A 57671-nucleotide genomic window follows, 5' to 3' on the forward strand; every position below is an offset into this window, starting at 1 on the left:
TCGCCATGTCCGGACACCGACCCGCCGACCGCTGCCGGTTTGTGACCGACATTCCTTGCGTACCAACACATCCAGACCAGGATGAAAAAGGCTCATTGTAGCGGCGGTCTTGCTCATCTCCCGAACTATCCGGGGAAGGGTTTCTGCCGCATGGGCAAGGTCGCGTGCGGTACTGCTGAAACTCCTCGTGCCGAGTACTTCTGCCGCATAGGACAAGGACAGCACGGCGTGGGCGTCGATGCCTGCGGTCGTTGCAGACATCGCTGCGGTGATCTGCTTGAGTTCATTGACTGTATCGGCTGTGACGTCGCCGGTCTCTTCGAGGCGTCGAGTGATTGCCTCCAGGCGGTTGAGAGGTGGTTCGGCGATCTTGGTCAAGTACTTCAACAGGGCGTCCGGATTGATCGACACGAGTCTGTTCAGCGTCGAGTGGGCATCGCCCTCGTGGTCCGCCTTCCACTTCTTCAGTGTCTCCGACGGGTAGAGGTCCTCGTCGTCATCGACCTCTTCGTGGTGCGCCAGGCATAGGAGGAGAAGGTTAGCGAAGGAGTCGCGCTCGGATGCGTCCATGTCCGGTCGATATCGGGCAGCTCCCGGTTTGACGCCGTAGATGTGGGCAACCTGGCTGTTCTTCTTGTAGACGCCAGGCCGGGTCTCAAGCACCACGGGCATGGGACACCCTGGTGCGTAGCACTGGCCGTTGCTGACGGTCCAGAGCGCAGCGAGCATCGCCGGAGGCAGGGTCTTGCGCTGGCCGGCGCCATCGGCGCGAGGCTTCGGGACTGTCATCCTCGTTAGCTTGCCGGCACCCTCCGACAAGAACGACCGTGCGGGCATCGATCCGGCACCGCGCAAAGCAGGCCAATCCGTCTCCACCTTGACGCGAGGTGGATCAGCACGTCAACGCGCTGCTAGCCTTCCTCGCCGCGTCGGGGGACCAAGGCCGTGCCTTGGGTGTAGATCACGCGAGCCTAGGCTGACGTGCCATGGAAGGACATTCGCCCATCACATTCCGCGGTGCGTTAGGCATCCTGGGTCACTACGACAGACCTTGGCTGGAAAAGATCAACAAGCTTGCCGGTGGCGTCATCCTGGCCAGCGGTCTGGCACCTGGAGCTGCGGCCTTGTCGGCCCTGTGGGGGTGGGTGGATCAGAAGAACGAGGCTGTAGCGCTGCTGCGGGACGCCGTGGACGGGGCTGCCGAGCGGCTGCCGCGTACCGGCGGTCTGGAACGTCATCAGTTGGTGATCGCCGCGCACACCACCTTGGTGCTGAGTGCCTTCTTCGACGCCTTCGCCGAGTCTCCGTTGGGCGGGCTGTATGCGGAGGCGGCGGTGTCCGACCGCGAGAAGCTCCTGCTCGCAGGAGCTGTCGAGGACCATGTCGATTCCTTCCTGCGGCAGCTGTACGGCCTGGGGGTTCCGACACCGTCGGCGGCGGCGGGATTCCAGGAGATGCTGCCGAGGGTGGAGCGTTGGGCCTACGAGCTGTGCGAGGGCGTCGACTGGTTCATCCGTGAGGTGGTCGAGGGAACCGACGATGCCATCCCAGGTGTGGAGGTCGAGGTCGCCGAACGTCTCGCGGCGTCGGTGAGGGACCGGTACAACTCTTACTACCTGGAGTGCGCGGCGCGGGTGCCGGAGTTCGCCATCTGGGCCGACACGATTGAGCACGCGGCGACCCGTACCGCGATGGGGCGTCTGGAACAGCTGCTGGCGCACGTGGCCGGCGCGCTGCCCGCGCGGGACCTGCGCGCCTTGGTGAACAGCGTCAATCAGGCTGTGTTGGGCCGCCCGGTTCTGGAGGTTCACAACGACGGTTACGGGATCGACGGGTCGTTCCCGACCGTGGAGCAGTTGTTCGTCGAGCCGCGGTACCGGGTTACCGCTGCTGGCACGACCAGCAGGATCGGTGACGAGAATTGGTGGAGGTCTGTGCCGGTCGTCGCTGATTTCCCCCTGCTGGTGGCGAGGCATCTGACCTGTGCTGACGCCATGAGCAGGCCGCTGGTGCTGCTCGGACACCCTGGCGCGGGCAAGTCGCTGGTAATGAAGGTGATCGCCGCACGGTTGTCCGGGCAGTACTACACCGTGGTACGGGTGCCGCTGCGGCGGGTCGATGCCAGCGCCGCGGTGGCCGAGCAGGTCCAGCAGGCGTTGGATCAGGCCACCCACCAGCGTGTCCACTGGGCCGACCTCGTCGATCACAGCGCGCAGACCGTGCGGGTGGTGCTGCTGGACGGGTTGGACGAGCTGCTGCAGGCCAGCAGCACCGACCGGGCGGACTACTTGCACAGGGTCGCCGACTTCCAGACACGCGAGGCTGCCCTGGGGTATCCGGTGGCCGTCGTAGTGACCTCCCGGACGCTGGTGATCGATCGGCTGTCGCTCCCGCGCGGTATTGTGGTGGTCAAGTTGGAGGAGTTCGACGAGCAGCGCATCGCGCTGTGGGTGCGCAAGTGGAACCAGGCCCGCACCGACCCGGACCTGCCACAGATGTCGGCCCGGTGGGCGCTGGCCCATCGGCAGTTGGCCGCGCAGCCGTTGCTGCTGCTGATGCTGACCCTCTACCACTCCGGGCACGGTGCCAGCGTGGTGGACGACCTGTCGTCCACTCAGTTGTACCGTGCTTTGTTCGATGACTACGCCCACCGTGAGGTGATCAAGCGGTCGGGTCGTATGCGGCACGGCAGTGAGTTGGCCGAGGCGGTGCAGGCGCAGTTGCGCACGCTGGCGGTGGCCGCGCTGGGCATGGTCAACCGCGGCCGGCAGGAGATCACCGAAGCCGAGTTGAGCGCCGACCTGACGGCCCTGGAGCAGTACGCCCCCTCAGGTGAGCGGTTGCTGGGGCAGTTCTTCTTCATCCACAGCCCCGAGGCCCAGGACGTAGCTTCCCGGCGCAGCTACGAGTTCCTGCACGCCACCTTCGCCGAGTATCTGGTGGCCGTGCGCGTGGTGGAGGAGCTTCGGGATGTCGCCCAGGCAGCCTTTGCCCGCCGGGTCCGCCACACACCCGACGACGACCTGCTGTTCGCGCTGCTGTCCCACCAGCCTCTGGCGGTACAGCAGCCGGTGCTCGGGTTCGCCGACGACCTACTCGCCTCCCTCGACCACGACGAACGCCACCGGATCCGCGACACCCTCGACCTGTTGCTGTCCCATCACCAGGCCCGCCGGCCCTCACGGCACTTCGCCGACTACCGCCCCACTACACCGAACACCGTGCGCGCCCTGGCCGCGTACTCGACCAACCTGGTCCTGCTGCGCATCGGGCGAACCCTCACCGGACAGGACACCATGCTCGCCGACCTGTTCGCCGAGGGTGACCCGTTGACCCAGTGGCGCGACACGCTCGATCTGTGGAAAGCCGGACTGGACGACACCGGCTTCCACGCCATGCTTGGCGCGGTCGACCTGGTAGACGGCGACGTGCTGGCACGCGAGGGCGTGCGCTCCAACGTGCCCGAATACCGCGAACTGCACCTGGCCAGGCTGCGTGACGACCGCCGACTGCTGTCGGACCTGCGGCTGGCAGCGATGATGCGTTCCCGCTCCTACCTGCACCTGCGTGGAGTCCCGCAGTCGAAGGTCTACGAGTGATACGACTTCGTCTGCGCCTGGCTACGCGCCGGCTTGGCGGCCGATCTCGGGAAGCTCGCCTCCGTCACCTTCACCGACTGTCCAGGACCGCTGTCGGGCGCTCAGCAGTCTGAGCTGTTCCCTTTGGGGCTGCGGTTCATGGCCGTACACGGCCATGTCATCAGCGACAAGCATCGCGGATTCCTTGTCGGATGGCTGAGCCGCCAACTCGGGCGCTTCGGTGAGAGCTTTGAACAGGCGGTGAGTTCTCTGATGAAGAGGAACGACATGGAAGCGGTCTCTGAGGCTGTGAGGTCGTTGATCGCAGAACAGCGATTTTTGCCGAAGTTCCCCGAGGTTCCGGTGATGCCATATTTCCGTGTAGTAATCGACGATGACGAGGTCGTGAAGGTCTTCGCAATCAAAGATGACTACATCGAGACGGATGTGCCTCGACCAACGCGGCCATCGAAGCGCTCTCGTAATTCCGCAGTGGCGAGTGAACGTCAGATGTAGGGGGATGCAGCTTTCCCATGCCGGCCTGCCTCGATTGAAAGGTTGACACTGCTCCGTTCGGGGGGTATCGGTGATTGTGCGTCAGTCCGGCCAGGCGCAGTGGTCACGCAGGCGTCGGTGGGCTGCCGGAAGGGGTCTGCGGCATCCGGGGTACGTGTGACGGCCTGACCAACTTGCCTCCACCCACATCCCTACATGACCCGCAACCCGACGACGACAACCCGAAGAACCGTCACAGGCAACGCACTCTTGCGGACAACGAGCACTGAATCCCCGGCCACGCGGCGGTCTGCCGTCGGGCGGGCACTGCACGGACACGCCGATCGTGCCGATGCACGACGATTCAGTACCTGTGACACACAATCGTCCGACAGGGCCGAACGGAGTGGCGGCTTGCGGGAAGCGGATGCGGAGCGCTGATGGCGGACGGTTTCTGGGATAGCGCCGAGGGAAGGGCGATGCTCTGGTACCGGAGGTGGCTGCGGGTACGCAGACTGCGTCTGGACGGCGAGCCCGAGCAGAAGGGGCGCCGCGGTGGCGGCCACCGGACCGCTTGTGCGCAACGTGACCTGATCGAGCAGTTGAGCGCGTTCGGCCACGGGCCATTGACCGGGCCCGTCGCGCTGGACGTGAGCTTTCATACCGGCCGGGCGCAGCCGCCCGCCCCGCACCGGTTGGCCAAGCACCTTCTCGACGTCCTCGGTGCCGTCCGGACCGGTGCAGGCCCGCCCGGCCGTCGGCACGTGCTGTACCGGGACGACCGACAGGTGAAACTGCTTCATGTGGTCCTGTGGGTGCAGGGACCGGAGGGAAGCGGACCGAGTGCGCCGCATACGGCAATCACGGCCAGGCCGTTGCGCGATGTGGTCGCCGACCTGACGCTGGCGCGCGCGACAGCGGAAGGCGACTACAGGGCTCACGACGAGGACTTCCCGCTGACGATGCCCCCGCTTCCAGACCTGGACCCGGAACCCACCTTCGATCCGCGCTACGCCGCGACCCCACACCAGGCGGAGCAGTGGCGCAAGCTCAACGCCACGCTCGCCGCCTTCGACCACGGCCAACTGCAACAGGCCCTGCTGAGCCGGACCGATGCCCTGCTCACCCGCATGCTCAGCGGCGAGCCGGCCTGGATCGGCGGTGCCCGACCACCCAAACGCCCGTATGCCGACCACCCCGACCTTCATCTGGTGTACGCGGAACTCAACCGTGTGATCGCGGACAGCCGGGAGATGCTGCTGTCGCAATCGGTCACGCTGCCCCTGCCAGAGCTTCCCCGCAGTGGCGGCCAGGGCAGGAACTTCACCACGGAAGTCCATCAAGCCGTCGAGAACATCACAGCCCATCGACCGGTCTTCACACCGCTGCGCGTGCCGCTGAAGGTCACCCTGTTGGTCATCCCGCCGGAACAGGGCAAGGACCTGGACAACCTGGCCCTCGCGGTACTCCCGACAGTCCACCGCGTACTCCAACCACCTGCCATCACCTCATACGAGGTCATCGAACTGGTCAGAACTCCCGGCGATCCACCCGAAGGGCACCTGCGACTGGCCCTCGGAAACGGTTTCCGACCACGGAGCACATGGGAACGTGTGACCGACTACCTGGAACAGCAGATGGAACGTCGGTAGAAGCACGGTCGATCTGTGTGGTGCGCCTTCAGCTTCGGTGCCCTGGACCAGGATCGGCAATGCGCAGAGCATTCGACCCCAGCGGCAGAAAGTCGAGCTAAGCAACGCCTCTCCCGGCATCCTGCTCGGCACCACTTCGGGACAGCGCTGCAGTGCATCGGGCAGCAATCAGGTGCTGATGGTGGCCGGGACCTGGATCTGTTGGGCGACCGGGGTCCAGATGTCCATGTCGACGCCCGGCGTGTTGATGGCAACGACGAGTGCGTAGCGTGCATCGTGGTCGACGCGGTCGCGTGCCGCTTGTTCTTTCCACCATCCGCCGACGGGGTACACGGCGAGAGCTCCACGTTGAGCGAGGTCGGACGCGGTTCCGGTCCAGATGTCGGTGTGAAGGGAGCCGGGTGCTCGTTGGGCTTAGGGACCGAAGAGCCACTCCCCGCTGTCGCCTGCCGACGTGGGGCGTTTTTCTTCTTCTTGCAGGGCTTTGAGGTTGAGTCGTTTGTGGAAGTCGTCGTTGGTCTCCGTGGGACGGTGTACGTCGAACCGGAGGCCGTGGGAGGCGTAGTTGTAGCGGCCGTTCCACCTGCGGCGGGCGGGGTTGGGTTCGATGAAGTAGGACATGGTTACCCGTAGCTGGACGAAAATTGCCCCGAGGTCGGCCAGCTCGTCGGAGGGCCAGGGCAGGTCGTGGAAGTGGATTTCGCGCAGTTTGTCGCCCTGGAACGGAGTGATCTTCTCCTGGGCGATGAGGGTGAGCGAGTCTGCGGCGCTGCGGGTCGCCCGCGTCAGGTCGGGTACTCCCATGCCGTATCGGCGCAGCACGGTGCGTTTGTCGCGCTTCTTCGATGCGTTGTCCACGTGGGAGCGCATGGCGGGAGTCCACTCGGCGGAGTGGACGATCAGTGCGCGTGCTGTCTCCGGCCATAGCGTGGGGTAGTCAGCCATGATCCGCGCTGCGAGATGCGCTGCTTGTGCGGTGGCGGCGCTGGTAGCGCCCGGCACATACCCGAGGTCGAGGTGGTGACGAACTGCTGGAGTTGCTGATGGTCCACACCCAGGCACTCGGCCATAGCTGCATCGACTTCCCCTTGCCGTCCAGCAACAGCTCACGCAGATACAACCCGCACTTCACCCGCTGGTCACGACGGGCGAATCCGCCGAACATCTCCGCGCGACCCCTCGATCACCGGGCGAACCCGATCCATTTCCTCCGGCTTCACCCAACCGGAAGATCACACCACCCGTGGGTCAAACTCGGATACGGGCCCATGCCGCTTTTGGGGAAAAAAGCCGTACGGAAATGTCCAGCCACGCGTCTCGCTTGCTCACTTCCGCGCGGGAATTTGCAGTTCCTACTCTATGAGAAGCCCTCTGCATTCTACGATTGGTGTAAGATAATTGGAAAATAGATGAACGAAACTGTTCGACTCGCGGACGTCTTGGCTTGGTTCTTGCACAAGGGGAAGCGAGGAGCAAAGGGTGCTGATGTCTCGCCGTTCCCCGATGGGTACGTTCAGCCAAGAGCTTGCATCGCCCCACCCTTGCCCGTCGAGGTAAGTCGAGCCTTTGTCGGTCAAGTTCCAGGCTAGCGGCGGGAAGTAGACTGCGGCGTCGGACCGCAGGTATTCGATGACACCGCTCTTGGTGTCAGCGACCTTTGTCCTGTCCGACTGAACCTTGCGGTGTCCGGACCTAGTTTGCGGGACTGGCTGCGGTGTCCGGCCTACCTTGCGGAGCCCGCTGACCACACGTTCTAGCCAGCCGGGAGAATGCGGCGCGTGCCGGATCTGGGTGTACTGCCGGGCGGTGCGCCAGCGGCGCCCGAGGGGTTCGAACTGGTCTTCACAGACGAAGACGGCGAGAACCGGGTAGGGCTGACCGAGGTGTGGTCGGTGCCGTTGGAGTCGTGCCTGCCGGTACGCGGGTTTCCGTCTTTCAAGGGCCAGCGCCACTACGTGGGCCGCTGGTGGACCGCCACCACGGGCACGTTGGTGGGGTACGAGTCGTGGCTGGAAAGGGATCGACTGATCCTGCTGGACGTCGATCCGCAGGTGGTCGGCATCGCCTCGCAGCCGTTCTGGCTGTTCTTCACCACGACCGAGGGCAAGCGGCGCTCGCACGCGCCGGACTACTTCGCGCGCCTGGCCGACGGGTCGGCGTTGGTGCTGGACTGCCGCCCTGCCGACCGGATCAAGCCTCGGGACCAGGCCGCGTTCGAGGCGACCGCGCAAGCCTGCGCGGTGCTGGGCTGGCGCTACGAGGTGGTCGACGCGGTGGAGCCGGTGCTGATGGGCAACCTACGCTGGCTGGCCGGCTACCGGCACCCGCGCCACGACCTGCCCGTGGTCGCGGCCGCGCTGCGGGAGGCGTTCGCCGAGCCACACGGCTTGCTGGAGGGTGCGGAAGCGGTCGGTGATCCGATCGCGGTGTTGCCGGTGTTGTTCCATCTGCTCTGGCAGCGCGAGCTGCACGTCGAGTTGTCGAGGCCGCTGCCCACCGACGCGGTGGTGAGCCGGTGACCGTCGGAGCAAGGCCGGTGCTGCGGGTGGGAGACCGAATCGCCTTCGACAGCGAGGAGCACATGGTGGTCGGCATGGCCGGAACGGCCGTGAGGTTGCGTGCGGACTCCGGGGCGGAGCAGGTGGTGCTGGCCGGACACCTCATGGCAGCGGCCGACTTCGTGGTGCTGGACGCCGCGGGCGCGCCCACGTCGACGCCGATGGTCGAGCCGTTCAGACTGCTGGAGGCATTGCCCGCGGAGGTCGTCGCAGCCGCCGAGCAGTGGCGCGAGCATCTGGTGGAGGTCGAGACCGGGCTTGCGCCCGGCGCCGTTGCGGGCACTGGTCCGCGGCCCGGCTACGACCCATTGACCACCACGTTGGCCGAGCGTCAGCGGGCCAAGGCCGCCGAGTTGGGCGCGGGTCTGCGCACGATCGAGTTGAAGCGGGCCCGCTACTTGCAGCAGGGGTTATGGGGGCTGGTCGACCAGCGCACGGCCCGCCGCTTCGACGTTGCCGGGCAGACCGACGCGCGGGTGGTGGCGGTGCTGCGGGAGCTGATCGCGGCGGAGACGGACGCCTCGACGGGCACCCGGTCGCGGCTGATCCGGCGGACGGTCAAGCGGCTGGAGGAACTGCATGGACCGGGGACGGTTCCGCTGCCGGGGCGCAGCGCGTTCTACGCGCTGGTCGACCGGTTGAGCACCGGGCGGCACACCTTCGGCTCCGCGGTGACCCGCCGCCAGCTCGCGAACCGGCCCGACGGCGCGTTCACCGCGACGGCCCCAGCGCGGCCGGGCGAGCAGGTCCAGATCGACTCCACCCCGATCGACGTCATGGTCCTGGCCGCCGACGGCGTCCCGGTCCGGGCCGACTTGACCATCGCGATCGACGTCGCCACCCGCACGATCTGCGCGGCGGTGCTGCGCCCGGTCGGCACCAAGGCGGTCGACGCGGCGCTGCTGCTGGCGAAGATGCTGGTCCCCGAACCGATGCGGCCGGGCTGGTCGGCCGCGCTGGCGATGGCCTCCTCGGTGCTGCCGCACGAGCGGCTGCTGGCGGTGGACGCGCGGATGCGGGAGGCGGCGGCGCGGCCGGTGATCGCCCCGGAGCAGGTGGTCGTCGACCACGGCCGGGTGTTCATCTCCGAGACGTTCACCCGCGCCTGCGAACGGCTCGGGATCTCGATCCAGCCCGCGCGCAAGGGCACGCCGACCGACAAGGGCGTGGTCGAGGCGACGTTCGCCGCGATCAAGACGCTGTTTGCCCAGCACGTCGCAGGGTTCAAGGGCGCCAACCCGACGCTGCGCGGCCGCGACGTCGCTGCGGTCTGGACGGTCGGGGAGTTGCAGGACCTGCTCGACGAGTGGCTGATCGTCGGCTGGGCGCACCGGCCGCATGACGCGCTGCGCGACCCGAACGCGCCGCGCCGGATGCTCACCCCGAACGAGCGCTACGCCGCGCTGGTCGCGGTCGCCGGTTACCTGCCGCTGACGCTGGGCGGCACCGACTACCTGGAGCTGCTGCCGGTGGTCTGGCGGGCGATCAACGACTACGGGATCCGCGTCGAGCACCGCACCTACGACAGCCCCGACCTCGGGCCGTTGCGCCGTCAACACTCCGGGTTGAGCGGCAAACGCGGTCTTTGGGAGGTCCACTACGACCCCTACGACCTCGCGCAGGTTTTCGTCCGTATCCCCGATGGCTGGGTCACCGCGCCCTGGACACACCGGAACCTGGTCACCGCGCCGTTCGCCGACTTCACCTGGCGCCACGCCCGCCGCCTGGTCGCCGAGTCCGGGCGCGACGTCACAGAAGCCGAGATCGCCCGCGCCCTGGACGCGCTGCTCACCCGCGCCGAACACGGCCCCGACAAGGCCGGAGCGCGAGTCGCGGCCCGCACCCGCACGGCGGCCGCGACCACCGCCCGGCCACCGGTCGAGCCGCAGGAGATCACCGCCGCACCGGAGGCAGGAGCGCCGGGAACGGGCGCACAGGTGATCCCGTTCGGCGTGTTCGACGCCGACGCCGAGGCCGAAAGGTGGCTATGACCAGCCTGACCCGCGCCCCCGCAGACCCCGCCGAGGTCGTGGTCGAGGAGCCGTTGACCACCAAGGAGGGCTGGGCGCGGTTCGTCGCCGAGCAGGTCGACGCCCCGCCCGAGCCCGGCCCGGCGGCGCTGGCGGCGATGACCGCCGAGCAGCGCGAGGCCCTGGCCGAGGCGCGCCGGGACTACCACGCGCGGCTGCCGTCGGTGAACACCCCGACCATCCGGCAGGTGTTGTCCACCGGTCGGCTGCTCATCCAGCTCAACCGCGGGCAGGTCTCCGCCCGGCGCGGGCTGATCCTGTCCGGGGCGTCGGGAACGGGCAAGACCACGGCGTTGACCCTGCTCGGGCGCACCCACGAACGCGCCGCCCGACGCAAAGCGCCCACCGCCGCCGCGGTGGCGCACCGGCTGCCGGTCATCTACGTCACCGTCCCCCCGGCCGCGACACCGAAGATGCTCGCGGCGGAGTTCGCGCGGTTCCTGGGCCTGGAGTTCCGGCCGCGGGCGAACCTGCCCGAGATCGTCAACGCCGTCTGCGCGACCGCCGTCCGGGCCGGGGTCGAGCTGGTCTTGGTCGATGAGATCCACAACCTCAACCTGGCCACCCGCTCCGGCGCGGAGGTCTCCGACCAGCTCAAATACTTTGCCGAACGGCTGCCCGCGACCTTCGCCTACGCCGGGATCGAACTGGAGTCGGGGGGCTTGTTCGCCGGGGTCCGCGGCCGCCAGATCGCCGGGCGGTTCACCCTGATCGGCTCCGCCGCGTTCGACCACGGCACCGCCGCCCAGCGCGAGAACTGGCACGCCCTCATCGCCACCCTGGAGTCCACGCTGCGCCTGCGCCACCACGTTCCCGGCACGCTGGTAGGGCTTGCCGACTACCTCTATCACCGCACCGGCGGCATGATCGGTAGCCTCTCGCAGCTCGTCCGGGGCGGTGCGCTGCTGGCCATCGAGGACGGCGGCGAACACCTCACCCGCGACCTGCTCGACCTGGTCCCGGTCGACCACGCCGCCGACCGCGCCACCGCGCGACGAGCCCCGCAACAGGCCAAACCCGCCGCGCGCAAAGCCCGCGCCTGATGGTCTCCCGGCTGCCGATCAACGTCCGGCCCGCCGCCGACGAGGTTGCCATGTCCTACCTGGCCCGGCTCGCGGCCTTGCACGCCATGCCCCTGGCCGAACTCTGGGAGCAGGTCAGCACCCGCCGCCGCGGCTACGGCCAAGCCGTGGTCCTGGACTCGAACCTGTTCACCGAGGTGGTCAACCAACCCCGCGAACGCCTCGACCACGCGGTGATCGAGCTACGCCGACCCCGCCCGGACTGGTGGGCGCTGCGCCACGAACCCCAACGCGGCTGCCGCCGCTGCGACGCCCGCCACCCCGGCGGCCCGCCGCTGCGGCTGCTGGGTCACCACGACTACGCCTGCACCCGCCACCAGGTCTGGATCGGCCCACCCGACCAGCCTGAGCACCCCCAACCCAACCTGCACGCCCTACCCGAGATCACCGCCGCCCAGCACGCCCACCGGCGACTACTGGCCCGCCTGGGCCCCGCCGCCACCTTCGGCGCCGTCCTCACCGGCTTCCACATCTGCGCCAACCGCTGGCACCACCGCGACCCCACCGGCCCCGACGATGCCCACCACCACTGGGACCGCCGCGCTCGCCTGCTCATCCCACCCGGCACCGAGACCGCCACCTTCAGCCCCTCGCGACTCTTCGCCGCCACCTACCCCGAAGCCATCGCCCTCGCCGGCCTCCTGGGCACGTTGCGCTGGCGCCGCCTGGCCGCAGGCGACCCCGACGACCAACGCCGCTTCACAGCCGAGATCGCCCACGTCCTGGGCCTGGTCGACTACCGGCCCGCCCGGTCAGGCGACGCCATCGCCTTTTGGATCGACCGGTGCTGCTGGCAACCCCCGGTCCTGCCGCACAACACCTACCGGCGCGAACGCACCTTCAGCGGCAAGACCTACCGCAAACCCGTCGCCACCGCCGAACAGGCCCGCCGCCACAACGCGGTCACCTTCGCCGAGCACCGCCGCGGCGGATCGACGATCCTGCACCACCGCACACTCACCCCGCTCGCCGTCTTCCGCGTCCGCACCACCAGCGACATCCCCGACGAGTCGCCGCCAACCCGCACCTGACCAGCCGCCAGCGCGAAGCCCTCCTCGACGGCGACTACCTGTGAACCGAACCCGCACCGACCACCTGGCTCGACACCGCCACCGAACCTCTGCCCTGGTCCGGCCGAACCGGCCCGCGTCACTCCTACCGCGCCCACCCCTACTTCCCAGGCGGCTGACCCAACCCACAATCCAACAGAGTTGATGTTGTCTCATCCGGCCCAGCTTTGACCGGCCGGCGACGGCTAAGAGGGCCCCGGGGAGCCCTATGCTGCCCGGATGTCTCGTAAGAAGAGTGGCCGGAAGGCCGCCCAGGACTTCATCGACACGGCCGCGCGGATCGAGGCGTTCTGTGCCGAGGTGGACGACAGCGGTCTGGGCGACCAAGCCGTGACCTGGGGCTATGAGGCGGCGCTGGTCAAGACCTATGTCGCCTTCGAGCGCTTGATGCTCAACTGCATCGTGGTCGCGATCAACAACGACACGACGACCATCTCCTCACGGACCGGCATCTCCTTCCCCAAACACCTCACCGATGAGGTCTGCGAGTACCTGGTCACCGGCGGGGGCTACTTCGACTTCAAGGGCCGGGGCGGACTCATCAAGATCATCAAGGACTACGTTCCGGCTGATCACTGGCTGTTGGAGGCCGTGAAGCAGGAGAGGTTCAAGAGCCAGCTCGACATCATGGTGGCGCTTCGCAACTACGCGGCCCACGAGAGCCCGGCGAGCAAGCGCAAGGCCCTTGAAGCTGTCGGCCAGGACAGGATCGGCAGTGCCGGATCGTGGATCAAGAGGCAGGGCCGGTTCACAAAGATGATCACCGACTTGTGCGGGCTCGCCCGCGAGATCAAGACCCGGGCACCCTACTGAACGATCGCGTGGACCCGCCGGAGTGCACTGCGGCGGGTCCACGCGAAAGAGCGCGGTCGGGTCGGCCGCCCAGGCCGACGCTTGTCGCCCGGCGCGATGCGGCTTTCACCCGTCGAACATGGCAGATAGATCCGAACTACTTGGCCGCCGGGTGTTCGCACCATTGCCCGCCGCCGACACCGACGTGACCGACCGGCGGATCACGGCAATCCTCGCCTTGATCGCCCATCCCCCACGCCCGACGACGAACGGTCGGCCGCGCGGCACCGAGATCAGTCAGGAGAACGCCCCGCGTGCCCGAGCTGGAGCTGGTCCTCGGGCGCTCAGCCTTCGGGCTGGCCGCCATGGATGTCACCGCTTCCGGAATCGACCAGGACCCACTCCCAGCCGTCAGGCTCGCGTTCGCCTGTCCGACGAAGTCGCCCGTGAGCCCCTAGGAAGTCGATCATCAACTGCACCGCCTCGCCAGCTTGCAAATGGTCTGGTGCCTCGCCGCGGTGGGCCGCGTCGTTGCGGAGGTTGTTCAGCCAGCGCAGCCGATCGATCGGAACAGCGACCTGAAGGCCGGATACTTCCGCGACCGAGATGTAGGTGCCGAACATCGTCGGACCGTCGATGCGTTTCCGCTGCTTCTCAGGCAGTTGATCGGCCCGTTCGCGGACGTGTCGACCGAGGACGATCTCCAGCGCGGTGGCGGCTTCGATGATCGCGCGCCGGTTGGCGTTGCGCCTGTGCGCTGCTCGCGCGTCACGGCTCAGCATCTCCTCAAGGGCCGGCTTCTTGCCGTCACGAACGAGTCCGAGGATGTCAGCCCATCCCTGCGGGCGAAGTGGAAGAACGTGAGGTGTAGTGATGGTGAGGCCCAGAGCCTGGTCGTGGGGCGGCTCGATGAATGTGAGCCCGGCACCGACCGACTCCACATCGTAGACGCGGTGACGGGGGTCGAGGTCCTGGCCAGTCACGACCTCCACCCAGGTGCGCACGTCGTCGAACCATCTGCCGATGCCCTCGGCAAGCTGGTGTTCGGGGGTACACCACGACCTGTGTTCGTAGGTTGGACCTTCTACGTCGGTCATGGCCACCCGATGAAGGGCGGTGGCTGGCCGAAGCGACTCGGGGATGAACGCGCCGTATTCCTGCGCCCACACGATCTGCTCGCCGGTCAGTTCTGCGCGTGATGCGATCCCCGGCACGTCAGGGGGACCGCCGACAGGTGACCGGCCCTCCGGCATCGTGACGTTGAATCGGAGTTCGCCGTACCCAGTGGAGTAGGTCTTTCCCAGCGCATCGCACATCACCCAGATGTGCACGGGCAGCTCGAAGATCGCTTTTATGTCCATATTGGTTCCCGGAGCGCACTTTCAGTCGCGCTCTGCGCGCGGCAGAGCGATGGTCGCGTTGCTGGTCGACACGGAACCTATGGTGACAGCTGCTGGAGGTCCGCTGACATGATTTCGGCCGGGCCTTGACCGGTGAACACCCATGACGAGCTGGTTCGTCACCCTCGAAGTAGCTTCGAGGAGCGTTGGACTGGCAGCCGTTGACCGACCTAACCAAGGGCATGATCATACTACTGCGTGTGCCGAGGAACCGTTCGCGGTGTTGCAGGCGTGCTCCCAGCACCAATGTTCAAGTGGCACGATGCCCTGCGGCCGCCGCCCGACGAGCTGGTCGAGACCGAGCTGTGCCGATCCGTGCTCGACCGCGCTTTCGAGTAGTCCGACAACTGGATCGGAACAAACCCCGGTCGCCCGACCGGAGCTACTTGTCGGAACCCAGCTCAGCGGCCCCCTCTCCAACAGGTTCAACCGGACAAGACAGTTGTCCTGTCCGGGCGAAGATGGCGGAGTCCGGACTGGTTGGCGGGTCGGTTGGCGGGTGTCCGGGAAACATGGCGGGACGCGGTGAGACCGGCGGGTCGGCGTCCGGGAGAATGCGCCCGTGCCTGGGCCGAGGTCGCCTTCACCCGAACTCCCGGGGCGGGCACACCCGACGGCGCGGACAGCAGGGAGCAGACTGTCCGGATGTCGCCAGCTCGCCGCAAGCCGGACGGTCCCCCGCCGATCGTGCACCCCGGTCCCACGCCCGCGGTCGTCAAGCAGCTCTACGGAACAGCGTGGCGCTGTGGTTTCGCCGGTTGCCTTCAGCCGTTGTACCGGGTCACCGAGACCGGCCAGCAGGTCCTCAACAGCACGATCGCGCACATCCACGCCCGCAGCGAGGGCGGTCCCCGGTGGAAGAAGGGCATGAGCGCCGAGGACAACCGGGCGCCGGAGAACCTGATGCCCATGTGCCTGGAGCACTCCAAGGAGATCGACGACCTCTGGCAAAACTTCCCTGCTGACCTGCTGCGGGAGTGGAAAGAGCAGCAACTCCAGGAATGCCGGGACTTGGACCAGTCCTGGCATCTGAACTCCCGGCAGGTCCAGGAGGTGATGGACGCACTCGACCACCGGCGGATCGGCACCCAGACCGCCGGGTCCAGCGCGGTCCTGGCCGCCGCCCGCATCGTCGGGCAGCTCGTTGTCGTCGCCGGTCAGCAGCGCGCCGTGGTGGCCAGGGCGGTCGGCGCCTGGCAGGCGTTGCGCGACCACGTGAACCGGTCCATGCCCCCGGCCTGGGACGCGACCACCGGGCAACTCCTGAGGGTCGAGCCGTCCCTGATGGAAACCCGGCCCCACCAGGTCGCGGTGTCGGAAGCCCTGGCGGCCGCCATCGCGGCCACGCAATCTCCGACGACCACCCTGATCGGTGAACTGCGCGCGATCGAGGCCGCGGATCCTGACCTGGTTCCGTGGTGCGCCTGGGTGCAGGCGGCGGCCGCCGTCGTCGTCGCGGCCTCCGGACGGTGGCCGGGCAGTTCCTCCCACCCGGTCCACCCGTTGGCCGACAACGGGGATCTGTCCGACGCGCTCGCGGAGCTGGAACGTGCTTTCACTGCGTTGAGTGCGCGGTGGAACGGCCAGGCGGCCGAAGACCCGCCACCCCCACCACCCCCGGTGGAGGCCGAACCGGAGTCCGAGGCACAGCGCGCGGCACGCGAACACGAGGAACTCCTGGACTCCGCGCGCCCCTGGGCCCGCGTCACGGGACTGGCGTATGACCCCGATCTCTACCAGCGGCTGCTGGCGGCCACCGAGCACGCGGTCATGTTCCCCGTCCTGCCCTCATTGATGGCCATCGACCTTTTCGCGACCACGCGCCTGGCCGCGTCTGTGGCCCGCAACGCCGACCCCGACACGTATCGGTCCCTGATCACCCAGGCCGCCGAACTCCAGCCCCTCGTGGTCGCCGTCGCCCTGGTGCGGAGCCTGATGTTCACCGCTGAGGAGGCCGAACGGCTCGAACTCCACGATCACGCCCGCACCACGCTCGTCGCCCTGATGGATGTGGAGCAGTGGCGGGAGGTGGCACCCTGGCAGGACAACGAGTACCACTCCCGGTCCCTGCTGGACTGGACCTCCTCGATCCACGGCGAGGAAACCGTCCGCGACGCCCTCGCGGCGGGCCTGACCGACACCGCGGACCTCCTCGGCCCGCTCCTGATCGGCATCGCCACCTGGAAAGAACAGCGCGACAGCCACACCTGGGCCCTTCGGGACTACGTCCGGGGCATCCGTGACCTGCCACCATGGCTACCGGTCGACACTGTGGTCACCGAGATCCACCGCCAGTTCCCCGACCTCACACCCACACAGCACGACAACGTCGGCGAGGACATCAAGGACCTCCGGGACTTGGCCGCCGACCTGCTCCGAGCCGCCACATCCATCGGGTCTATCTCGTGATCGGTGTGTTCGGCGTTGTTGATCAGTAGGTTTCGGCGTTCGGCCAGCGGTCACCGAACGTGATGGCGAAGGCGTTCAGCACGGGCTTCCAGCGCATCGTCCACCTGGCGCGGCCCGTCCCGGTCGGGTCGAGGCTGCGGGTGACAAGGTACAGACACTTCATCGCCGACTGCTCGGTCGGGAAATGCCCGCGGGCGCGGATCGCCCTGCGGTAGCGGGCGTTGAGCGACTCGATCGCGTTGGTGGAACAGATCATCCGCCGGATCTCGACGTCGTAGTCGAGGAAGGGCACGAACTCGTCCCAGGCGTTGCGCCACAACCGGATCACCGCCCCGTACTTGCCGCCCCACTTCTCCGCCAGGTCCTCCAACGCGGCCGCCGCGGCGTCGGGGGTGGGCGCGGTGTAGATCGGGGCGATGCCCCGTTTCACCGCGTCCCAGTCCTGACGGGCCACCAGCCGGAAGGTGTTGCGGATCAAATGCACGACGCAGGTCTGCACGACGGTGCGCGGCCACACGTTCGCCACCGCGTCGGGCAGGCCCTTCAGCCCGTCGCAGACCAGGAAGAACACGTCGTGAACGCCGCGGTTCTTCAGGTCGACCAGCACGCTCATCCAGAACTTGGCGCCCTCGCCGCCGGTGCCCGTCCACAGACCGAGCACGTCCTTGCGCCCGTCCACCGTGACGCCGATCGCGGCGTAGACCGGACGGTTGGCGACCTGGCCGTCGCGGACCTTGACCACGACGGCGTCGAGGAACACCGCCGCGTAGACGGCGTCGAGCGGTCGGCCGGCCCAGTCGTTCATCTCCGCGACGACCTTGTCGGTGATCCGCGAGACCGTCTCCCTCGACACCGACGCGCCGTAGATCTCCGCGAAGTGCGCCGAGATCTCCCCGGTGGTCAACCCCTTGGCATACAACGACAACACAATCTCATCGACGTCGGTCAGTCGACGTTGCCGCTTCTTCACGATCTGCGGCTCGAAGCTGCCCTCCCGGTCCCGCGGCACCTCGATCTCGACCTCGCCGGCCGCGTCGGAGATCACGGTCTTGGTCCGGCTGCCGTTGCGCACGTTGGTCGACTCGCGCCCCGGTTCGGCGCGGTTCTTCTCGTGGCCGAGGTGCTCGGTCATCTCCTCGGCCAGGGCGGTCTCCAGCACGGTCTTGGTGAACAGCTTGAGCAGACCATCGGGGCCGGTCAGCGCCAGCCCTCGTGCTTTGGCCTCGGCCACCATCGCCGCCGCGGCGGCCTGCTCCGGCGACAGCTGCCGCCCGGTCCCCGTCTCGCTCTTCCGTGCGCTCACAAGCTCAGATGTCATCACTCACAGTGCCCATCCCGCCGGACCCCAGGCCCGGCGTGTCGGGCCGAACACACCGATCTTGAAACAGTCCCTGTCTCGGCCCAGCCGTGATGCGAGGTCAGCGATACTGGCTCTTCGGGTCGAGTCGGTAGGGGTGTTGGGTGTCGTTGCTCGGAGCTGTCCTGGTCAAGCTTGCCGAGACGGTGGTGAAGTACGCGGTCGAGGCCGGCACCGGGAACAAGATGGCTGGCGAGTTGAGCGCCGGGGCCGCAGGCGTGCTGGGCGGACGTGCAACTGGGCTGTCGGATGAGCGGAAGGCGCGGCGGACGAAGGAGCGAGTGGCCCGGCGGCTGGCGGACGAGTTGGTCGACAGGTATGGGCACGAGTACCGAGAGTTGCCGGAGGGGGATCGGGCTGCGGCGGTGCAGGCCGTGATCGATACGTTCGAGCTCGTCGGCAGTGGTCCTGGAGTTGTTGCGGGTAACGACGGCGATCCTCGGCGGCTGGCGGACACGCTGCGCCGTGAGTCCGGTGACCTTCTACGGCAAGCCGCGCTCGGCCGCGACGGCGAGGAGTTCTACGGCAGGCTGTTGCGTGAGGCTTGTATCCATGCCGTAGCGGTCGCCACCCACGGTCCCGAGTTCCTGGCGGCGGCCGATGCCGAAACGCTGTCGAGGCTGACGACTCTGAGCAGTGATATATCCCGGGAGTTCGCCCGGCTCAACGCTCGTCTGGATCCATTGCTCGCTTCGCGACCGGATGGGGTCGGGGCTGTCGCGCCGCATGAGGTCGAGGATCGTCGCGCGGCGGAGGTGACCGTGCAGAACACACTCGACGGTGTGGTCACGGGACCGGTGGTGCAGGCGGGCCCGGTGCACGGCAACGTGACCATCAACTACTGGGGTGACGGTCTTTCGTCGTCGAACCCGGAGGTGTCGGCTTCCGCCCGGGGAGCATGGCAGGAGGTTCACTTCCGCGGACGCAGGAAACTCCTGTCGGCGTTGACGGGAACTCGCCTGGGGCCTGGGGATGCCGAGGCGTGCCCGCAGTTCCACGAAGTCGTGGAAATCGAGACCGCGCTCCTCACGGCCTGCTCGGCGATCCTCACCGGGAACAGCGGCTGTGGCAAGTCCGTGACCGCGTACCAAGTCATGGCGAACCGGCTGCACGAGGGCTGGAAGCCTGTGCGCCTGCGGGACTCGGCACGGCATCTCAATGGTGATCGCATCGTGGACGACCTGCTCGCCGTGGAAGGCCCGGTGATCGCGTTGATCGATGACGCGCAGTCGGTGCCCGGTGACACCTTGCGGGAGGTGCTGGAGGCCGCCGGACCGGAGCGGTGGGTGCTGGTGGTGAGCACAGAGCGAGTGCAGGGACCTGCACCTGTGGTGCGCATTGCACAAGAGCGGGCAGTGGCCACGCTCCACGCGGTCCTGTCGAAGGACCTGGAGACGTTGACCCGTGAGGTGAACCTGCTCGACCCGACCGTGGGAGACGGTGCCCACCAGCGGCCGATCGAACACCGCCTGCGTGTCGCGGCCCGGCAGTCCACGCCGTGGCAGTTCTGCTTCGTGCTGTCGGGCGGCTGGCGCCGCGTCGAGGGAGCACTGGCCAGGCTGAGAGAACAGGACGAGGCGCATCTGGCATTGGCCGCGATTGCGGTAGGACAGATCGCGACCGCGGACGCGGGCATCCCGATCGACCGGCTTGACGCGATGGCCGTCTCGATGGGACGTGACGCGGCGTGGGTCGCGCGATCTCTCGACGTCCTCCGAGGCGAGCAGTTGATCAGCTCGGATGACGGGTTCTACCGGTGTGCGCACCTGCAAGCGGCGTGGAGCACCCTCCACACCCTGCTCAGCCCGTACCCGATCACGGCGCCGCCGACCAAACGCCCGACCGTGCCGCCGATCACCGGCGCGGCGGACAGTGCGCCACCGGCATCGCCACCACGTCGGAGATTGACACCGGTCTCCCCACCTGCCGAGGGGAAGGTGGCGAGGGATCGCCGGGTCATCGCCGACCTGATCGAGGACATCGTTGCGGACCCGGCGACAAGTTTGGTCGGTCTCAGCTGGCTGACTGGTTGGTATGGCTTCCACAGCGAGGACCGCTGGGCGCTCCGTGTATCCGGCGCGATGGGAGACGTTCGCGTTGGACAGTTGATCGACCGTGTCACGACCAGAGACGAATCGGGTACGGACCTCGGCGTCCGCGCCTCCGTCATCTGCGGCCTCAGCAGCTGGCAGGACGGACTTGCTCAAACGCAGCGAATCGCCGACAACGCGCACCGGTTCAGGAGATGGGTCGACCGCATGACCGTCAAGGACGCGGCTGGCATGGAAGCCTTGTTCAACTGGCTCGGCAATGATCGTCGCGATCTCACCGAAGAACTCCTACGGGATGTCGACGTGGAGAACCTGGTCGCCCGCTGGGTCGACGGTGACCTGGCATCGGCCGCGACGTTCGGCAAAGCGGTCGAGAGGATCTGCTACGCAGGCGGCACCGCGCTGTACGCAGCGGTCGCCGCCGCCATCGACGGTGACGCGATGCTGGGCTTGTTCCGCCACGTGACGGGTGAGCTGTGGGCACCATGCCAGTTGACCGAGACCGTGGGATGGATCGATCCCTCGCTGAGCCTGCGCTTGGTATCGGCCTTCCTGCCGCAGATTGCGGCGGCGATCAACGACGACCCCGTCGAGTCATGGCCCGACATTCACGACACGCTGTGGTTCGTACTCGGGTTCACGCCTGGGTTCCTGCGTCAGGAACGGCCGTCGAAACAGCGGAGGCGCATCGCAGCCAGGCTCGCCGCGATGCTCGACACCGCCGCCCTCGCAGACGCCATCGCCCACTCACGACCCCGTGACTGGCAGGCGCTGGCGGAGCTAATGGTGTTCGTCTGGGAGGCCGCTCCGCAACTGTTCCAGGACATCGCCGCTGCTGTCGACATGGACGCCTTCTCCGAGACCGTCGCTCCACACCTCGACCACCCACGATGGGGCTCGTTGCAGATCCTGGGAGTGATGGCGGAAGCTCGACCGGAGGCGACCGGGCGGATCGTCGGACCGCTGATCGCCACCGCTGAGTCGTTGGTGGCGTTGCATGCGATCGTGGCACCGAATGAAACGATCGAGGCGCTGCACCGCGGCGTACCCGTCGACCTCGGTGCCAGGGAGCAGGAGTGGGAGATGGCAGACCAAGCCGTGACCGCGCTGGCCTGCTGCGATCCGGACACGGCGGGGTTGGTGCTGGCCGCCAACCTCGACGCCATCAAGCACGGGCTCCAGCTGGGGATTCACGGCGAGGATCATGCAGGCCTGTCGGAGTTCCTGGCGCGGTGCGATCAGGTGTCTCCAGGCATGTTGGACGCAGCACTGGCCGAGATCATCGAGGATGCGACGCCGCACTGGCAGCGGGAGTTGGGCAGGCGTGATCGCGCGCGGCGGCCGGTGCTGGAGTTGGTCCGGCGTGCGGCACGTGTCTGCCCTGACCATGCGAAGGTCCGACACCTTCTGCGTCGATTTCCGTCGTTGGGTCGGGTGGACTAACGGTATTGCGCAGGGTGGGACACGATGTCAGGTCATGGTGCCCAAAGCTCCAGTCTCCATAGCGAGGTATGGCGTTCCTGGACGAACCGATGCGCGAGTGTGGGCGCGTTTCCATCATGAGGGGGAGACTGGTGGCCAAGTCCCGCGTGTCCGTCGCTGATCGAGTTGAGGCATTCCGGGCGCGTGCTGCGGAGGTGCGGGCATGTTCATTGTTCCAGCAGGAGGTGCGCGAGTTCTCCTTTGGGTTCACGATGGAGAATGATGCTGTACGCTACTGCTTCCCGAAGGTGGACAGAGCGCGGCAACACTATTGTGCATCGTTATTGCGTCCGTTTCTGTCGGAAAGTGATACCGTTTCGCTGAACAGATGTTTCGGTGTCTTCGGTGCGGCACTTGACGATCCGGGACTCCGTCGTGACCTCGGTGCCATCCGTGCGGACTACAGGACCGCGCGGCAGAGTTCGATGTTCAGCGCGGCGGTGTGGCGAGTCGACGAGCGTCCGCCAGAGAAGTGGTACACCGACTGGGAGATCGCCCACGCCCTGCTTTACGGCGATCTGCTGCACTTGGACGCCGGGTTGCGGCGTTTGCTCCGATCGCTTGTGCCTCCCGGCGGTGACCCGTGGGATCACCAGGCAGTCATGATGATGTTCCACGTCACGGCCCGGACCGCTCTTCGTGTAGACGATCTGCTACATGTGGCACAGGATCGGGGCGCACTGCCGAGGTAGTCAGCGGTGCGGCCTTCAGGATGCTGCAACTCGAGTCCGGGCCGCACCTGCTTGCTCTGTCCGGCGACACCTATCGGATCTACGCCGCCGACACCAGTCGCTTCTTGCCCCGCTCCGCCGCGCGCTGGTAGTGGCGCATCGACCGCCCCATCACCAGTGCGGACGTAGTGTCCCGTCTTGTTTTCGGTCGGTTCAGCAAGTGGAAGGCTCTTGCGGTGTCCTTGAGGTTGTCCCCTTGAACCGGACGCCCTGATCCCAGACAGCGGTCTGGGGAAGGATGTTCCCCGTGTCAGGTAAGTCGAAGTACCCCGAGCGGTTCCGTAGGGACGCTGTCGCGTTGGCCCGTTCGTCGGATCGGCCGTTGCGGCAGGTCGCCCGCGAGCTGGGCGTGAACCACGAGACCCTGCGCAACTGGGTCCGCACCGCCGAGCAGGCCCAGGCCGGACCGGTCGACGCGGCGGCGGTGGACCAGGCGGAGCTGCGGGCGCTGCGCAAGCGCGTGGCGGAACTGGAGCTGGAGAAGGACATCCTCCGCAAAGCGGCCGCGTATTTTGCCAAGGAGATGGGTCGTTGACCCGCAGCCACCGGTTCATCTCCGAGCATCGCGCCGTCTTCGGCGTCACCCGGCTGTGCAGGGTCCTGGGCGTGCGGCGTCCGGGCTTCTACGAATGGCTCGCCGCCGCCCCGGCCAGGGCGCAGCGGGCAAAGGCGGACGAGCGCCTGGCCGCCGAGATCGGGGAGGTCCACGCCGGTCACCGGGGTGCCTACGGGCGTCCGCGGATCGTTGTCGCGCTGCGTCGTCGCGGACGCCGGGTGAACCACAAACGGGTCGGTCGGGTCATGCGCGAGCGCGGGGTCGTCGGCATCACCCGCAGACGGCGCAGGTCATTGACCAGGCCCGATGCCGTCGCGGTGCCGGTGCCGGACCTGATCGGCCGCGATTTCACCGCCCCGGTGCCGGGGAAGCGGCTGGTCGGGGACATCACGTATCTGCCCACGAGGGAGGGCTGGCTCTACCTGGCCACGGTGATCGACCTGCACAACCGCGAGGTGATCGGGCACGCGATGGCCGACCACATGCGCGCCGAACTGGTCCGCGACGCCCTCGACCTCGCTGTCAAACGCGGCCTGATAAGCGATAACGCGATTTTTCACGCCGATCGCGGGTCGCAGTACACCTCCGGACTGTTCCGCTCCGCGCTCGCCGGTCACGGCATCCGTCCGTCGGTGGGGCGGACCGGGTCGTGCTTCGACAACGCCGTCGCGGAATCGTTCTTCGCCACCCTCAAGACCGAGATCGGCACCACCGTCCGGGACGCCCGCGACGACGCCCGACGCGACGTTTTCGCCTACCTCGGCTACTACAACCACGACCGTCTACATTCGACACTCGACTACCGCACCCCACACGAAGCCCGCCTCGGCTATCGTCAAGATCCCACCCTCGTGGCATGAAATCCGGTGTCCGGTTCAAGGGGACAACCTCACCTCGCGGTCTCGGGTGCCCGCAACTTGCGTGTCACTCGACACTCATGGACCAAGGGAGTTCATCGCGTGTGAACGGGTACTTGGCGAGTGCGTGGACCAGCCATCGGTCGCCGCGGTCGAGGCGGCGTTGCAGCGTGAGCCACCAAGCATCCGTGATCATGATGTGGCCCTGCACCTGCCTGGTCTGTCCGGTATCGGGGACGAGCTTGACGTGCGCTACGTCGTCGCTCGGGCGCGCGGGGCGGGTGGTAAAGGTGAAACCGCCCAGCGTATGGCCGACTTCGGCGAAGTCCCGCCACGCCTGGCGCGACTCCTCGGTGACCAGCGACCTCAGAACGCGAACACCCTCCTCGGTAAGCGGTGGGTTCCAGAGCACCATGAGAAAGGCAAGCGCGGTGGTCATGGGATTGGCGGCATCGAGCGGACCCAGGTCGGCCAGGGCGGCCTCGTCATCGTCGGCTATCGGCAGGCCCACGGCTTCGAGAAGGCCGTCGACCAGGTCGGAGCATGCTTGCTGGGCTCCCACGACATCGATGCTCAACGAGCCCAGGTGCAGGATGTACCTGCCGTTCGCGCCGAGTTCGTAGAAGACGTTGAACTGGCGAGCCGCCTGCTCGGTCGGCTGACGCCTCTTCGCCGGAACGCCGGGGTGCGACAGATTCCCGGTTCCCCTTGCGTAGTCGTCGAAGTGGTCGAGCACGTCTCTGGCGTTCTTGGCGTCCGGCGCCGCCACCTCGAACCTCGATACGGCTGCTTGTGCCACGGCTTGCGCAGGTCCGGTGAGGTGGTCCCGGAGCATGCAGGCCGCACGCAGTGCCTGTCGTAGTACGTGCACGAACTGGTAGCCGTCGATCTGTCGGTCGACGTGGTCGCGGTTGGTGTCGAGCACTCGCTCGGCCTGCATGGTCACCGCCCGGTACCAGGTGACCAGGTGGGTCATCGCAACGGAGTCCAAGTGTTCGAGCCGACGCCACCGCTCCTGGCGGGACCGTCCTTCTGCCGCTCCAGTGCCCACTTCGTCACCTTCCTGGCCTGGGAGGCCCAAAACTTCCGGCGTTCGAGTGGCAGGAGCGTAAGCCGTCGGTCGGTTCGGCTGCGGTTGCACGTCGTTTCGGGCCTGTCGATGTCACACGTGGTCGAGTGGAGTTGGCGGCGTCAGGTCGACCACCGCAGGAGTGTCGCAGCATCGCTCTGGTGGCTCCGGCTGGACCGTCGTTCGACCGGTGCGTGGTACGGGGGGCGACCGGTGTGGCTGGGCGGAGTGCTCACCGATGTGGCCGTCGATCGACTGGTGAGTTGGATCGAGGCGGGTGGCCCTGGGCGCGCCGCGATGCCCGACGCCCTTGCCGACCACCTGATCGCGCCCCGCCGCCGACGGCATCGCAAGCTGCTCCTCCGCACCCCGGCCGGCCAGCGCGGTGGCGAGAAGTGGCTCATGTCGGCCTGGAGGCGCGTGCGGCAGGATGGTGTAGTGGACTACGACTTGGCCCGGCTCGGCACGCGGGAGTTCGAACACCTCGTGCAAGTGCTCGCCATCGGGATCCAGGGGCCGGGCGCCCAGGTGTTCGGTGACGGTCGTGACGGTGGTCGGGAGATTACTTTCGAGGGGGCATGAGGTTCCCGAACCTCGAACGGTCGGATCAGGCGTTGTGAGGCCGAGCGCGTCGCGTGGCTCGGTCTCGTCCCGAACCCGCTCGATCGTCCGCGCGACGAACGCCGCCTCGGCCGCCTCCTACGACGCGTGGTGCACACCCAGTGGATGAGTACCAGGACGTCAATGAGCAGCAGTACCGGCTGTTGCGGCTGCTCGCGCCCGCCGACGCCGGTCGACCGCGTCCACCAGCAACCCCACCCAGCGGGAACGGGTGCATCGAACCTCAACTCGCTCGCCACGACACCATGATCGCTGCCCGACCGATTTCCGCTACACGACGTCGCATGTCCACGTCATGCCGTGTGTGGCCACAGGCTGGAGGTGGTCAGGGTTTCAGAATCGTCTTGGCGTCCACCTGGTCGAATAATGATCGCTGCTTCAAATCGTCCCACGTCCACGGAAGGGCCGCCTTCCCGTCCGGCTCGCGGCCGAAACGGAAATCCTTCCGGTGTCCTTTGATGCTCATGAATAGGTCGAACCGGCCGACGACTGCGAGATGATCGGCCAGTGCGGCAATCTGATCGACGGCTCCCGACTCGCGTAGTCTCGTCAATAGAACGTCAATGTCGTCGCGATCGTAGATCCTGGCCTGTTGCGCTGCGCGGCTGATCAGCGTGGCGGCCTGTTCTGTCGCTCCTGCCTTGTATAGTGCATTCAGTAGAGCGTCCACGTCGTGGATGTCGTTCACGGCGGCACTCGCGGCTATATACTCGGCGAGTGCGTCGACCTGGCTCGTGGCACCTACTCTGTGCAGCGCCTCCAGCAGTGCGCCTACACTTTGAGGTTCATGGCCGGCAAGGCGGGCGATGGAGGCGGCGTTCAACAATCCGGCGAGCCGTTCTTCGGACCCGGCCCCATGGATTGCCGTCAGTAGCACGCCCAGGTCGTAAGGGCTGTCGAAAACGGTGTGCGTTGGAGTGATGCGTCCAGTTAGTAACGCGATGTGTTCCACGGCGTCGACCTCTAATAGTGCCACCAGCAGCGCCCCTATGCCGCGAAGGTTGTGGAGCGCGACATGCTCGGCCATACGTTCGGCCAGCACTGCAATCTGGTCTGTGGCGCCCACGTCGTGCAGTGCCGACAGCAGAGGTCGTACGGAGACCAAGTCGTCGAACACGACCTGCGTGGAGGGTGAACGCTCCAACAAGGCGGCGATCTGAGCCGTGGCGTCTGCCTTGTGCAGCGCCGACAGAAGAGTCCCTACATTCCAGGGGACCTTCAGGGCGGCAGACCGGGCGGCGCGTCCGGCGAGTACTCCGACCTGCTCTGCGGCTCCTGTCTCATGTAACGCCTCCAGTAGTAGTCCTGCCGCGTGAGGGTCGTCAACGGATGAATGCTCGGCTATGCGTTTTGCCAGGATGGAGACCTGCTGCGCGGCGTCCGCTTGATGAAGGGCCAGCAGCACCTCTTTTGCGCCGTAGGGGTCGTCGAGTCTCATGTTCCCGATCATGCGGCCGGTCCACTCGGAGACCTGATCCGACGCTCCTGCTTTGTTCAACGTAGACAGCAACCTGCCCATGCTGTAGGTGTCGTCCGAGATGATGGCCTGACCGGCCATACGCTTTGCCAGTGCGAAAGACAGACTTTTTGCTCCAACTTCAAGCAATGCTTCCAATAGCGTTCTCGCTGCATGTGGATGAGACAATTCGGCCTGCTCGCTTATGCGCTCGGCAAGCTCGACCGCAAGTTCCGTGTTCCCGGTTTCATGCAGTGCTTCCAGTAATCTGCTGACCGCATGGAGGTCGTCCAGACCGACGTGGGTCACCGCCCACTGTGCAGGTCGATGATCGTCAGGGTGAATTGCGTGCAGGTTACGGACGAGGCGTGCCGCCGCGTAGGCGTTGCCGTGTGCCGTCGCGTTCTTCAAGATCTGGCCGGCGTGGCGGTACAGGCCGAGCGCCCATGCCTCGTCTCCGAGGAAGTCCAGGTCATCCGGGTTCGCATGGACACTGACCGTGGTCCAGAAGCCAACGGGTGGCACCTGTGCCGCACGATGCGAGCGACCGTACTCGTCGAGGTAGTCCTCCAGACGAACCACGTCACCGATGGGTTGCCCTGGGATGGCCGGCGGTCGGTGCAGCGCGCGTACGGCCGCGGCGTCGCGGGGTGTCGTGAGGGTGTGGAGTGCGCGGGTGAACCAGTCGGGATCGGTGAGGTGCTGCTGCTGTTCATGCGGGTCGAGGTAGGCGGGGGCGGCGTGGTGGAGCAGGTCGACGGGGAGCCATTCGCTGTGGCCGAGGCGGCGTGCGTCCATGGCGGCGTGTAGGACGGCGGCGACGGTGGTGGAGGCATTGCTGTAGAGGTCGAGTAATTCGGGAACGCCTGCCATGTACTGGGTCAGTGGCACCCGCGTGGCCTGATCAGGTCCGCCGTCGGCGCCGTCGGCTGCGGCCAGGGCGCGGCGGACGCGGGTGTCGCTGCTGCTTCGAGCGGCGGCCAGATCAGGGCCGGTGAAGACACCGGGAACGGGGATGGTGCGGCCGCTGAGCAGTGCACGGGCGTCGGCGTGCCGGTCCGGTCGGACTTGGGGACGCTGGGTGATCTGGTCGAGGTAGAGCGGCCACAGGGTACCCAGCAACAGCACGGGGGTGCGGGTCGAGTCTGCCAACAGCGCGCGTAGGCCGGAGGCGATAGCGCTGGCGGTGTGCTTGTCCGGGTCGATTAGGTAACGCTGAGCCTCATTGAGCCAGATCACCGTGTGTGGCTCGACTGCGGCAAGTCCGCTGAGGAACTGGTCGGCGGGCACGGGGTTGATCGGCGGCCACACCCGCCACCCGGCTTCGGTCAGGCTCCGGTGCCGTGACCGGCCGCGCGAACGCCTCGGTTGCGGGACGGGGTGGTGCAGAAGTTCGTACAGGGCTCGGGTTTTGCCCGAGGTGGAGTCGCTGACCAGGATCGCCGTTCCTGATCGGGGTTGCTCGTCCATGGCTGCGCGGGCCAGTTCGCGCAGGACCAGGTCGTGCTGTCGGGGGATGTAGCGGGGAAGGGGACTCTCGTCGTCTGTTCCGGGTGGCAGCGTCCGGCGGACCTCCAAGTCCTCGGCTGCGGTATCGCTGATCAGCCGACCAGGCGCGAGCACGGATTCCGTGACCGGCACGCCGTGCCCGTTGACCACCGAGCCGATCGGCGCGACTAGAACATCGCGGCCGGCCTGTATCACCGTCGACTGCGCCGAAGCGGCACCTACCTGGACGAGCCCGTCCGCTCCACCGTCGTCCACAATCGCCCCGTTCTGTACTGCTGGCCCGCCGGCCGATTACGCACACCAGAACCCAGTCTTGCTCGACCATCTACGCAGAACTGCGGTTACGGTTGATGAACGCCGTCGAGTCCGCCGAGCAGATCCGCTTGACGAAAGTCTTCTGCTCTGTCGCGGGCGTGATCGTCGGTACGGAAGGTGTCCCTGCCGCTGTAGGACGGCGGCGCGGCGACGGCACCGTAGTGAGCAATAGCGTCGGCGCTGGCTGGAGCCGGTGCCCCGGTTGACGATGGGTTGGGCGCAGACCGGGCAGTGGCCGTCCGGGATGACCGGGGCGAGGGCCCGGAGGAGGCGGTCGACGGAGCGGCGTTGGGAGGTTAGGGGAACGCTGTCGGCCGGACAGGTTGTGTTTCCGCACAGAGTGGCGAACTGGGCGCGCAGGTCGCTCAAGTCGCGGCGGCAGGTGCCCAACAGGTGTAGGTAGCGCTCCAGCGGCCAGTGGATCAGCCGTCCGGCGCGGGTGAGGTAGACGCCGAGTGCGTCGATGGTGAACCGGTCGCTGTAGTCGAGCAGGGTGTAGCACAGCAGTTGGTGAATGGTGTCCAGCGGGAACGCGTGGATGTCGCGGGTGCTTTTGAAGTCGATCAGCATGCCGTCGACGATCAGGTCGGCGTCGGCGTCGATGTGGGCGCTGCCGTCGAAGGTCGGTCCGGCGTGGCAACTGGCGGGCGTGGTCTCGTAGCGCAGTCGGGTCAGGTCGCCGTGCTCGGCCAGGTCGAGTTGGGCCAGGACGTCGGCGACCAGGTCCGGGTGAGGCACACGCAGCAGGGCTTCCAGGTCGAATCCGCGAGGGGTGGCGGCCGCGGCCCGGAACAGCGGGGTCTGAGGGAAGGCGATCGGTACCCGGAAGCGCAGGGCGTACCAGGCGGCGGCGATCAGCAGTCGGGCCAGCTGTTCCTCGTCGTCCTGCGGGCCGAGGATGGAGTGTCTGCGGTTGTCGGGTTCCATCTCGGCGACGGTTGCGGTGATCCGGTCGACCAGTTGAGCGCCGACGGTCGCCAGGGCCTCCGAAAGAGGCCCGCGTCGGATGCCGAGGATTGGGCTTTCGGCAGCGATGCGGCAGTCGGCGACCCCCAACCGCGTCGCAGCGTCAACAGGGTCGGCTGCGGTGAACGCCAGGCGTAGCCGCTGGTCGACCGCTGTGCCGACCGTGCCCGCCTCGAATCCGACACCCGGTCCCGGCTGCCACCCGCGCGGTGAGGACAGTTGGGCGCAGTAGGTGGCGCGAAGCGGCCGGGAGCCCGCCGACAGCTCGCGATCCAGGAACCGGCGCAGCGGCGTGCGAGGCGATGCCAGCCCTCCCAGCAGGCTCGTAGCCGCAGGCACCGACATTCCGGCGTCGTGGTCAACCGACCGGGTGAGGGGATCCTCCCCGACGTTCTGTGCTGGCTTGTCACCGTACCGACCACCCGACAAGATCGGATTAGGGCTTTCCGGGTGTATCAACTGCGCCGTTCGGGTCATAGGTTGTCATGGCCGGTCGGACTGGTCGTCATCGAGCTGTCCCGTTCCCGTGGTGGAGGTGGCTGTGATGGCACTGGAGAACGATCACGATCTTTTGGACGTCTGGTTGAGTGACAAGCAGCGCCGAGGTGAGCGAAGGCGGTCACAGGACCCGCACGTGCACCTCGGGTTGCGGTTCGCGTTCTACGGGCGGATGTCGACCTCGGAGTACCAGGACCGGCATTCCTCGCGGTTGTGGCAGCGGGAGGTGTGCGAGCGCCTGGTCGCCGGGTACGGGGTGGTCGTGGCGGAATTCTTCGACGAGGGCGCCTCACGACGGCGTCGGTGGTCCAACCGGCCGGAGGCGGCGCGGCTGTTGGAGGCGTTGGCCGACCCGGACCGCAGGTTCGACGCGATCGTGGTGGGCGAGTACGAGCGGGCGTTCTGCGGTCGTCAGTTCGACGAGCTGGTACCGCTGCTGCGTGTGGTCGGGGTGCAGGTGTGGCTGCCGGAGGTCGGTGGCCGGGTGGACCTGGATGACGACGAGCACCGTCGGTTGATGACGTTTCTGGGTGCGCAGTCGGAGCGGGAGGTGATCCGGGCGCGTAACCGGGCGTTGGCGGCGATGAAGGCGCAGGCCGAGCTGGGTCGGTATCTGGGTGGTCGTCCGCCGTACGGGTACATGCTGGTCGATGGCGGGCCGCATCCGCGGCGAGCTGATGCGCGGTGGGGGCGGCGAGCGCGGAAGCTGGCACCTGATCCGCGGACCTCGGGGCACGTGAGGTGGATGTTCGCCCGTCGGTTGAGCGGGGTGTCGGTGGCAGGGATCGCCCGAGGACTTAACGAGCGCGGTGTGCTGTGCCCTTCGGCGGCGGATCAGGAGCGCAACCGGCACCGCTCGGGCGTGGAGTGGAGTGTGCAGTCGGTGCAGACGATCCTGGACAACCCGCGCTACACCGGCCGTCAGGTCTGGAATCGGGTCGCCAACGACCGTGACGAGGTCGACCTGCGCACCGGTCGGTCGGGACAGGTGCCGAACCTGCCGCAGGACTGGGCGGTCTCCCGGGAAGTGGCGCATACGCCGCTGGTGAGCATGCACGACTTCACCGCAGCCCAGAACGTGCGCGCCCGACGCCCCAACGACGACGGCGGTGAACGTCGGTACCTGTTGTCGGGTCTGGTGGTGTGCGGGGTGTGTAGGCGGCGGATGGATGCGCACTGGGTGCACGGCCGTCCCGGTTACCGGTGTCGTCACGGCTTCAGCAGTGCCCGGCGGCGTCCGGCGGACGGGCCTAGGTCGTTGTACTGGCGTGAGGATCGTCTGCTGGAAGACATCCCGGTTGCTGCGGCGTCCGCAGGTTTCGCGTGGTCGGCCGTGGGCGCCGACATGGTGGTGTTACTGCGCGAGCAGGATATGACTGTTGTCTGCGGGCACCGAGGGATCGAAGTCTTCGGAGGTCCGATGCCTGCCCTGTCGTCGCAGAGTTCGGCGCTGACCGACGATGCACTACGGTGAGCGCCCATGTCCGAGGGTGAACAGGACGCGGTGGGTTCCGCGACCTCGGGTGCCGTGCTTCCACGGTCCCGGGAGGCGGAGGGGCGGCTGTTGTTGCGTCGTCTGGTCGCTCCGCTGGTGCGGGCGGGCTGGTCGGAGGCCACAGTCGAGGAGTGGTACGACGACGAAGATCCGGACCGGAGAGGTGCCGAGGTCGCGGAGGTCACCGTCGGGTTGGAGAGGTCGGGCTTCCACCTGCTTGTGTCGTGGAATCCGGTGACGGGTCAACTGGTAGTCGCGGACCCGACCGAGGGTTGGGAGTGGGACGACGGACTGTTGCCGCCGCTGCTCCCGCTCGACGAGGAGATCACCGTAGACCTGGCAGGCGAGAGTTCGCAGGCCGTTCGTGCCGAGACCGCACGTCGGGCGTTCGCGGCCGCAGGACTGCTGGACGCCACGAGGATCCGGCTGGCCGAACCGGCTACCTTCCTGCACGCCGATCTGGTCGTGTCCTTCCGGGCCGACTACGTGCATGACGCGGCCATACGTCACCGTGGGCGCGACGACCTCGCCGGGGTGTTCGCGTCGCTGGGCGAGGAGTTCTCCTGGCGGATCGCCTCGGGGATGCGCGCCTATCCGCTGATCGTGCCCGCGGCGGTGCCGTCGGCCGCGGCGCGGGGGATCGCGGAGTGGTGCTGGCGCCGGGAGAGCGTGGTCGAGGAGTGGCACCACAAGGTCGACGACCTCACGATGGCACGTGCCAACATCGCCGCCACCCGGGCGGTCCTGCCCCACGTGCACCTCGAAGGCGTCGACTGGCCCGCCCTGCGTCTGGCCCTGACCCTCCCCGGTCGACGCCTGGCCGACGGCCGCGCCCTGGCCGAGCTGTTCGAGGAGGGCTGGGAACCGATCCTCGCCTCGATCCACGGCCAAGTGGACCTGTGGCAGCGCGCGGAGGACGAACTCGGACCGCAGACCGTGCTGGCGTTGCTGAGCATGCACGGCTCGCGCACCGAGTCCGTCGGCGACTGGTGGGGCTCCGGGCACTACGAGACGCTCACTCGCCTGGTGATCGAGAATGGGGCACAGGTCGGCAAGCTGCCTCGGGCGGCGCTGGAGTTGTTCGCCGACGCGGATCGGTTCGCCGACATAGCCGCCCACGCCCCCGACGTCCTCGACGACGACCTCCTGCACTGGCTTACCCGCGCCATCTTCGATGAACAGTCCCGACGCCGTATCGAAGGGGAACCCGACACCGCCGTCGTCACCTTGCCCGACTGGGTGGCCGAGGAACTCACCGAGCTGCTCACGACGGATCACGACGACGCGTCCTCCTGACCGGAGGCAGGGCCGACAACACTGCCACGAAGCCGGCGAGGTCACTCGATCGCGGGTTGTGTCCGTGATCCTGTTGTCGAGGCGTCGATGTCGTGACGGCCCGGATCGGACAGCGGGGTGATGGTGTGCGGCCGATCGGGCCTGTCCCGATCCACGTTCTCGCCGCCGTGCCAGCCTCGAAGTTCGAGTGTGGACGAGGGAGGCGGATCGTGACGGCCTTGTGCGACCGGGACGTGCTGACCGACTGGATGGGTCTGTGGACCGAAGACGACACCTACGGTGCACGCGGAGTCCATCCAGGACCGGCCGTGGTGGGTGGGTTGCGGTTCGCCTTCTACGGTCGCACCTCGACTATCGAGCATCAGGATCCGGAGACCTCGCAGGCGTGGCAGTTGGAGGTGTGCGAAGACCTCGTCGCCGGGCACGGCCGGATCGTGGTGCACTTCTTCGACGCCGGAAAGCCTCGGCGTGACCGGTGGTGGGACAGGCCGGAGGCTGCGGCGTTGTTGGCGGCGATCCGCGATCCGGAGCGTGGGTTCGACGCGATCGTGGTGGGCGAGTTCGAGCGTGGATTCGCCGGGGACCAGATCGAGCACGTCGTGGCGCTGTGCCGCAGACACGGTGTACAGGTGTGGCTGCCCGAGGCGGGCGGTTCGCTGGACCTGGACAACCCCGAGCACCGGGCACTGATCCGGATGCTGGGTGCGCAGGCGTTGCGCGAGGTCGTGCGCGCCCGGCACCGGGCGATGGCCGCCATGCGTGTTCAGACCCGCGACTACGGCCGTTACCTGGGCGGTCGTGCCCCCTACGGCTACCAGTTGGTGCCCGCAGGCGCGCACCCGAACCTGGCCGAGGCTCGTCGCGGTCGGTGCGTGTACCGCCTGGAGCCTGACCCGGAGACCGCGCCGACCGTGCGGTGGCTGTTCGCCGAACGCCGGGCCGGGCGCAGCGTGAAGGACCTGGTCGCCACGCTCAACCAGCGAGGCGTGCCCTGTCCGGCTGAGCATGATCCGGAGCGCAACCGGCACCGGACCCGTCGTCGGTGGACTGCGCAGTCGGTGGCCTCGATCCTGGCCAACCCGCGCTACACCGGCTGGCAGGTGTGGAACCGGCAGAGCGTCGACCACGACCACCACACCCCGAGCGAGCGCAGGCGCCGCCGAGTCACGAGGTGGAACCCGACCCACCACTGGGTGCTGTCCCGACAGCGTGCCCACGCCCAGCTGGTCAGCGAAGCCGACTTCGTCGCGATCCAGCGCATGCGCTCCAGTCGCCCGAACCAGCACGGTGAGGCCCGCGAGTACCTGTTCGCCGGGCTGTTGCGCTGCGGCGTCTGTAGCCGGCGGATGGACAGCCACTGGGTGCACGGCCGTGCCGGCTACCGCTGCCGCCACGGCCGCCACGGCCGCCACGGCCGCACCGGCCCGCGTACCGAACACACCGCGGCCACGCTGTACCTGCGCGAGGATCACTTGATCACCGGCATCAGCCACGCCTTGCACATGCCCGTGGCCGCGAGCCCGAGCCGCGTTGCCGCCCAGCTCCGCGCCCGCCACATGATGGTCGTGTGCACCGCCGACGGAGTGTCGGTCGAGATGCCGCGCCCGATCCTGCGGGCCGCGTAAACACGAAACCACGGGTCCGATCTGATAAACTCAAGATCGAACCCGTGGGGTAAAACTGTGTCCGAGGAGCGACTTGTGCACTATCCACACGTCTCTACCTCGGTGACTAAAATTGAGTACATCCTGCGTAATTATCCTTTTTCGCTTCCGGAGAAGACGTTCGCCGACTGCACGCAATGGTTGTCGCGCTTCTTCGAGCAGCGACCCGGAGGCGGAGCGCTTCAGTCATAGCAGCCTTAACACAGGGGACGGACCAACTACGCTACAGACAGGCCCTCGCGCCAGGCCCATGGAGTCATCAGGGCACGCCGGAGCTACCAACTGGCGGTCCTACCCGGGCTGATGGGACCTCAAATCTCCCACCTACGCACGCCCCCGTAGTACTGGTCCTGCGGTCTGCGATACTAGTCAGGTGACCGAAGAAGACTTCATATTGAGCGACCTGAAAGAGCGTTACGCTTCGCAGCCTAACGAAAAGAATTACGCACGTCTCTATGCAACCGAAGATAAACACCTATCACCGATGTTCACATCTTTCCATCAGCGACTGAACGACTTGTTCGACTTCATGAACACCAAAACTCGCGTCAACGGCCACTACAATGCCGACCAGAGTCGCGCACTTCTCAACCTCATCGAGGAGCTCGATGAGGTTCGCGGCGTGCTTCGCCGGATCGGCATGGAATTCAAGCTCGCACCTGACTATGAGAATGCAATCAAGTCATGTAGGGAGTTCTTGAGGGTTTCAGGGGGAAGTCCAATTCCGGAGGGATTCGAGCTTATCCCTATCGAACGATACGGGCAAATATTTCAACGAGCAGACAACACTGTTCGACTGAAGAAGCGAGATCGCACCTATCGACTACAGTTGATAGGTGAAGGTTCGTATGCCGTCGTTCACAAATACTTCGACGAGGAGTACAAAAAATTCTTCGCCATCAAACGAGCAAAGAAGGGGATCTCGGAGAAGGACTTGAAACGATTCCGGGCCGAGTACGAACTGATGAGAGGGCTGAGTTTTCCTTACATCGTTGAAGCCTACACGTATGACGAAGAGAAGAACGCGTACACCATGGAATATTGCGATGGAACCCTAGGGGAATTTATAGCTCGACACAACTCACAACTAAGTTTCGACACTCGCAAGAGAATTGCGCTTCAATTTCTTTACGGAGTCAACTACCTACACCTGAGAAGAATTCTTCACCGGGATATCAGCAAGCAAAACATTCTAGTAAAGAAATTTGATTTCCCTGCCATCACCGTAAAGCTGTCTGACTTCGGTCTTCACAAAGACCCCGCTTCCGATCGGACGTTCACGGGATCTTCGATGAAGGGATCAATACGCGACCCCACGTTGGAGAGCTTTAAGGACTTCGATGTGCGCGCAGAGATATACGCCGTCGGCCATATTCTGTCCTTTATATTCTCAGGTCGCGAGAGTTTTGGCTCGCGCATCGGACAAGTCCAAGAGATAATCGAACGTTGCACGACTTCTCGCCGACAAGAACGCTACGAATCCATGGGCAAAATTATCGCGGAGATCGAAGTTCTCTCCGCCCCTAATGGCCCGACGCCAACGAAGCCACCCTCATCCTGACACCGACATCAAGCGCCAAAAAATGAAATTGGTGTCATGCTTTCATCCACAAAAGCCCAGGGCGTTACCAGTTGGACCCTAAAATCCATAGTTCTCAGGCGTCGTACGGTCTGAGACTCGAAGGAGTCTTCGGGTCCCGATCGACAGTAATGCATAGCGCTCTCCAGTGCATCGCCGATAGCGACGGCTATCAAGTCACTATCATCAACGGCCGGAAAAGTCATATTCAAGTGCCCTGGACTGTCCGTCAAAACATGCATCACAACCTGCCGAGTTAGCGGACTCAAGTCTTTCCATAGTCGCACCAGGTCAAAATTGCCCAATGTGGGATAAAAACCGACACTCCAAACAATACCGCTGCTTCCCGAAGGTTGATCAGTTTCGGCCAGAAAATTCGCCCAAGGACGGACGGTATAGCTCAGCCGAACCCCCATATTATATTGACGTTCAGCATGAGCAATCAGCCCTTTTGCACCGGGAAGATCGTCTCGTCTGAATGCTGAAAAAATCGGATCGTCCTTGCTGACGCCAGCAGGTTCTAGCCAACGGTTATACGAGGTGATCGCCCGAAAGGCCCCCCTTTCAAGATCTCGAAGGGTCTGTTCGATTTTTCGCAGGTCATCTCTGTGGGGTCGGCGTAGATGGCCAATGCGGTTTCGAATACTAAGCAATTCCGCCCTACGGCCCGCCCAGGACTCGCGACCGGGCAAAGAAGTTGAGAACAACTCCCAGTTCTCTTCTATCAACCCGAGTAGTCTACTGGCATCGAGATATGCCAACGGGTTTTCCCAATCTGGTGACGCCATGTATTCGTACTCATCGTCTCGCTGTTGACGAATCTCGGCTTGGCTGCCTATGGCATTATTCCAGTTGAGCCCATCCCGTGACCTGATCTCCACGTATGCCAGGTCTCGAAGCCATGTCTCAAGTTGCCACCAGCGCGCGTAGAGCGCGAGCGCATGCGATGGCATCCCGTTGCTATCCAACACTACCGAAAGCGCAGAGGTCACATCGAGAGGTAACCTGTCCCAGGTGGGAATCGATTCTTCATCATCAAACACGCACCGAGTATAGCGGATCGTGGCGAACGTCTACCATCGACACACCTACTCGAACAGCACACCATGGAATGGTTCTACCAGCCTATTTTGCATCAATGCCAAGCTTCCGCATGGGAGCAAGCAAGCTCGGAGGTCACGCTAGGTCGCTCCGTGTCGTGTGCAGGCCGTTCGACGGACGCAACGAAGTCGCCAAGTTGAGGACAACACATTCGTTCGAGCGAGCGGGGCGGTGGAGATGTGGAGTGCTATGAGCGTCGATGTGGGCGGGATCGTGTTGTTCCTGGTCTGGTTGATGTTGCCTCCGCTCTACGTCATCGCCCTTGGTCGGCGGTATGTGCGGCAGTGCGTGGAGAGCGCTGCGGCGGCGGTGTGGGCGCGGCAGGAGGTTCTGGCTGTGCTTGAGGAGCCGTCGTCTGTTGGTCGACATCATCTGGAAGGAACGTGATCGACATGGCGACTGTGACGACTTTGGCGGAGTCCGAGGACGGCGTGGCGGAGGAGCAGGCTGCGGAGGCGCGGCGGGGTGCGGGAGATCTCGGCTCTGAGCCGTACGACCCGGAGATGATGGCCATGGTGATGGCGGCGGCTCCCAGTTTGTTCGCTGTGGTCGAGTACGAGGTGGCGCACCCGGAGATCGCTCGGGTGATGGGGTTCGGAGTGTCCGCTGACGAGTGGGTGCATGTGGTGTCGGTGGATGGGAAGGCGTGCGGCACGTTCGAGACGGCCGAGGAAGCGCTCAAGCCCTACGGCAAGTCGGACAAGGTGGCTGCGCGGGTGGTGTGGGTGTCGCCAGCGCTGGCGCTTCAGAAGATGATCATGAGGTAGAGCCTGCTTCCCCTGGGAAGTGAGTGGGACGGGACGGCTGTGGGCGGCGCATCTTCGGATGTGCCGCCCACAGCCGTTTTTGTGCCTGTTGGGACGGGGTTGGGGAAGGTGTCCCAGTGTCCCGTGGCGGTGTTTGAGCGGGTCAGAGGCGTAGTTCGGGGTGTCCCATGGTGGTGGGTGGCGGGACGGGTGGGACGGCCGTTGGGACGGCTGGTTGATCTTCTGCGGGTGGGGCTTGGAATCAACCGCGCGTTGGCGTGTCAGACTGAAATCAAGACACAGTCAGCGCTTGATCAGCTCTGATCATCGTTCGGACGTGATGGGAGGGCGTGGCTATGCGGACGCCTCGCACGGTGCTTGAGGAGAAGATTCGCGAGCGGCGGATGACGTTGGAGGAGTTCGCCGAGTACGCGGAGACGTTCGCGCGTGAGCGTGGCGAGCCTGGCACGCTGGGGCTCCGGCACCTCCAGCGCCTGGCGGCCGGGCGGAAGTCTTCCGGGGAGCCGTTGGGGCCAGTTCGGGCGGTCACGGCTCGGCTGTTGGAGAGCATCTTTCAGGTCAGCATTGAGGAGCTGCTGGCCGTGCCCGCGCCGGATGACAGTCTCGTTCGGATTGCGACTGCTGAACCGCCTGTGCGCGCTGACGTCGAGTTCGCTGCGGCGCTTGACTGGTTGGACGATCGGGCTGGGTGGCCTGCGGGCACGAGTAGTACCAAGGTCCGATCTGGACTCTCCGGGTTGCGGCCTGGGGCCTTGTTTGATCGGCGGGCGGCGCGGACCAAGGTTGGGCGTCGGCAACTCGTGCGGGCACTAGCCCACTACTACCGGGGTGGGGTGGATGGGTACGGCATGTACCGCGCGGCTTTCGGCGGTCGGGTGCTTGAGACCACCATGTTCGGGGTTGCGGACTGGTGGACTGCTGTTCGACCGTTGGCGGATGGTAGTGAGCGGCTGAAGTTGTTGCAGGACAACGGGATTGCGCTGCCCGTATTGGATGGGGCGATGGCGGGTGCTGCGGCTTCGAAGCTTGCCGAGTCGGCGGCGCTTGGGGTGCGGGTGGCGAACCTTCCGCTGTACCGGCTGTTGGGGATTGAGCGAGGTAACCCGCTTGAGGGCACGGTGGGGGTGGTGCCGTTCGTTGAGTATGCGTTGACGGCTGATCTGTTGGAGAGCGAGCTGGTAGACGCCGTGAGTCAGCGGCGGGGCGGGTTGCCGCTGCGGGATGAGTACCTGCCGGATCTGGGGGCGGTGCTCGACTTGCCGGCGCGGACGTGTGCGGGTGGGGTGCTGGCGCTGTGTGCCATCGCGCGGCCCCGTGACCGGTTCCGGGGTGAGCCGGACTATGCGTTGCTGGTGCAGGAGCGATCTGGGCATGTGCTCAACACGGCTGGGCGGCTTGCGGTCATCCCCAAGGGTTTTCACCAGCCGCTTAACGACCTTCGTGGAGACGTGGCGGTCAGCGCGACGTTGCTTCGTGAGCTGGAAGAGGAGCTGTTTGGGCGCGCGGAGTTGGATACGACGACCGGGGAGATTCGCGCGGCCTCGCCAATGCATCCGGGGCGGTGGTCGGAACCGATGCGGTGGCTTGCTGCGGAGCCTGGGCGGATGCGGTTGGAGTGCACTGGGTTCGGGTTCAACCTGGTCAGCGGAAATTATGAATATGCCAGCTTGATCGTCATCGAGGATGAGGAGTTTTGGCCACGGTTTGGTGGGCAGGTGGAAGCTAACTGGGAAGCGGCTGGGTTGCAGCTCTATTCGAGTCTTGACGGTGAGCTGATCAGTGATTTGGTAGCGCGGGAGTCCTGGAGCAACGAAGGGTTGTTTGCGTTGCTCCAAGGACTTCGGCGGCTTCGGGAGATCGGCGGCGGGCGGGTTGATCTGCCTGCCGTTGAGCTGTCAGGTTTGTGACGGCCAGCGGACCGTGAGAACGGTGGAGTCGGCTACGGCTTCCCATGAGTGATCGATGCCCGGTCCCCACATGATGTAGTCGCCTGGGCGGGTCATGGTGGAGTTGCCTTCGGTGGTCTCCACGCGGAAGTGGCCGTTTACCAGGAAGACTAGAGTTGTGCGCTGGTCGTCGGAGGTCCAGTCAGTGCGCTTGTCGCCTGCGGGGTGGTTCGCCCATTTGACCTCTACGTCCTTCTGGGAACGGACGCCCTTGGATGAGTCGATGAAGTGGCCTACCAGCCATCCACGGGTGGCCTCGCCGTCTTCGTTGGCGTTTCCGGCTTGCCAGTTGGCGGTCACTTTAGCTCCCATTCGATCGCGGGCAGGTTGACGCGGGTTCCGCCTAGTTCGCGTAGGCGTCGGAGACCTTGCAGGAGCGCGAAGAGTCCTTCGTTGCTCCACGCTACATCGTTGGCGAGTTCTTCCAACTGTTCATGGTCGAGGCTGGAATACTGGCGCAGCCTTGCGGACTCCCAGTTGGCTTGGACTTGACCACCGAAGCGGGTCCAGAATTCATCATCGTCGATGACGATAAGGCTGGCGAATTCGTAGTTTCCGCTCACCAGGTTGAGGCCGAAAGCTGTGCACTCCATGCGTAGGCGACCGGGTTCGGCGGTGAGCCAGCGCATCGGGTCGGACATGCGGCTGGGGTGCATGGGGTCCGCGTGGCGCTGCTCCCCCACCGTGTGGTCGATGTCTTCGCGGCCGAACAGTTCTTCTTCCATCTCACGGCGCAGGGTCGCGCCGACCTGGGCGTCGGCTCGGTAGTCCGTGAGGGGCTGGTGGAAGCCCTTGGGGATGACGGCCAGGCGGCGCGCAGCGTTGATGACGTGGCCTGAGCGTTCCTGCACCAAGAGGAGGTAGTCCGGACCTCCACGGAACGGGTCGGCTGGGCGCGCGATGGCCGTTAGGGCGAGGGTGCCGCCGGCGCACATGCGGTCGGAGAGGTCGAGTGCTGCGGAGAGGTTCGGGAGGTAGGCGTCTCGGAGTGGGAGGGCTCCGGGGGTCGTTGGGGTGTTGGTGGTGAGGGCGTCGACCAGCTCGCCTTCGAGCAGGTCCATCGTCACCACGTACCCCACAAAGCTCGTCACGCCTACGGAACCGGTGATCGCGCCCTTGCGCGCGTCCACGTCGAGCAGCCGGAACAGCGGCAGGTTGACCATCCGGTTTCCCAGCGCCAGCGCTTCGGCCAACCGCTGGGCTGCGCGCCCGGCGGTCTCCTCATCCATCGCTAGATCATCGTCCGGGGTTACGCCGGAGAGCTTGAGCCGATCGTGAGCTGGGAGGAGTGGGCAGGCCAGGTTCAGCCAGTCAGGGTGAGTGAGGACTGTGGTGGTGGCTTGGGTGTCGCCGAGGGTGGCTGTGTAGCGGCCGTGGCCGGTTGTTGCTGTGCCGTAGTAGGTGGTGAGCGCGCGGGCCGTGTCGCGTTGGTTGACGCGGCTGCGGCGGACGCCTCGGTCTTGGAGTGCGCGGACGTCGAGGCGAACGAGACGTTCGGCGACGTGGCGGCGGGCCGTGCCTGGCTCCCAGCCGGCGTGCTCGTCGAGCCAGTCGAGAGCGGCGACGATCGTTGGGTCTGCGCTCAGGCGTACTTCGGCGTCTTGGGCTGCGCCTTCGGGCAGGTCGAGGGGTTCGTCATCGGTGAGAGCGGCGAACCGGGCTTTCGCTGCCGGAGCGGCCCTGTCCAAGGCCGTGTCCAGTAGTTGCTGCGCGTCCGGCTTCGGGCGGGTGTCCGGCTTCTGGTGCCAGAACCCGACGGTCCTTGGTGATACGCCGAGGTGTTCGGCGAACGCTTCCTGACTCAGCCGGAGGGCGGCTTGAAGCACGCTCGCTGTCCGACCGGTCCAGACTTCGTTCAAGCCCATCTCGGCGCTACTCCCCCGATGCGTTTTGCGGTGAACCTGCGGTGGTCTTGCAGGAGTTTTGCTGTGGTGTTGCATGGGAAGCGAGGCGTTTTCGCAGTGGAATTGACCCCATGGAAAACACCTCATCCCACCAGCGGCGACGCACCGGGCTATCGGCGTTCTCGGACGTGTTCGATGACCGTGGCCAGGTCCGTTTTAAGATCGTCGAGGCGTTCGGTGATCTCCGCGAGGCGCTGTTCGACACTGTCCAAACGGGACCACAGGGTGTCGGTCGGGTTGGCTACCGGTTCACCCGCCTCGGGTGGCCTTCGGTTGTGCAGCACGGCATCGAGGTGTTGCGGGTGCCAACCGAGGGTTGTCGACAGGGACTCAAGCGTGCGCGGACTGCGGCGACGCTCGACGGTGTGGTGTTGCACCTCGCGGACGATCGCTTGGGAGACGTGCGAGCGCTCCGCAAGCTCCCGTTGACGCCATCCCAGTTCGTTGACTCGCTGGTTGATGGCCTTGGCGACTGCCGCCCAGTCTTCCGACACGTATTCCTCCGCGCTCCGCCTCGGCGCTGAGATTAGCCAACTTCGGCTGTTGCGTCGTGCGTACACGCAACGCCTGATCAAACGCACCTCGCGGTGCGCTGAAATCAGCATTTACTAGCTGAAATCATCAGATTTGCTTACTTGAAGGGCTTTTCTTATGCGGACTTCTCTGTCTTCTTCCGGCTACACCGTTCGGCGGGTTGCGTGGCTGCTGGGCGTGAAGCCGTCCGTTGTCCACCGGGCCGTCCGGGTCGGGACGCTGCCGGTGGTGTGGCGTCACGGGCGGTGTGTGGTTCCGGCCGGTGTGGTGGTTCGGCTGCTCGGTGAGTCCTGCGGTGGGAGTACGCCGTGAACCTGGTCTGGATCGCTTGGGAGCTTGATCGGCTGCGGTGGGTGCCCACGGGCGTGCTCGCTGACGTGGTCTCGCGGGATGGCCTGTGCATGGGGGCGTTCACGGAGGTGCCGCCGTGGGCCGATGAGGAGATGACCGATCGGGAGCTGGCCGCGCGGATGTGTGCGGGGTGCCCGGTCCGGGACGAGTGCTTGGAACTGGAGTTGCGGACGGGTGGCGAGGACACCGTGGGGGTGTGGGGTGCGCTGGCCGCCGACGATCGGCGGAAGTTGTACGCGCACTGGCTCCGGCGCGGTGAACGTGCCGAGAGGGGGCCGTGTTCATGAACGGTCTTGTTCTCACGCCTGTGCAGGTGGTGGCTGGGCTTGGCGTGGTCCTGGTGCTGCTGGTGGTGTGGCGGGCGGGTGCTCGTCGGGCCAAGCCGACGGCTCGGGCCGCTCAGGGTGGGGTTCGGCTGGTGTCGTTGGCCGGGCGGGTCGTGTGCAACGCGGCGTTGATCGTGGTTGTTCAGTGGGTGGTCTTGACCCATCGTGGGGGTGGGTGGCTGCTGGTGGCCGTGCTTGTGGTGCCGGCGCTGTTCGCGTCCTACACGTTGACGCGGGCGTTGATGGTGACCACCTACGAACCTCGGCGTCGGCGGGGTGAGCGGCGATGAGTGAGCCAGTCGCTCGGGTGGTGGTTCAGGTGGACCGGCTGTGTTGGACCGGGATCTTGCTGGGATTGGCGTTCACGATGACCAACGTTCAGCAGTTCGCGGCGGCCGGGGCTGCGGTGTGGTCGTTGGCTTGGTGTGCGGCTTGGCTGCTGGACCCGATGGTTTCGCTGGTGTTGCTGGCCATCCTGCGGGCTGAGCAGGTGACGGCTCGGCATGGCGTGCGCATGGGTGGATGGGTGCGTGGTGCCAAGTGGTTCACGCTGGCGGCCACGTACGTCATGAACACTTGGGGCGCGTTCATGGACGGCTCGGCCGCGCTCGTGGTGCTGCACTCGGTGCCGCCGCTGGTGGTGTTCGTTGCGGCTGAGGCTGTGACGGAGTTGCGGGACAAGCTCGGCGCGGCGGTTGTCAACGCTGCACCGGGTGGTGCTGCGGAGCCATCAGGGCCGCCCACTCCTCGTACGTCCTTTGCGGAGTACTTGGTGGTTGCTCGGGCTGCGCGTACAGCGGATGTGGTGGTGACGCCGGCGTGGGTTCGTCAGGTCACGGGGTGTTCGCGCGGATTGTCTTCTCGGCTTGCGGCGACGCTCGGTAAGGACGGGGGCCGATCGTGAACGGTGATTTGGTGCCGGTCGAACAGGTCTATGACGGTGAGGTGGTTCCTGAGCGGGGCGAGGTCGTCCCGAGGGTGAATCGTGGGTGGCGGCGGTCGCGGGTTATCCCTTCTGAGTTGAGGTCGCGGGACGGGCTGCGGCGGGTCGTTAACGATGCGCTTGCCTGGTTGGTGCGGTTGCCTGGGCGGTTTCTCCGATCGGTGGGTCGCGGTTTGGTGGTCGCCGTGCGGGCGTGGCGGCGCTGGGTGCGGGTGCGGGACTACCGGGAGGCTGCGGAGCAGTCGGAGAAGTTGGCGGACAAGTTCGTTGAGATCCGGGCGTTGACGCTGTTCCGGTGGAAGGTGACCGGGGTCGTTGTGGGTGCGGCTTCGGTGGTGGTTGCTGTTGGGCACCTGGTCTACGGCGGGGTGGCGTTGTGGATCGCCGGCGGGCTTGTGTCGGGCGCGTTGGCGATCACGGGGCGTCGGAAGGACGGGGCACCGGGACGGAAGGCTGTGTTGGGTGGGCCTCGGACGCTGACGTGGACGATGGATGCCCAGGTGTTGGTAGATGCCTTTCGGGACGCGAAGTTGATCGGCAAGGACGAGTCCTTGCGGTTGGTGGAGCGTGCTGCGCGGGTTGGTGACGGGTGGGCGGTCACAGTCGACCTGCCGGCTACGCGCAAGGCCGTGGATGTGATCAAGAACCGGGATGCGCTGGCCTCGGCGTTGGCTGTGGATGAGGTGCAGCTCATCGTTGAGCGGGTGCGTGGTCGTGGGGGTCATGCCGGGCGGGTGTTCTTCTGGGTGGCGGATGAGGACCCGTACGCGGGGCCGCCGATGCGGACGCCGTTGGTGGATGCGGAGCGGTGGGACGCGTGGCGGGCGGTGCCGTTCGGGCGTGACGCGCGGGGTCGGCGGGTTGATCTTCCGTTGGTGTGGACGTCGCTGCTTGTGGGGGCGATTCCCAGGCAGGGCAAGACTTTTTCCGCTCGGCTTGCCGCATCGGGGTTGGTACTGGACCCGTATGCGCGGCTGTATGCGTTCGATGGCAAGGGAGGCAAGGATTGGGACGCTATCGAGCAGCTTGCGTACCGGTTTGTGTGCGGGGACGGGTTGGCCCAGGCGTACGCGGTGCGGGACCTCCTGCTGGAGTTGGTGGCAGAGGTGCAAGCCCGGTACGCGCGGATGGCCACTTTGGACGATGAGGTCTGTCCGGAGTCGAAGATCACTCCTGCCATGTCGCGTGATGTGGGGTTGGGGATGCCGGTCACGGCGGTGATCGTTGATGAGGTGCAGGTCTTCCTTGAAAACCCCGTTCGGGAAGAGGTTGGCGGGAAGAAGACCACGCTGGGCGCGTACATCGCGGATCTTTTGACCTACCTGGTGCGCAAGGGTCCGGCGGCTGGGGTGGTGGTCATCCTGGCCACCCAGCGGCCGGACTCGAACACGATTCCGTCGCGGTTGCGGGCGGTGCTGGGGTCGCGGTTCGCGTTGCGGGTGATGGACTGGCGCGATTCCAACATCGTGTTGGGCGAGCAGATGAACACGCGTGGGTATGACGCGTCCACGTTGCTGCCTAGTCACAAGGGCGTGGGCATCCTGCGGCCGGACGGGGAGACCGACGCCGGGGCGGACCTGGTCGCCATGACCGTGCGGACGTACTACATGCCGAACGCTGACTGGCGGGTGATCTGCGAGCGTGGGCGGGCGTTGCGGGAGGCTGCCGGGACGCTTGGCGGTCATGCGGTCGGGGATGACGCTGCTCGGCCGGTCGACGCCTCGGCTGTGGCGGGTGTGCTGGGCAGCGGAGCGGCTGACGGGTGGGTTGACGAGGTGCCGGAGCTGTTGGCCGCTGTTGTGGACTACCTCGGTGATGAGCTGGACGCGCGGGAGTTCGTGCCCACCGCCGAGCTTGTCGAGGCGCTGGAGGTCGACGCGGGCACGTTCGGACGGGAGATGAGCGAGCTCGGCTGTCCGCCCGTGAGGCAGTACGTCCCGCACGGTGACGGGGTGCGCAGGGTGCGCGGCTACCTCACCGCCGACATCCGGGTGGCTGCGGGGCTGGCCGATGATGAAATCGGCTCTGACGAGCCTGGTGCGACGTGAGCGCAGGTGAGGACGTCACGGTGTACCTGCCGGACGCTCCTCCTGTACTAGCGCCTGTGACCAGCCGCATACTGCTTGCGATACTGGTCGAAGCGACCGAGGTGGAGGTCTTGGACGGACCTCCGGGAGGGGGTGACCATGACTGTTGAAATCAGCCATGACCCGTGGGCAACGCTGGACGAACTGCTCGGCGTCGAGGTGGTCGACGCTGTCGATGATGGGATCGGGCCTGTAGCCGCCTACGGGCGTTGTTCGACCGAGGACAACCAAGACCCCGAGACGTCACGCGGCTGGCAATTCGGCAACGCCCGGAAGTTCGTCGGGCCGTTCGGCGGCACGGTCGTTGAGGAGTTCTTCGACATCGGGCAGTCACGGTCGGTTCCGTGGGAGCGTCGGGGTGACGCTGCGCGCTTGCTGGCTGCGTTGAAAGACCCTCATCGGGGATGGAACGCGGTGGTGGTGGGTGAGGGCACCAGGTGTTGGTTCGGGAACCAGTTCTCTCTTGTTGCGCCCAAGTTCGCCGCGTATGGCGTCGACCTGTGGGTTCCGGAGCTGGGTGGGAAGTTCGACGCTCGGAACCCTTCTCACAAGATGCTGATGAGCGTGCTCGGCGGCATGAGTGAGTCGGAGCGTCAGCACGTCCAAGCGCGCGTTCGAGCGGCGATGGACGCGCAGGTGGTGAACGAAGGCAGGCACCAGGGCGGACGTGCGCCCTACGGTTACAACGTGGTCGACGGTGGGCCGCATCCCAACCCGAGAAAGGCTGCTGAGGGGTTCCGTCTTCGGATGCTGGCCGTTGACGAGCCGAGTGCCGAGGTGGTTCGGCGGATCTTCGCCGAGTATCTGGACGGGAACGGGGATCGGGCTGTTGCCGCCATCTTGAACCGGGAGGGCATTCCGTGTCCGTCGCTGCGGCGGCCGGACCAGAACAGGCACCGGCTTGCGGACGGATGGCAGGGCAGCACGGTGCGCGCGATTCTGGAGAACCCTCGGTACACGGGGTACGCCGTGTTCGGTCGGTGGACCCGACACGAAGTGCTATTGGACCCTGATGACGTGGCGGCCGGTCACGTGACCCGCTTCCGTCGTTCGAGCCCGGATCGCGTCGTGCGGTCCCGACGTCCCGCACATCCGGCCATCGTGTCCGTGGAGACGTTCACTGAGGCGCACCTGCTCCGGCGGACGCGCGCGGCCGGCGGGATGCGGGGTATTGCGAAGTTGGAGCGCACGCGGACCGCCGGCAAGCGGTCCTATCCCCTGCGCGGCTTGATCAGGTGTGCGGTGTGCCGCCGGAAGATGCAGGGTGAGCCGGTTCGGAAGGGCACCTACTACAGGTGTACGGCTCGGACGCTCGCGCCCGGTTCGCCAGCGTTGGCTGACCACCCGAAGACCGTGAACCTTCGCGAGGATGTTGTTCTGACCGCGCTCAATGGCTGGATCGGGCGACTGTTCGCGCCGGAGAACGTGGACGCTACGGTTGCAGGCCTGCTCGGTTCCCAGGAAAGCACCAAGAAGAACAGCGCGAGCGACACCAAGAAACGGCTCGCGGCGGCAGAGGAGCAGTTGAGCCGCTATCAGCAGGCGATCAAGGCGGGTGTTGACCCGGCGGCACTGGTCGAGGTCATCAACCAGGCACAAGCGGACAGGGAAGCGGCACGGGCAGAGCTGTCCAAGGTCAAGAGCGGGGGGAAACTGGACGTCGCCGAGGTGTACGCCATGATCGACTCACTCGGCGACATCAAGGCCACCTTGGATGACGCCAAGCCGGAGCGGCTGGCCCAGCTCTACGCAAAGTTGCAGGTAGAGCTACTGTACGAGCACGCAAAAAAGGCCGTCACAGTGACGGCCTCCCCGCGTGTGGATAACGTGCGTGTCCGAGGGGGGACTTGAACCCCCACCCCCTTTCGGGGACTAGCACCTCAAGCTAGCGCGTCTGCCATTCCGCCACCCGGACTCGGCTCTCGCCGTGGTGTGCCCATAGGTTACATGATCGTCTTTCATGGTCCAAATCGGGGTGCTCGCTTGCAGGCCACTCTGAGTTTGCGCTGATCAGAGCATTGCGACGGGAATGACCGGAGGTCAGACCCCGGAGGTGGAAGGAGCGCGGTCAGGCGGCGGGCGAGGGGGTGTGGCCGGTGAGTGAGATGGCGCTCCGTGGATCAGGCTGGAACGGAGGGTAGTTGCCATCCTGTGGGTGTGATGGTGACTGAGGTGGCACAGGTCGTAGGGCTGACACGGGGCCGGATTTAGTCCTAAGTGGACTGCTGGAGTGAGTGGGAGTGTTGGTGTGTCGGGGGATTCCGGTTTCTGCTTCGCTTGGTGTCGGGACCGCGTTCGTCAGCGGTGGGGAGCTGTGGGATTCCGATGGCGGCCGGATCGGTGGCGGTGCCTCCTGCGGTCTCCGCGCTGTGCACGTCGACCTTCCGGCTGCGGGATGGGGAACTCCACTTTCCGGCATGCGGACCTACCGGTCGATCACCGAGGGGTTCGCCGACGTCTCGGTCGCGGTGACCTGGGGGGCACGGGGGCCTATGCCGACGCTCACGGTGACGGGGCGGTCACCCGGGCCGCCGGGGTCGAGCTCGGTTACCGGTTCGTCTTCACGCTGACGAGCTGATCCGCAGGTGCATTGCCACCCCGGCGGAACGGCCACTGTTCGTGGGCTTTCCGGTACGTCCCGTGATGGTCGGCGAGGTAGGTCACAGCCAGGAGTCGCCGCACGGTCCGCGGGGCATCCGCCGGGCCGGAAGGCGCTTGGCCGAGCGGCTACTGTCACGCACGACAGTGGTGCTGAGGAGGATCCTGGTGGTTGCGGAAGACGGGCGTCGGCTGGCCGTTGTGGTTCGAGAGCAGAAGGACGTGATCGTCGAGCGGTGGGTCCGGGCCGCTGCGGAATCGCTGCGCGGGCGGGTCACCGCGGCCGAGCTCGACCGGGAGTTCCGGGAGGTTTACGCCGTCCTGCTGCCGCTCGTGGGCAACGACGGGCGCAGGATCGACGACGAGCGGTACATCGAGATCCGGTCCGTGCTCGCGGAGATGTCACGGACGCGCGCCCGCAGCGGTTACACGCCGTCGGAGACCGCGTCCAGCGTCTTCGCGCTCAAGCGCGTGGTGTTCGAGCTGATCGGCGACGACGCGGACGCGGAGCTGTTCCGCGAGCTCATCGACTTCTCCTCGCTGCTCGACGCGCTGGGCCTGGTCACGTTCGAGACCTTCGCCCGCGCCCGGGAGGAGATCATCACCGAGCAGTCCGAGCAACTGCTGGAGCTCACCACCCCGGTGGTGAAGCTGTGGGAGGGCGTGCTCGCCGTCCCGCTGGTCGGCACGCTCGACTCCGCGCGCACCCAGGTGGTGATGGAGAAGCTGCTGGAGAGCCTGGTGGAGACCGGCGCTGAGCACGCCATCATCGACATCACCGGCGTGCTGGCGGTGGACACCCAGGTCGCCCAGCACCTGCTCAAGACCGCGTTCGCGGCCCGCCTGATGGGCGCGGAGTGCACCATCTCCGGCATCCGGCCGCAGATCGCCCAGACGATCGTGGCGCTGGGCATCGAGTTCGGCGACATCACCACCAAGGCGTCCCTGGCCGACGCCCTGCGGCACGCGTTGCGCCGTGAGGGTGTCGAGGTCGTCGCCGCCGCCGGCAAGGGTCGCTGATGGAACGCGTCCCCATCCTGGAGATCGGCGGCGTCCTCCTGGTGTCGATCCAGATCGACCTCCAGGACCAGACGGTGCTCGCGTTGCAGGAGGACCTGGCCGAGCGCATCTCCGACACCGGCGCGCACGGCGTGGTCATCGACATCTCCGGGGTCGAGATCGTCGACTCCTTCATCGGGCGGATGTTCGCCACCATCGCCTCGCTGTCCCGCCTGTTCGACGCGACGACGGTGGTCGTCGGGATGCGCCCGGCGGTCGCGATCACGCTCGTCGAGCTCGGGCTGACGCTGGGCGACGTGCGGACGGCGCTGAACCTGGAACGCGGTCTGAAGATCCTCGGCGAGCTGCGCCGAGGCTCGCGGTGACAGCGGCGCAAGGCGAGCCGGAGGAGTTGCCGATCACCGGCGACGACGACGTGGTGCGGGTGCGCCAGCTCGTGCGCGGCTACGCGCAGCGCGCGAAGCTGTCGCTGGTGAACCAGACGAAGCTGGTGACGGCGGCCAGCGAGCTCGCCCGCAACACCCTGGTCTACGGGGGTGGCGGCGTGGCGCGGGTCGAGTTCGTCTCGGACGGCCGGCGGCAGGGGGTGCGGGCGGCGTTCGAGGACCACGGGCCCGGCATCCCCGACCTGGGCCTGGCGCTGGCCGACGGCTGGAGCAGCGGCAGCGGCCTGGGTCTCGGGCTGAGCGGGTCGCGCCGGCTGGTCGACCAGTTCGACCTGGACACCGAGGTCGGCCGGGGCACGACGGTGACGGTCGTGAAGTGGAAGGGGTGACCACCTGCATTCCGGTCGCGGAGGACGTGGCCTGGGTCCGGGTGGAGGAGGCCGCGCAGGTGGGCCGGGCCCGGCGGGTCGCCACGGCGCTGGCCGAGCGGCTGGCGTTCGGCGAGACGCGGGTGGCCGAGATCGGGCTGGCGGTCACCGAGATCGGCACCAACCTGCACAAGCACACCAGCGGTGGTCGGCTGCTGGTGCGGGCCCTGCGGGCGGACGACCGGGCGGCGGTCGAGGTGGTCGCGGTCGACAGCGGGCCGGGCATCGCCGACCTGGGCCTGGCGATGCGCGACGGCGAGTCGACCACGGGCACGCTGGGCATCGGGTTGGGCGTGGTGGCGCGCAGCGCCGACCTCCTGGACGTGTCCACCCGCCGTGACCGCGGCACGGTCCTCGCGGCCCGGTTCCACCGGCGGGAGCGCGGCGTGCCCGACTTCGCCGGGGACCCGGTCTCGGCGGGTGTGACGCGGCCGATCGCCGACGAGGAGGTGTGCGGCGACGCCTACGCCGTGCGCCGCGCCGGCGGGAAGCTGTGGCTGATGATGTGCGACGGCTCCGGGCACGGGCCGCTGGCGGCGTCCGCGTCCCGGGAGGCCGTCCGGGTGTTCTGCGACGAGGAGCCGACCGTGCCGGAGGCGGTGGTCGCGAAGCTGCACCGGGCGTTGCGGGGCACGCGCGGCGGCGCGGTCTCGGTGGCGGCGCTGGACCCCGGTCGCGGCGTGATCCGCTACGCGGGGCTGGGCAACATCGCCGGGGCCGTGCTGGTCGAGGACCGCAAGCGGACCATGGTGTCCGTGCCGGGCATCGCGGGCTACCAGGCGCGGACGATCCAGGCCTTCGAGTACGAGCTGCCGCCCGGCGCGCTGGTGGTGCTGCACTCCGACGGGCTCACCGAGCGCTGGACGCCCGAGGACGTCGCCGGGGTCTCCTCCCCCTTGCTGCTGGCGGCGACGCTGGTGCGCGACGCGGGCGTGCGCCGGGACGACGCGAGCGCCCTGGTCGTGGCGGTATGACCTCGCCGGCCGACGACCTGCTGCGGTTCGCCGTGGCCCGTGAGGCCGACGTGTTCCTGCTGCGGCAGTTCGGGCGGGAGGTCGCGGCCACCGTCGGGCTGGACCCGCAGGACCAGATCCGGGTGGCGACGGCGCTCAGCGACGTGGGTCGTGAGCTGATCGCGGTGCGGCCGACGACGGGGCTGGTGTTCCGGCTGCGCGCCGAGCCGGAGCCGGCGCTGGTCATCGCGATCGGCACGGTGGACGTGCGGGGGCCGGGCTGGGACACCGCGCGGCGGTTGCTCGACGGGTTCGAGGTCGCCGGTGACGGTGTGGACCTGGTGAAGTCGCTGCCGCGCGGTCACGCGCGGCCCACCCCGGCGCAGACCGCGCACCTGCGGGACATGCTGTCGCTGCCCGCAGCGGACGTGCTGGAGCAGTTGCGGGCGCAGAACCGGGATCTGCTGGAGACCCTGGAGTCGTTGGAGGCCAAGCGCCGGGACCTGGTGCGGCTCAACGACGAGTTGGAGGAGACCAACCAGGGCGTGGTGGCGCTGCACAAGGAGCTCTCCGAGGAGCTGGAGCAGACCAACCTGGGCGTGGTCGCCTTCTACACCGAGCTGGAGGAGAAGTCGAACCAGCTCCGGGAGGCCGCTGCGGCCCGAACGCGGTTCTGGTCCAACATCAGCCACGAGCTGCGGTCGCCGGTGAACTCCATCATCGGCCTGACCCGGCTGCTGGTCGCGCCCGGCGGCGATCCGCTGACCGAGGAGCAGCGGCGGCAGATAGACCTGGTCAACGACGCGGGCTCGACGCTGTTGGCGCTGGTCAACGAGCTGTTGGACACCGCGAAGGCCGAGTCGGGCAGCCTGCGCCCGAAGTTCGCGCCGGTCGACGTCCCGCTGGTGCTGGCCCAGTTGCAGGGCACGTCCCGGCCGATGACCCGCAGCGCCGAGGTCGAGCTGGTCTTCGACCCGGTGCCGGGGCCGTTGCCGCTGATCTCCGACGAGGTGATGTTGCAGCGCGTGCTGCGCAACCTGCTGTCGAACGCGCTGAAGTTCACCGAGCGCGGGACGGTGCGGTTGGGGGTGCGGGCCGACCACGCCGACGAGACGGTCCGCTTCACGGTCGCCGACACCGGCATCGGCATCCCGCCGGAGGAGCAGTCGCGCATCTTCGAGGAGTTCTACCAGGTGCCGGGACGCCTCCAGGTGGGCGCGGGCGGCACCGGGCTGGGCCTGCCCTACGCGCGCCGGCTGGCCCGCCTGCTCGGCGGCGACATCGTGCTGCGCAGCACGGCGGGCGAGGGCACCGAGATGACGCTGTGGCTCCCCCAGTCCGAGACCGACATCCTCAACGCCGACACCGCGCTGGTCGTGGAGGCCGACGACGCCGTGCGGGCGCGGGTGGTGATCTCGCTCGACGGTGTCGCGCACACCGTCGTGCAGGTCAAGGACGGGCGCGAGGCGCTGGAACGGGTCCGCGCGCAGCGGCCGGACGTCGTGGTGCTGGCCGCCGACGTGCCGCGCGTGGGCGGCCCGGAGATCCTGGCGTTCCTGCGGGCCGACGACGAGCTGCGGGCGGTGCCCGTGGTCGTGGTGACCGGCGGGGTCGACCCGGACCTGGAGCGCCTGGTGACCGGCCTGTCGGCGGTGCTGCTCAACGCGGCGGCGATCGCGCCGTCGACCCTGCGCCGGGCGTTGCGCGACGCCGTCCGCCTGGTACGACCGGAGGACCCCCGATGACGACACCGGAAGGCGCGCACGTCCTGGTCGTGGACGACATCGAGGCCAGCCGCTACGTGCGGGCGAGCTGGCTGCGCCGGGGCGGGCACCGGGTGACCGAGGCGGTCACCGGCGGCGAGGCCCTGGACCTGCTGGCGGCGCAGGAGTTCGACATCGTGGTGCTGGACGTCGACCTGCCGGACATGAGCGGTTTCGACGTGGCCGAGCGGATCAAGGGCGACCCGCGCACCGCCGCGATCCCGGTGGTCCACGTCTCGGCGGCGTTCCGCGAGGCCGAGGACCGCATCACCGGGCTCAACCGGGGCGCGGACGCCTACCTCACCGAGCCCGTGGACGCCGGCGAGCTCATGGCGACGGTGGAAGCCGCGCTGCGCTACTACCGGGCCCGCGCGCTGGCCGAGCGCCTGGCCGACCGGCTCGCGAAGCTCACCTCCGCGACCCTGGCCGTCAACGCCGCCACGGATTTCGACGCCCTGGCCGCCGAGGCCGCGCTCGCCGCCGCGACCGTGCTGGCGAGCCCGGCGGCGGCCATCAGCCCCGCCGGCGAGGGTGGGGCGTGGCTCGCCCGGACCACCGACGGCGGCAGCGTGGTCGTGGCGCGCGCGCCCGAGTTCGACGACCTGGCCACGGGTGTGACGATCGTGGCCGACCCGCCGTGGGACCCGGGGGTGCCGGCGGCGGTGGTCGTGGCCCGGAGCACGCCCAAGCGCCCGGCGGTGCTGCTGGCCGTGCCGCCCGCCGCGGTGACCACGGACGAGGACCGCAACCTGCTGGTGCAGCTCGCGCAGGCCACCGTGCTGGCCGCCGAGGCGCTGCGGGCGTACTCCGAGGAGCACCAGCTCGCGGTGGTGCTCCAGCGCAGCCTGCTGCCGCGCGAGCTGCCGGTGGTGCCGGAGCTGCCGATGACCGCCCGCTACGTGCCCGCCTCGGCGCACGCCGAGATCGGCGGCGACTTCTACGAGGTGACCCGCCTGGGTGACCGGTTCCTGATCGCGATCGGCGACGTCTGCGGCCACTCGATCAGCGCGGCGATCATCATGGGCGAGGTCCGGCACGCGCTGCGCGCCTACGCGGTGGAGGAGGAGGACCCGGCCGAGATCCTCCGCAAGCTGGACGCGATGCTGTCCCGGTACCACCCGATCAAGGGCCTGACCACGATGTGCCTGATGCTGGTGGACCCGGCGGACGGCTCGGCGGTCGTGGCCAACGCCGGCCACATCCCGCCGCTGGTCGCGCACGGGGACGGCGCGGAGTACCTGGCCGTCCGGGGGCCGATCCTCGGCATCGGCCTGCCCCACCCGCCGGTCAGCCACGTCCGGCTGCCGCCGGGTGCGCTGGTGCTGCTCACCACCGACGGCCTGGTGGAGCACTCGGGCGCGAACCTGGACGAGGGCATGGACCTGCTGCGCGACGCGGTCCGCCCGGACGTCGACATGGACGCCCTGTGCGACGACCTGCTGGCCCGGTTCGGTGCGAACAAGAAGGACGACATCGCGTTGTTCGCCTTCCGGCTCCCCGAAGCCTGACGTCGTCCCCGCTGAGGGCGGGCGGTCGGCGGGGCGGTCACGCGGCAGGCAGGGCAACCGGGTTCACTCGGGGCCGCCCGCCGGGTGGGCGTCCGCGACGACGGTCAGCACGATGTCGTGCTCCAGCAGGGCCTTGGCGGCGGCGAGGACCATGGTGAACCCGCCCATGGAGTCGATGGCCCGGCCCACCGCCTCGTCGGCGGTCCCGTGGTAGCCGCTCTCGGTGATCCTCACGATCGTGTGGCCGTCCTCGGTGGGCTGGAAGCGCCAGTCGATCCGCGTGGGCGCGTCGGAATCCCACTCGACGACAATCCGCTCGTTCTCCACGACCTCGTGCACGGTGACCAGCGTCGAGACGCAGTACATCTCCCAGGTCCAGGTGACCTCGGCACCGGGTTCGAGTCGGCCGCTGCTCTTCGTGAACCAGAACCTGGTGGTGATCTCCGGGTCGACGAACGCTTGGAACACCTCACCGACCGGCCTGCGGATCAGCATTCGGGCGTTGACGACCGGCGCTTCGGTCAGGTGGTCGGTTCGCACGATGCACTTGCTCCTGTGGTCCGACAGTGGGTGAGCTGCGTCGGACATTCTGCCAGGTTCGACCACCCTCTTGGTTCGGGAACGTGGTGCGGCTCAGGCTTTTCTCGTCGCCGGTGTCGGGCGTGTTGCCCACCGGGCGGTGAGCGTGTTGCCCACCGGGCGGGGCGGACCCGGGCGTCGGTGGCGGCTACTGGCGGTAGCCCTCCACCTCGCCGGGTGGGCGGATGTGGGCGCTGTCGGGGTCCTGGCCGGCGGCGTGGCGGGCCCGGCGTTGGCGCAGCAGGTCCCAGCACTGGTCGAGGGTGATTTCGAGTTGGCGCAGCCTGGCCTGCTCGTCCTCCGGGGCCAGCTCGCCGGCCACCACGCGCTCGCGCAGTTCGTGTTCCTCGGCCACCAGGCCGCTGATGCGCTCGTGGAGCTCCGCGTCCGTCATGCGTCCGAGCCTAGGACGGGGTCGACGGGTGCGCCATCCAGCGCGAACCACCCGACGATGACGTTGTCACACCGACCGACAACATGAACGACGTCATCCATACCGTGCGTGGCGCTCTTCTGCCGTGCGTTGCGCTGACCAGGGCTCCTCTCCGGAGACCCGGCCCCGAGATGACTCCTTCGCACCGTTGCACGACGATCGACACATGCACGCAACGGACGACACGGGCACCGTGCTCAACGCGGAGTTCGAGATCGAACCAGACGGTGACCACCTCGCGCTGGTCATGAAGAGCGCGGGCGGCAGGGCGTCCGGGGCCGCGGAGCCCCGCAACCACCAGTACAACCGCGCGCTCGAACTGCTGCTCGGCCGGCTGCGCGATCGCGGGGCCGTCGTGGTGGGCGGGGTCGTGGACTCCGGCAGAGCACGCGCGCTGCCCGAAGCCGAGAGGACGATCCTGGAGTCCCCGGTCGAGCTGGCGCAGATCTCGGACATCGAGCAGTTCCGCAGGCAGTTGGGTCGGGCGCAGAGAGCCGGATCGGGCGCAGCGCCGACGGCAACGCCACCAAGCAGATCCGGCTGAGCCTGCTGGTGCCCGGTTACCGCCCCGCCGATTCCGGCCGACTGGCCGCCGACCTCGCACTCCCCCTCCGTCCGACCGCCCGCCCGGTCGAGCTGCCCGCGGCGACCCCGGAACTGGCCGATCGCCTGCACTTCGACCTGCCCTGGTTGCAGCGGGCCGTCACGTTGTTGCAGCACCGGAAACAGGTCGTGCTCCACGGGCCACCCGGCACCGGGAAGACCTACCTGGCCCGGGAGCTGGCCCGTCACCTCACCCACTCCGGCGCGATCCGATTAGTGCAGTTCCACCCGTCGTACTCCTACGAGGACTTCTTCGAGGGGTTCCGACCACGGGCCAACGGCACCACCGCCGCTTTCGAGCTGGTGCACGGCCCGCTGCGCCGCCTGGCCGCCGACGCCGAAGCCGACAGCGGACGGCCCTACGTCCTGATCATCGACGAGATCAACCGGGCGAACCTGCCGAAGGTGTTCGGGGAGCTGTACTTCCTGCTGGAGTACCGCGACTAGGCGATCGACCTCCAGTACTCCCCGGGCGACCGTTTCACCCTGCCCCCCAACATCTTCGTCATCGGCACGATGAACACCGCCGACCGTTCCATCGCGCTGGTGGACGCGGCCATGCGCCGTCGCTTCGCCTTCCTCGAACTGCACCCGGACCACCCGCCGGTCAGGGAACTGTTGGCGCGGTGGGCCAAGGCGAACGGCAAGGTCGACGGGCGGGCGGCGCTGCTCGCCAAGCTCAACGACGCGATCGGCACCGACCACGAGTTCAAGATCGGCCCTTCGTACTTGATGAAGCCGGACGCGGACCACGGCCTGGACCTCGTGTGGGAGCACTCGATCCTGCCGCTGCTCGAAGAGCACTACTACGAGCGCATGTCCCGTCAGCGGGTGCACGAGACCTTCGGCCTCGACGCGATCCGCAGCCGCCCG

At 67.0% G+C, this 57671-nt stretch carries 50 protein-coding genes and 1 tRNA gene (2 of these 51 only partly in view); 36 read left to right on the forward strand and 15 right to left on the reverse strand.

From position 1 onward, the window contains the following. Nucleotides 1-789 (reverse strand): hypothetical protein (locus tag AB0G01_RS30225; RefSeq protein WP_360952458.1); only part of this gene is annotated, 789 nt, incomplete at its 3' end. Nucleotides 790-986: 197 nt separating this feature from the next. On the opposite strand from AB0G01_RS30225, the gene AB0G01_RS30230 reads away from it, so the two are divergent. The 3 genes from AB0G01_RS30230 to AB0G01_RS30240 all read left to right on the forward strand — a co-directional run bounded on the left by AB0G01_RS30230 (nucleotide 987) and on the right by AB0G01_RS30240 (nucleotide 5725). Continuing rightward, the gene (locus AB0G01_RS30230; protein WP_360952460.1) at nucleotides 987-3599 is read left to right on the forward strand and encodes an NACHT domain-containing protein; all 2613 of its coding nucleotides are present in this window, start codon (nucleotides 987-989) and stop codon (nucleotides 3597-3599) included. Between the two features lie 33 nt (nucleotides 3600-3632). Beyond that, the gene (locus AB0G01_RS30235; protein ID WP_360952463.1) at nucleotides 3633-4094 is read left to right on the forward strand and encodes a hypothetical protein; all 462 of its coding nucleotides are present in this window, start codon (nucleotides 3633-3635) and stop codon (nucleotides 4092-4094) included. A 419-nt stretch (nucleotides 4095-4513) separates the two neighbouring features. Next, on the forward strand, nucleotides 4514-5725 hold the full coding sequence (locus AB0G01_RS30240) for a hypothetical protein (RefSeq protein WP_360952466.1): 1212 nt from the start codon (nucleotides 4514-4516) through the stop codon (nucleotides 5723-5725). Between the two features lie 168 nt (nucleotides 5726-5893). On the opposite strand, the gene AB0G01_RS30245 is transcribed toward AB0G01_RS30240, so the two are convergent. Both AB0G01_RS30245 and AB0G01_RS30250 read right to left on the reverse strand, forming a co-directional pair. Further along, complete coding sequence (locus AB0G01_RS30245) at nucleotides 5894-6058, reverse strand: hypothetical protein (protein WP_360952469.1); 165 nt, start codon at nucleotides 6056-6058, stop codon at nucleotides 5894-5896. A gap of 81 nt (nucleotides 6059-6139) precedes the next feature. Further along, complete coding sequence (locus AB0G01_RS30250; protein ID WP_360952472.1) at nucleotides 6140-6835, reverse strand: S8 family serine peptidase; 696 nt, start codon at nucleotides 6833-6835, stop codon at nucleotides 6140-6142. A 659-nt stretch (nucleotides 6836-7494) separates the two neighbouring features. Here AB0G01_RS30250 and AB0G01_RS30255 point away from each other — a divergent pair. The 5 genes from AB0G01_RS30255 to AB0G01_RS30275 all read left to right on the forward strand — a co-directional run bounded on the left by AB0G01_RS30255 (nucleotide 7495) and on the right by AB0G01_RS30275 (nucleotide 13278). Then, on the forward strand, nucleotides 7495-8244 hold the full coding sequence (locus AB0G01_RS30255) for a TnsA-like heteromeric transposase endonuclease subunit (protein WP_360952475.1): 750 nt from the start codon (nucleotides 7495-7497) through the stop codon (nucleotides 8242-8244). Between the two features lie 26 nt (nucleotides 8245-8270). Continuing rightward, a complete protein-coding gene (locus tag AB0G01_RS30260) occupies nucleotides 8271-10274 on the forward strand; it encodes a Mu transposase C-terminal domain-containing protein (protein ID WP_360952478.1) in 2004 nt (667 codons plus the stop codon). Further along, nucleotides 10271-11356, forward strand: coding sequence for an ATP-binding protein (locus AB0G01_RS30265; RefSeq protein ID WP_360952481.1), 1086 nt, complete (start codon nucleotides 10271-10273; stop codon nucleotides 11354-11356). The genes AB0G01_RS30260 and AB0G01_RS30265 overlap by 4 nt, the downstream gene beginning before the upstream one ends. After that, nucleotides 11356-12426 (forward strand): hypothetical protein, encoded by a 1071-nt coding sequence (locus tag AB0G01_RS30270; RefSeq protein WP_360952484.1) that lies wholly within the window; start codon nucleotides 11356-11358, stop codon nucleotides 12424-12426. Before AB0G01_RS30265 ends, AB0G01_RS30270 begins: the two co-directional genes overlap by 1 nt. Nucleotides 12427-12684: 258 nt before the next feature. Further along, nucleotides 12685-13278: a hypothetical protein gene (locus AB0G01_RS30275; RefSeq protein ID WP_360952487.1), complete on the forward strand. Its 594-nt coding sequence runs from the start codon at nucleotides 12685-12687 to the stop codon at nucleotides 13276-13278. Nucleotides 13279-13601: 323 nt separating this feature from the next. Here AB0G01_RS30275 and AB0G01_RS30280 read toward each other — a convergent pair whose 3' ends face one another. Next, complete coding sequence (locus tag AB0G01_RS30280) at nucleotides 13602-14618, reverse strand: hypothetical protein (RefSeq protein ID WP_360952490.1); 1017 nt, start codon at nucleotides 14616-14618, stop codon at nucleotides 13602-13604. Between the two features lie 684 nt (nucleotides 14619-15302). Between AB0G01_RS30280 and AB0G01_RS30285 the strand changes: the two genes are divergently transcribed. Then, on the forward strand, nucleotides 15303-17066 hold the full coding sequence (locus AB0G01_RS30285) for a hypothetical protein (RefSeq protein ID WP_360952493.1): 1764 nt from the start codon (nucleotides 15303-15305) through the stop codon (nucleotides 17064-17066). 22 nt (nucleotides 17067-17088) lie between these two features. Here the strand turns inward: AB0G01_RS30285 and AB0G01_RS30290 are convergent, their stop codons facing one another. Beyond that, complete coding sequence (locus tag AB0G01_RS30290) at nucleotides 17089-18384, reverse strand: IS256 family transposase (protein WP_360952496.1); 1296 nt, start codon at nucleotides 18382-18384, stop codon at nucleotides 17089-17091. 143 nt (nucleotides 18385-18527) lie between these two features. On the opposite strand from AB0G01_RS30290, the gene AB0G01_RS30295 reads away from it, so the two are divergent. From AB0G01_RS30295 to AB0G01_RS30310, 4 genes are all read left to right on the forward strand, one after another. Further along, nucleotides 18528-21917, forward strand: a complete 3390-nt coding sequence (locus AB0G01_RS30295; protein ID WP_360952499.1) for a hypothetical protein — start codon at nucleotides 18528-18530, stop codon at nucleotides 21915-21917. A gap of 68 nt (nucleotides 21918-21985) precedes the next feature. Next, a complete protein-coding gene (locus AB0G01_RS30300) occupies nucleotides 21986-22648 on the forward strand; it encodes a hypothetical protein (protein ID WP_360952502.1) in 663 nt (220 codons plus the stop codon). Between the two features lie 286 nt (nucleotides 22649-22934). After that, nucleotides 22935-23222 carry a transposase gene (locus AB0G01_RS30305; protein WP_360952505.1) on the forward strand — a complete coding sequence of 96 codons (288 nt, stop codon included), beginning with the start codon at nucleotides 22935-22937 and terminating at the stop codon, nucleotides 23220-23222. Next, complete coding sequence (locus tag AB0G01_RS30310) at nucleotides 23219-24103, forward strand: IS3 family transposase (protein WP_360952508.1); 885 nt, start codon at nucleotides 23219-23221, stop codon at nucleotides 24101-24103. Before AB0G01_RS30305 ends, AB0G01_RS30310 begins: the two co-directional genes overlap by 4 nt. 64 nt (nucleotides 24104-24167) lie before the next feature. Here the strand turns inward: AB0G01_RS30310 and AB0G01_RS30315 are convergent, their stop codons facing one another. Further along, complete coding sequence (locus AB0G01_RS30315) at nucleotides 24168-25076, reverse strand: hypothetical protein (protein WP_360952511.1); 909 nt, start codon at nucleotides 25074-25076, stop codon at nucleotides 24168-24170. A gap of 15 nt (nucleotides 25077-25091) precedes the next feature. Between AB0G01_RS30315 and AB0G01_RS30320 the strand changes: the two genes are divergently transcribed. Beyond that, nucleotides 25092-25751, forward strand: a complete 660-nt coding sequence (locus AB0G01_RS30320) for a hypothetical protein (RefSeq protein WP_360952514.1) — start codon at nucleotides 25092-25094, stop codon at nucleotides 25749-25751. Between the two features lie 364 nt (nucleotides 25752-26115). On the opposite strand, the gene AB0G01_RS30325 is transcribed toward AB0G01_RS30320, so the two are convergent. Next, nucleotides 26116-29010, reverse strand: a complete 2895-nt coding sequence (locus AB0G01_RS30325) for a hypothetical protein (protein ID WP_360952517.1) — start codon at nucleotides 29008-29010, stop codon at nucleotides 26116-26118. A gap of 36 nt (nucleotides 29011-29046) precedes the next feature. Next, the gene (locus AB0G01_RS30330; protein WP_360952520.1) at nucleotides 29047-30381 is read right to left on the reverse strand and encodes a hypothetical protein; all 1335 of its coding nucleotides are present in this window, start codon (nucleotides 30379-30381) and stop codon (nucleotides 29047-29049) included. A 199-nt stretch (nucleotides 30382-30580) separates the two neighbouring features. Between AB0G01_RS30330 and AB0G01_RS30335 the strand changes: the two genes are divergently transcribed. The 4 genes from AB0G01_RS30335 (at nucleotide 30581) to AB0G01_RS30350 (ending at nucleotide 36550) form a co-directional block, all read left to right on the forward strand. Then, nucleotides 30581-32008, forward strand: a complete 1428-nt coding sequence (locus AB0G01_RS30335; RefSeq protein ID WP_360952523.1) for a recombinase family protein — start codon at nucleotides 30581-30583, stop codon at nucleotides 32006-32008. 6 nt (nucleotides 32009-32014) lie between these two features. Beyond that, on the forward strand, nucleotides 32015-33325 hold the full coding sequence (locus AB0G01_RS30340; protein WP_360952526.1) for a hypothetical protein: 1311 nt from the start codon (nucleotides 32015-32017) through the stop codon (nucleotides 33323-33325). Nucleotides 33326-33534: 209 nt separating this feature from the next. Then, nucleotides 33535-34950 (forward strand): recombinase family protein, encoded by a 1416-nt coding sequence (locus tag AB0G01_RS30345; RefSeq protein WP_360952529.1) that lies wholly within the window; start codon nucleotides 33535-33537, stop codon nucleotides 34948-34950. A 412-nt stretch (nucleotides 34951-35362) separates the two neighbouring features. Then, on the forward strand, nucleotides 35363-36550 hold the full coding sequence (locus AB0G01_RS30350) for a protein kinase (RefSeq protein ID WP_360952532.1): 1188 nt from the start codon (nucleotides 35363-35365) through the stop codon (nucleotides 36548-36550). A gap of 8 nt (nucleotides 36551-36558) precedes the next feature. Here AB0G01_RS30350 and AB0G01_RS30355 read toward each other — a convergent pair whose 3' ends face one another. Next, nucleotides 36559-37611, reverse strand: coding sequence for a hypothetical protein (locus tag AB0G01_RS30355; protein ID WP_360952535.1), 1053 nt, complete (start codon nucleotides 37609-37611; stop codon nucleotides 36559-36561). Between the two features lie 247 nt (nucleotides 37612-37858). Between AB0G01_RS30355 and AB0G01_RS30360 the strand changes: the two genes are divergently transcribed. The 3 genes from AB0G01_RS30360 (at nucleotide 37859) to AB0G01_RS30370 (ending at nucleotide 40343) form a co-directional block, all read left to right on the forward strand. Further along, entirely contained in the window at nucleotides 37859-38056 is a 198-nt protein-coding gene (locus AB0G01_RS30360; protein WP_360952538.1) for a hypothetical protein, read from the forward strand. Then, complete coding sequence (locus AB0G01_RS30365; protein ID WP_360952541.1) at nucleotides 38053-38436, forward strand: hypothetical protein; 384 nt, start codon at nucleotides 38053-38055, stop codon at nucleotides 38434-38436. The genes AB0G01_RS30360 and AB0G01_RS30365 overlap by 4 nt, the downstream gene beginning before the upstream one ends. 353 nt (nucleotides 38437-38789) lie before the next feature. Beyond that, nucleotides 38790-40343, forward strand: a complete 1554-nt coding sequence (locus tag AB0G01_RS30370) for a transcriptional regulator (protein WP_360952544.1) — start codon at nucleotides 38790-38792, stop codon at nucleotides 40341-40343. On the opposite strand, the gene AB0G01_RS30375 is transcribed toward AB0G01_RS30370, so the two are convergent. From AB0G01_RS30375 to AB0G01_RS30385, 3 genes are all read right to left on the reverse strand, one after another. Next, nucleotides 40332-40682 (reverse strand): signal peptidase I, encoded by a 351-nt coding sequence (locus AB0G01_RS30375; RefSeq protein ID WP_360952547.1) that lies wholly within the window; start codon nucleotides 40680-40682, stop codon nucleotides 40332-40334. The two genes, AB0G01_RS30370 and AB0G01_RS30375, sit on opposite strands and share 12 nt — an antisense overlap. Next, nucleotides 40679-42247, reverse strand: a complete 1569-nt coding sequence (locus AB0G01_RS30380; protein WP_360952550.1) for a transcriptional regulator — start codon at nucleotides 42245-42247, stop codon at nucleotides 40679-40681. Before AB0G01_RS30380 ends, AB0G01_RS30375 begins: the two co-directional genes overlap by 4 nt. 149 nt (nucleotides 42248-42396) lie before the next feature. After that, complete coding sequence (locus tag AB0G01_RS30385; RefSeq protein WP_360952553.1) at nucleotides 42397-42780, reverse strand: XRE family transcriptional regulator; 384 nt, start codon at nucleotides 42778-42780, stop codon at nucleotides 42397-42399. Between the two features lie 348 nt (nucleotides 42781-43128). Here AB0G01_RS30385 and AB0G01_RS30390 point away from each other — a divergent pair, with 348 nt between their 5' ends. The 5 genes from AB0G01_RS30390 to AB0G01_RS30410 all read left to right on the forward strand — a co-directional run bounded on the left by AB0G01_RS30390 (nucleotide 43129) and on the right by AB0G01_RS30410 (nucleotide 48378). Next, nucleotides 43129-43458, forward strand: a complete 330-nt coding sequence (locus AB0G01_RS30390; protein WP_360952556.1) for a WhiB family transcriptional regulator — start codon at nucleotides 43129-43131, stop codon at nucleotides 43456-43458. Then, the gene (locus AB0G01_RS30395) at nucleotides 43455-43787 is read left to right on the forward strand and encodes a hypothetical protein (RefSeq protein ID WP_360952559.1); all 333 of its coding nucleotides are present in this window, start codon (nucleotides 43455-43457) and stop codon (nucleotides 43785-43787) included. Before AB0G01_RS30390 ends, AB0G01_RS30395 begins: the two co-directional genes overlap by 4 nt. Continuing rightward, a complete protein-coding gene (locus AB0G01_RS30400) occupies nucleotides 43784-44401 on the forward strand; it encodes a hypothetical protein (protein ID WP_360952562.1) in 618 nt (205 codons plus the stop codon). Before AB0G01_RS30395 ends, AB0G01_RS30400 begins: the two co-directional genes overlap by 4 nt. Continuing rightward, complete coding sequence (locus AB0G01_RS30405; RefSeq protein WP_360952565.1) at nucleotides 44398-46488, forward strand: cell division protein FtsK; 2091 nt, start codon at nucleotides 44398-44400, stop codon at nucleotides 46486-46488. Before AB0G01_RS30400 ends, AB0G01_RS30405 begins: the two co-directional genes overlap by 4 nt. Nucleotides 46489-46626: 138 nt before the next feature. Continuing rightward, nucleotides 46627-48378, forward strand: coding sequence for a recombinase family protein (locus AB0G01_RS30410; RefSeq protein ID WP_360952568.1), 1752 nt, complete (start codon nucleotides 46627-46629; stop codon nucleotides 48376-48378). On the opposite strand, the gene AB0G01_RS30415 is transcribed toward AB0G01_RS30410, so the two are convergent. Then, nucleotides 48360-48442: transfer RNA gene (locus tag AB0G01_RS30415), tRNA-Leu, on the reverse strand. The two genes, AB0G01_RS30410 and AB0G01_RS30415, sit on opposite strands and share 19 nt — an antisense overlap. An 851-nt stretch (nucleotides 48443-49293) precedes the next feature. Between AB0G01_RS30415 and AB0G01_RS30420 the strand changes: the two genes are divergently transcribed. The 6 genes from AB0G01_RS30420 to AB0G01_RS30445 are packed head-to-tail and all read left to right on the forward strand — an operon-like array spanning nucleotide 49294 to nucleotide 55183. Continuing rightward, nucleotides 49294-50145, forward strand: a complete 852-nt coding sequence (locus AB0G01_RS30420; protein WP_360952571.1) for an STAS domain-containing protein — start codon at nucleotides 49294-49296, stop codon at nucleotides 50143-50145. Next, complete coding sequence (locus tag AB0G01_RS30425) at nucleotides 50145-50510, forward strand: STAS domain-containing protein (protein ID WP_360952574.1); 366 nt, start codon at nucleotides 50145-50147, stop codon at nucleotides 50508-50510. Before AB0G01_RS30420 ends, AB0G01_RS30425 begins: the two co-directional genes overlap by 1 nt. Beyond that, entirely contained in the window at nucleotides 50507-50920 is a 414-nt protein-coding gene (locus tag AB0G01_RS30430) for an ATP-binding protein (RefSeq protein WP_360952577.1), read from the forward strand. The genes AB0G01_RS30425 and AB0G01_RS30430 overlap by 4 nt, the downstream gene beginning before the upstream one ends. After that, entirely contained in the window at nucleotides 50917-51933 is a 1017-nt protein-coding gene (locus tag AB0G01_RS30435) for an ATP-binding SpoIIE family protein phosphatase (RefSeq protein WP_360952580.1), read from the forward strand. The genes AB0G01_RS30430 and AB0G01_RS30435 overlap by 4 nt, the downstream gene beginning before the upstream one ends. Beyond that, nucleotides 51930-53657 (forward strand): ATP-binding protein, encoded by a 1728-nt coding sequence (locus tag AB0G01_RS30440; protein ID WP_360952583.1) that lies wholly within the window; start codon nucleotides 51930-51932, stop codon nucleotides 53655-53657. Before AB0G01_RS30435 ends, AB0G01_RS30440 begins: the two co-directional genes overlap by 4 nt. Then, nucleotides 53654-55183: a fused response regulator/phosphatase gene (locus AB0G01_RS30445; protein WP_360952586.1), complete on the forward strand. Its 1530-nt coding sequence runs from the start codon at nucleotides 53654-53656 to the stop codon at nucleotides 55181-55183. Before AB0G01_RS30440 ends, AB0G01_RS30445 begins: the two co-directional genes overlap by 4 nt. Before the next feature lie 63 nt (nucleotides 55184-55246). On the opposite strand, the gene AB0G01_RS30450 is transcribed toward AB0G01_RS30445, so the two are convergent. Together AB0G01_RS30450 and AB0G01_RS30455 are read right to left on the reverse strand one after the other, a co-directional pair. After that, the gene (locus AB0G01_RS30450; RefSeq protein WP_360952589.1) at nucleotides 55247-55723 is read right to left on the reverse strand and encodes an SRPBCC family protein; all 477 of its coding nucleotides are present in this window, start codon (nucleotides 55721-55723) and stop codon (nucleotides 55247-55249) included. Between the two features lie 187 nt (nucleotides 55724-55910). Then, on the reverse strand, nucleotides 55911-56156 hold the full coding sequence (locus AB0G01_RS30455; RefSeq protein ID WP_360952592.1) for a DUF2630 family protein: 246 nt from the start codon (nucleotides 56154-56156) through the stop codon (nucleotides 55911-55913). Nucleotides 56157-56361: 205 nt separating this feature from the next. Between AB0G01_RS30455 and AB0G01_RS30460 the strand changes: the two genes are divergently transcribed. After that, nucleotides 56362-56739, forward strand: a complete 378-nt coding sequence (locus AB0G01_RS30460) for a hypothetical protein (RefSeq protein ID WP_360952595.1) — start codon at nucleotides 56362-56364, stop codon at nucleotides 56737-56739. A gap of 8 nt (nucleotides 56740-56747) precedes the next feature. Next, the gene (locus AB0G01_RS30465; protein WP_360952598.1) at nucleotides 56748-57245 is read left to right on the forward strand and encodes an AAA family ATPase; all 498 of its coding nucleotides are present in this window, start codon (nucleotides 56748-56750) and stop codon (nucleotides 57243-57245) included. 69 nt (nucleotides 57246-57314) lie between these two features. After that, nucleotides 57315-57671 carry the 5' portion of a hypothetical protein gene (locus AB0G01_RS30470; protein ID WP_360952601.1) on the forward strand. It continues 3 nt past the right edge of the window, so the window shows 357 of its 360 coding nt (coding positions 1-357); its start codon is at nucleotides 57315-57317; its stop codon lies beyond the right edge, outside the window. Further along, nucleotide 57671, forward strand: partial view of a restriction endonuclease gene (locus AB0G01_RS30475; RefSeq protein WP_360952604.1) — a 1-nt sliver only. The gene runs 1163 nt beyond the window's last position; a 1-nt sliver of its 1164-nt coding sequence is all that appears in the window; only part of the start codon is in view: it crosses the right edge, with 1 base visible at nucleotide 57671; its stop codon lies beyond the right edge, outside the window. The genes AB0G01_RS30470 and AB0G01_RS30475 overlap by 4 nt, the downstream gene beginning before the upstream one ends.

It is taken from the genome of Actinosynnema sp. NPDC023587 (assembly GCF_040640215.1).
In the GTDB taxonomy this organism is placed as follows: Bacteria; Actinomycetota; Actinomycetes; order Mycobacteriales; family Pseudonocardiaceae; genus Actinosynnema.

Excerpts from the sequence above, each read along its gene's own strand:
- AB0G01_RS30230 (WP_360952460.1), top strand. The coding sequence starts at position 987 with ATGGAAGGACATTCGCCCATCACATTCCGCGGTGCGTTAGGCATCCTG.
- AB0G01_RS30240 (WP_360952466.1), top strand. The coding sequence starts at position 4,514 with ATGGCGGACGGTTTCTGGGATAGCGCCGAGGGAAGGGCGATGCTCTGG.
- AB0G01_RS30255 (WP_360952475.1), top strand. The coding sequence starts at position 7,495 with ATGCGGCGCGTGCCGGATCTGGGTGTACTGCCGGGCGGTGCGCCAGCG.
- AB0G01_RS30265 (WP_360952481.1), top strand. The coding sequence starts at position 10,271 with ATGACCAGCCTGACCCGCGCCCCCGCAGACCCCGCCGAGGTCGTGGTC.
- AB0G01_RS30270 (WP_360952484.1), top strand. The coding sequence starts at position 11,356 with ATGGTCTCCCGGCTGCCGATCAACGTCCGGCCCGCCGCCGACGAGGTT.
- AB0G01_RS30275 (WP_360952487.1), top strand. The coding sequence starts at position 12,685 with ATGTCTCGTAAGAAGAGTGGCCGGAAGGCCGCCCAGGACTTCATCGAC.
- AB0G01_RS30280 (WP_360952490.1), bottom strand. The coding sequence starts at position 14,618 with ATGGACATAAAAGCGATCTTCGAGCTGCCCGTGCACATCTGGGTGATG.
- AB0G01_RS30285 (WP_360952493.1), top strand. The coding sequence starts at position 15,303 with ATGTCGCCAGCTCGCCGCAAGCCGGACGGTCCCCCGCCGATCGTGCAC.
- AB0G01_RS30290 (WP_360952496.1), bottom strand. The coding sequence starts at position 18,384 with ATGACATCTGAGCTTGTGAGCGCACGGAAGAGCGAGACGGGGACCGGG.
- AB0G01_RS30300 (WP_360952502.1), top strand. The coding sequence starts at position 21,986 with ATGGCGTTCCTGGACGAACCGATGCGCGAGTGTGGGCGCGTTTCCATC.
- AB0G01_RS30315 (WP_360952511.1), bottom strand. The coding sequence starts at position 25,076 with ATGACCCACCTGGTCACCTGGTACCGGGCGGTGACCATGCAGGCCGAG.
- AB0G01_RS30330 (WP_360952520.1), bottom strand. The coding sequence starts at position 30,381 with ATGTCGGTGCCTGCGGCTACGAGCCTGCTGGGAGGGCTGGCATCGCCT.
- AB0G01_RS30335 (WP_360952523.1), top strand. The coding sequence starts at position 30,581 with ATGGCACTGGAGAACGATCACGATCTTTTGGACGTCTGGTTGAGTGAC.
- AB0G01_RS30340 (WP_360952526.1), top strand. The coding sequence starts at position 32,015 with ATGTCCGAGGGTGAACAGGACGCGGTGGGTTCCGCGACCTCGGGTGCC.
- AB0G01_RS30360 (WP_360952538.1), top strand. The coding sequence starts at position 37,859 with ATGAGCGTCGATGTGGGCGGGATCGTGTTGTTCCTGGTCTGGTTGATG.
- AB0G01_RS30380 (WP_360952550.1), bottom strand. The coding sequence starts at position 42,247 with ATGGGCTTGAACGAAGTCTGGACCGGTCGGACAGCGAGCGTGCTTCAA.
- AB0G01_RS30395 (WP_360952559.1), top strand. The coding sequence starts at position 43,455 with ATGAACGGTCTTGTTCTCACGCCTGTGCAGGTGGTGGCTGGGCTTGGC.
- AB0G01_RS30400 (WP_360952562.1), top strand. The coding sequence starts at position 43,784 with ATGAGTGAGCCAGTCGCTCGGGTGGTGGTTCAGGTGGACCGGCTGTGT.
- AB0G01_RS30410 (WP_360952568.1), top strand. The coding sequence starts at position 46,627 with ATGACTGTTGAAATCAGCCATGACCCGTGGGCAACGCTGGACGAACTG.
- AB0G01_RS30425 (WP_360952574.1), top strand. The coding sequence starts at position 50,145 with ATGGAACGCGTCCCCATCCTGGAGATCGGCGGCGTCCTCCTGGTGTCG.
- AB0G01_RS30440 (WP_360952583.1), top strand. The coding sequence starts at position 51,930 with ATGACCTCGCCGGCCGACGACCTGCTGCGGTTCGCCGTGGCCCGTGAG.
- AB0G01_RS30445 (WP_360952586.1), top strand. The coding sequence starts at position 53,654 with ATGACGACACCGGAAGGCGCGCACGTCCTGGTCGTGGACGACATCGAG.
- AB0G01_RS30455 (WP_360952592.1), bottom strand. The coding sequence starts at position 56,156 with ATGACGGACGCGGAGCTCCACGAGCGCATCAGCGGCCTGGTGGCCGAG.
- AB0G01_RS30460 (WP_360952595.1), top strand. The coding sequence starts at position 56,362 with ATGCACGCAACGGACGACACGGGCACCGTGCTCAACGCGGAGTTCGAG.